Source organism: Moheibacter sediminis (assembly GCF_900176425.1).
Taxonomy (GTDB): Bacteria; Bacteroidota; Bacteroidia; order Flavobacteriales; family Weeksellaceae; genus Moheibacter; species Moheibacter sediminis.
The window spans coordinates 115,343-173,013 of the sequence record NZ_FWXS01000003.1 but is presented as its reverse complement, the minus strand read 5'-3'; the positions used below and the strand labels follow the sequence as shown (position 1 = coordinate 173,013).

Genomic DNA, 57,671 nt, shown 5'->3' with positions numbered 1-57,671 from the left:
CTGTTTTCGGCATCATGACATCGCAACACATGATTGAACATTTGATTTTATTGGCAAAACTTTCCAATGGCGGCATCAAAGGACAATTGATGCGGAGTGAAGAAACGGCTGTAAAATGGAAACAAGGTTTGATTTATACCGACATGGAATTTCCAATGGGAATCAGAGTTCCGGGTCAGGAAGAAAATACTTTGCCCGAACTTCGTTATGAAAATTTGCAGAAAGCCATTGAGAAATTAGAAAATGAACTTAAAATTTTTGAGGAATTTTATAAGGATGATAAAGAAAAATCAATGATGCATCCGGCTTTGGGATTATTGAATTATGATGAATGGATTGTTTTTCACAGTAAACATTTCGCACATCATTTTAAACAATTTGGATTGGTATAAAAAAGACGGACAATTGTCCGTCTCTACATTTATTTCAATATATTTTTAATTATTATCCCTTCAATACAGAGCGGGAAATCACAATTTTCTGAATTTCAGAAGTTCCTTCGTAAATCTGTGTAATTTTCGCATCGCGCATCAAACGCTCAACGTGGTATTCTTTCACGAAACCGTATCCACCATGGATTTGAACAGCTTCAACCGTTACGTCCATCGCCGTTTTAGAAGCGAACAATTTTGCCATTGCTCCTTCTTTATCGAAGTTTTGTTTTTGGTCTTTCAACCAGGCAGCATGCATACAAAGGTGTCTTGCTGCGTCGATATTGGTCGCCATATCTGCCAATTTGAAAGCGATGGCTTGATGTTCTGAAATTGTTTTTCCGAAAGCTTTTCTTTCCTGTGAATACTTCAATGCCAATTCATAGGCACCGCTCGCGATTCCCAATGCCTGAGATGCAATTCCGATTCTACCACCTGAAAGTGTCTGCATTGCGAATTTGAATCCGAAACCGTCTTCACCGATTCTGTTTTCTTTTGGAACTTTCACGTCTGTGAACATCAATGAATGCGTGTCAGAACCACGGATTCCCAATTTATTTTCTTTCAAACCGACTTGGAAGCCTTCCATTCCTTTTTCAACTATCAAACAGTTGATTCCTTTGTGTCCCAATTCTGGGTTGGTTTGTGCAATTACCAAATAGACGGAAGCTGTACTACCGTTGGTAATCCAGTTCTTCGTTCCGTTTAATAAGTAATAATCGCCTTTATCTTCTGCGGTAGTTCTTTGAGAAGTTGCGTCTGAACCTGCTTCCGGCTCAGAAAGACAGAAAGCACCGATTTGTTCGCCCGTTGCTAATTTGGTAAGGTATTTTTGTTTTTGTTCTTCTGATCCGAATTTTTCGATTCCCCAACAAACGAGTGAGTTGTTTACGGACATCACTACTGAAGCTGAAGCATCGACTTTCGAAATTTCTTCCATTGCGAGAACGTAAGACATGGTGTCGAGTCCGCTTCCGCCGTATTTAGGGTCAACCATCATTCCGAGGAATCCGAGTTCGCCCATTTTTTTGATTTGTTCGGTTGGGAATTTTTGGTGTTCGTCGCGTTCGATGACTCCGGGAAGTAGTTCTGTTTGAGCAAAGTCTCTTGCCGCCTGTCGTATCATCAAATGTTCTTCTGATAGTTGAAAATCCATATTATTGTTTGTTTTAATTCTGGGGACGAAAATAGATTTTTTCGTTGGAATATACCTAATTAGGATTAATTTTTCGGTGAAATTTATTCTTAATTACATCGATTCCATAATTATTTGGATAACGAATTAGCGCCCGGGATGAAGGCATTTGTCTGAGCTCTCCCGATTTTTATCGGGAAGCGAGTGCCGCCAGCCCGTTAAGGCGCCCAGCTCCTAACATCCAAAGGAGAAATTTTAAAAGAAATTTATTTTGAGAAGTTCTGCGATTTCCAACAGATATGGAGTAAGTTGACTTTGTTCCCAAATTTCCGGTTCTCCGATTTTACTTATGAATGGATAGGTGTAATAAATAATTGCGCTTAATACGAGGAGATTGATGAGAAATCCGAAGACGGCACCTCCGAGCCGATTGAATATACCTAATCCTACACCGTGAACGACTTCGTGCAGAATTTTGGAAATGATTTTTATGGCGATGACGACGAGTACAATTGTAAGAATCAGAGATACGATTTTGACCAATGCGCCGGGGATGAAGTCTTGTTCAATCACGAATGCTTCGAGGAGATTAGAAAAGTTGAAGCCTATCCAAATGGCAATCCCAATCCCGATGAATCCTGACAGGGATTTAATAAATCCTTTCTGGAATCCGCCGGCAAGCCCAATAACTAGGATGATTGCGAGTGCGATGTCGAGCCCGTTCACTTTTGGTTTTAGTTTATCATTGCATTAGATTCCTCCTTCATCGGAATGACATTTAAACGTATAATGTGCAACCAAATGTTTTTCGCTGATTTGTTTGATGACATTTACCAAACGGTCTATGTCTTCACGTGTGTTGTAGCAGCTGTACGATACGCGAACGGGTGTGATTCTCTCAATAGTTTCTGCATCTAAAACAGACTGAATAACTGTAGAAACTTTGGACGCGCCCGAACTGCATGCGCTTCCTTGTGAAACGGCGATTCCTTTAAGTTCCAATTCAAATCCGATTAAAGCATCTTTGAACGGCAAACGTACATTTAAAACGGTATAAAGACTTTTGTCCAAATCTGCAGAAAGTCCGTTGAATTCAACGCCCGGAATTTCTTCCTGCAATTTTTGAATTGTGTAGGATTTCAAATCTTCGATGTGTGCACGATGTTTGTCCAAATCATTCAATGACATTTCAAATGCTTTTGCCAATCCCACTACGCCATAAACATTTTCGGTTCCAGAACGCAGGTTTCGTTCTTGTCCGCCTCCTGTAATCTGTGGTTTGAATTGTAATGATTTCCTGACAAATGCAAATCCTATTCCTTTGGGTCCGTGTAATTTGTGCGCACTGCAAGATGCGAAATCAATTTTTAATTTGCTCAAATCCATCGGATAATGTCCCAATGTCTGAACGGTATCTGTGTGGAAAAGCGCATTATTTTCTTCGCACAATTGCTGTACTTTTTCGACGTCTAACAAATTTCCTATTTCGTTATTGGCGTGCATGAGCGTTACCAAAGTTTTTTTGTCGGAAACTTGTAAAATTCTTTCCAATTCATCATAATCGACTGAACCACTTGGGTCTAATTTAACTCTTATGACTTCTACTTTTCGGTTGGATTCCATTTCTGCAACGGTTTCCTGAACGCATTTGTGTTCTAATGTTGAAGTTATAATTCGAGTCACTCCCAAATGGTCAACGCAAGAGCGGATGATGAAATTGTTGGATTCCGTACCGCAAGATGTGAATACAATTTCTGACGAAGAAACGTTTAATAATTCGGCAATTTTTTTACGGGAAAGTTCCATCTGTGCTTTTGCCTCTCTTCCAAAAACGTGTGTAGATGAAGGATTTCCGTAAATGTTGTGCATGCACTGTGTCATTGTATCAATCACTTCTTTGTGCATCGGCGTTGTAGCCGCATTGTCTAAATATACGCGCTGCATCTTAATTTCCGTTGTGATTAATGAATTCTACTTTGGGATTCTCCACTTTGTCAACTGACAAAATCATCAATGGATTGGTGATTGCCATGGTTGCCATGCCTTCAGGCCCTGTTGCGCTGTAATGCACTTCAATGGTACTTCCTTTTTGGAAAACTGACTCGATTTTGTATTCAGTTCCGCCGCTGTTTTTACTTTGGAAATGTTTTGCAATGATGATTTTTTTGGAAAAATCAATGTGAGGAGCACTTTGTGCAGGCTGCATGGTAACTTGTACCCATAATTCTGCAAATTCTCCTTGATTTTCTATTACTTTTGTTTCTTCTTGTCCGGTTCCTCCGTATTCGGATTCGAAAACTATTTCAAAGTCAGACATTTCTTTTCCCTCTTTTGAAGTCACTTTGGAATTGTTACAAGCACTTAAAAGCATTGTAATTCCAAGTATAAATGTGAATATTAATTTATGATTCATTGTGCGTGAAATTTCCTTCAAATTTAAGGAATAAATTTCGGACGCGGAGAATTATTAGTCTTTCAAATCTTTGAATCTCATCAAGTCTGTAGTTAGGAAACGCCATTCCGGGGTCAACATTGAACCTTCTTTCGCTTCATACCAAGGACTGATGTCATCACGAGAAGGATTGGCTATAATCTGTATTTCCTGTGCAGGCTGATAACTTTGGGCCAATAAAAAAACTTTTTCTCCTCGGGCATTTTTGGCTAAATCTACCACTATCACAGCATGTCCATTGGGACTGCTTTGCTGAACAAATACGTCTCCAACCTGAATGTCTTTTAATTTAACCGAAGTCAAATCGGAACAAAAACTGGGTGTGGAAACTTTTTCCATTACATAATCCAGGTATTCATTGAATTTAGATTTTGAAGTATCGCCATTAGAAAATTCAGCAAATGAATATTTGGTTTGGTTTCCGTGAAAAGATATTTTATCGAAATTTTGATTGGCAAATAAATATTCTGATTTTAAACGGATAACCGCATCAGCAGAGGATTGTAAGTCTTTTGGGGAAATGGGCATGTCTATTACTGACACATAAATATTGGGATTGGGCTTAATTTTCCCGTCGTACATTCGGGCAGGAGCCCCTTCGGGTTTTAAATTTAAAGTGCGTAAATATTCCCCAAACGAACCTGACTTTAGTTGAGTTCTTTCGTAGCCTGCCGGTACATCAAATCTTGCAAGAATTGTTCGGCCATAATCATTGATCATCGGCGTCGATTCCACCATACTCAATGATTCATAAGACTGCGAGCCACCGCGGTTCATTGTATTACAAGAAATAATTGGTATAAGTATAATCGGTATTAAACGAGTAATTTTCATCTGCTATTTTCCCTTTGCCCAAAAATTACAAACTGCAAATATTGTTCCATTCAAGCCTTGAGAAAAAATACAACCCTGATTTTTAATGAAAATCAGGGTTGTAAGAAATTAACTATAAGAGTAATTAAATTTTCTATGATTCACAGCTGCTGCAGCTTACCAAGTTCGTAACCATTTCTTTGGAAACGCTTTGGCTTCTTTGGTAATAAAGTGTTTTCACTCCTAATTTCCATGCTTCGATCAATAAATTATTTACATCCTTGATCGGCAATTCCGAAGGAATGTTCAAGTTTAAACTTTGTGACTGGTCCACATATTTCTGGCGAATGGATGCTTGCTGAATAATTTCCAGCTGGCTGATTTCTTTGAATGTTTTGAAGACCGCTTTTTCATGGTCTGTCAATCCATCTACTTGCTGTACGCTTCCTCCGTTCAACATGATGTTTCTCCAAGTGTCTTCGTTATCTAAACCTTTTTCAATCAATAATTTAGCCAGATATTTGTTTTTACGCATGAAATTTCCTTTGGATAGTCCCGCTTTGTAATAATTGCTGCTGAACGGCTCAATTCCCGGAGAAGTCTGTCCTAAAATTGCAGAAGAAGAAGTTGTCGGAGCAATCGCCAATGTCGTGGTGTTTCTTCGTCCGTATTCTTTCAACAATTCCGGCTCTCCATAGATTCTAGCCAATTCCTGAGTTGCTTTGTCTGCTCTGTCCTGGATGTGCTTGAATATTTCAGTTGTCAACATTTTAGCTTCCAATCCTTCGAATGGAATCATGTTTTTTTGTAAATATGAATGCCACCCTAAAACGCCTAAACCAAGCGCTCTGTGTCTTTTCGCGAAACGGTTTGCAGATGCTAAATAATGGTTTCCTTCTGTTTTTTCGATAAATTCCTGTAAAACTGCATCTAAGAAGAAAATCGCCAATTTCACTGCTTCCGTATCTTTCCATTCGTCATATAGTTCCAAATTCATGGAAGATAGACAACAAATGAATGACTCATCTTCATTGGAAGGCAACATGATCTCTGAACACAAATTACTTGCATTGATTCTCATATTTAAATCTTTATAAACCTGTGGCTTATTACGATTCACATTATCAGAAAACAAAATATACGGTAATCCTTTTTGCTGGCGGCTTTCTAAAATTTTCGCCCAAACCTGGCGTTTTTCCATATCACCATCTACCATTTCCTGCATCCAATAATCAGGAACACAAACTCCTGTAAACAAGTTCTGAATTGGATTTCCGATATTTTTAATTTTCAAAAATTCATCAATATCTGCATGGTCAATGTCAATATAAGCGGCAAAAGCACCTCTTCTCACACCACCTTGTGAAATCGTATCCATCGCAGTATCAAACAGTTTCATAAAACTAACGGCTCCACTACTCTTTCCGTTGTCCGTCACTGCACTTCCTCTTTCTCTCAAAGAACCAAAATAACCTGAAGTTCCCCCTCCGATTTTGGTCTGCATGATTACTTCTCCTAATTTATGGGTAATTCCTTCGATGCTGTCCGGAATGTGAACATTGAAACACGAAATCGGCAAACCTCTTTCTGTTCCCATGTTTGCCCAAATCGGCGAACTCAAACTCATCCAACCGCGCTCTACCATTTCCATGAAAGATTCTTTCAATTCCGGTTTGTAAAGACGTTTTGCAGCAGCTCCACAGATGCGTTCGATTGCACCTTCTACAGTTTCACCTTTTAGTAAATATCCTCTGTTGAGTATTTGTTCACTTTCTTCATTTTTCCACCAAAGTTTTTCTCTTAACTCGGGCTGAAGTGTTGTCTGTATCGGTAGTTCTTTGTCTTGTAGTTCCATATATTGAGTGGCTTTTAGTTTAAAATAAATCGTTAGCGGTAATTGGTTTATCGTGTTTGGTGTAATCTGTTGGACGTTTTGCAAAGAAATCGTCTAAGCTGTTGGCAAAAACTTCTTCTTCGAACCAAGCCATTGGCTTGTACAATTCTTGAGAAATATTGTAAACCGGTTTCAATCCGATTTTTCTCATACTGTCATCTACTCTGAATTTCATGAAATTGAGCAAATCGGTCTTGTTTACAGTTTCAATATTGCCTTCGATGAAAATCCAGTCTAAAATTCTTTCTTCTATATCGATTGAATTTTCAACGGTTGCATGGATGTGGCCAATCATTTCATCATCAAAGAAATCAGGGAATTCTTCACGGATTTTATTGACTATATAAATCCCTGCATTGGCGTGAATCTGCTCATCAACCGAAGTCCAGGCAATGATGTTGCTCACATTTTTCATATATCCTTTGAATTTTGTAAAAGAAAGGATAATCCCAAATTGGCTGAACAATGAAACATTTTCAATCAAAATTGAGAACAAAATCAATGAAACTACATATTTCTTGCGGTCTTGTGATCTTGCATCTTTCAAAGCAGCAGAAAGGTATTCGATTCTTTCTTTGATAACCGGAACTTCCAACAAGTTTTCGAATTCATCATTGTAACCTAAAACTTCCAAAAGTCTTGAATAAGCTTCTGAATGACGAAATTCACATTCAGCAAAAGTTGCGCCCAATCCATTAAATTCAGGTTTCGGAAAATGCTGGTAAATGTCTCCCCAAAAAGTTTTTACCGCTACTTCGATTTGTGCAATTGCCAGCAAACTGTTTTTGATGGCGATGCGTTCCGCTACTGTCAAGTGTGAATGAAAATCTTGTGTATCTGCTGTGAAATCTACTTCACTATGCACCCAAAATGATTTATTGATGGCTTCCGTAAATTGAAATATTCCGGGATATTCAAACGGTTTGTAATTAACTCTTTTATCAAATATGGACATAAAATGAATTTTTTTCAGTAATTATTTTTGTTGTTTTTACCTAAAAACCGTCAGAAAAATCAAGAGTCAAAAATATCCTGTCCACTTGTAAAAAATGAACTCATTTATTTTCAAAACTTTAAAGGTTTTTCTGTAGGATGTTTTGGTATATTCAAAATTAAACGATTGAAAAATTTATTCGTTATAATTGTACCAAAAGATATTGAGATGTTATCAACAAAGATGTTATAAAATTGAAAATCAATTATTTAACATAAGCTTAAACTTGTATAAATTTATATAAAAATCACGCTCAAACAGTTACCAACAAAGCGTTTCAAACATGATGGATGTCACAAAAAAATCCTGAATTCTCATTCAGGATTTTAACAATTTATAAACTTAAATTTGATCTTATCTTGCAATATTCACTGCGCGGGTTTCACGAATTACCGTTACGCGAACTTGTCCCGGGTAAGTTAATTCGTTTTGAATTTTATCTGTAATCAAAAATGACAGTTCAGAGGCCTTCGCATCATCTACCCTGTCGCTTTCCACCATTACGCGTAATTCACGTCCTGCCTGGATTGCAAATGCTTTTTCAACACCATCGAAACTTAAAGCAGTTGTTTCTAAATCTTTTAAACGCTGGATGTAGGATTCTACTACTTGTCTTCTCGCGCCTGGTCTTGCACCGCTGATCGCGTCACAAACTTGAATTATCGGGGATAACAAGGATGTCATTTCGATTTCGTCGTGGTGTGCACCGATTGCATTGACAACATCCGGATGCTCTCCGTACTTTTCTGCCCACTGCATACCTAAAATAGCGTGAGGCAGCTCCGATTCCTGCTCCGGTACTTTCCCAATATCATGCAATAGACCTGCTCTTTTAGCCAGCTTCGCATTCAAACCGAGTTCAGCAGCCATCGTTCCTGCAAGATGCGCTACCTCTCTGGAGTGCTGTAATAAGTTTTGCCCGTAAGATGAACGGTATTTCATTCTCCCTACAATTTTTACCAAATCTTTGTGCAATCCGTGAATCCCTAAATCGAGAATAGTTTTCTTACCTACTTCAATGATTTCATCATCAATTTGTTTGGTTGTTTTAGCTACGACTTCTTCAATTCTAGCTGGGTGAATACGTCCGTCAGTCACCAAACGGTGCAACGACAAACGTGCAATTTCTCTTCTAACCGGATCAAAACACGATAAAATAATCGCTTCCGGCGTATCGTCCACAATGATTTCAACACCTGTTGCAGCCTCAATCGCACGGATGTTTCGACCTTCACGACCGATGATTCTTCCTTTTACTTCGTCTGATTCAATATTGAAAACTGAAACAGCATTTTCTACCGCTTGCTCTGTTCCGATTCTTTGAATGGATTGGATGATGATTTTTTTGGCTTCGTTTTTTGCGTTCAATTCTGCCTCTTCCATGATTTCCTGAATATGTGACTGCGCCTTGGTTTTGGCTTCGTCTTTCAGGGTTTCAAGCAATTCTTGTTTGGCTTCTTCCGCAGTATAATTGGCCACTTTCTCCAAAACTTCTACCTGCTTTTTATGCATGGTGTCTACCTCTTTTTGTTTGAGGTTTAACTTATCTTGGCGAGATTGCAGATTACTGGTCTCGTTTTTCAACAAATCTTTTTGTCTTTGCAATTCAGAAAAATCCAATTTATTTCTGTCTTCTCTTTCTTTTACTTTCAATTCCGAATCGGCAATTTTCCTTTCTCTTTGATTGACAGACTCTTCATGAGCAGCTTTCAATTCAAGAAATTTTTCTTTTGCCTGAAATATTTTTTCTTTTTTAATTGTTTCCCCTTCGCGTTCTGCTTCGCTTATGATTTCTTTGGCTTTACTGTTTGCGGTATCTACCAATATTTGATTTTGCTGGTCAACAGATTTTTTTGATAAAAAATATCCGATGGCTGCTCCGATGAGCAATGCAACAATTCCTATGATTATGCTGATAATATCCATTTATATATATGTATAACTTTGAGTTTATTTCATAAAAAATCCTACATCAGTCCAAGTGTTTTACGTAAACTCCATAAAACAGGTTTTGAGCTATTCCGCCAGTCAAGATTCCGCTGTCAAATAATTTGAACAACCTAAGTTGCTACGGCCTGCTTTCCGGACGACTTTCACTCGTTTAAAAACTTCGTGTTGAGTTTACCAAAAATGTTAGAACTAATGTAGGATAAATATTTTTACTGTATTTAAACAGCTGAGCGTCTTTAATTTAATTATTCAATTCTCTTTCAATCAAATCTGTGAGTTTCCCCAATTTTTCATTTAACTCATTGTCTGAACCTGTTCCTGACTGCTTCAGCAAATGGTATTTTGAAGCCATTTGCAAAGCGACCATCGAGAGCGCATCTTGTTTATCTGTCACGGCGTAACGCTCCTCAAATTCTTTTATCAATGTATTAATTTCCTTCCCTGCATTCCTCACTGCTTCCTCTTCATCAGCATTAATGGACAAAGGATACTGCCTGCCTGCTATGTTAACTTTCACTTTTAAGCTGCTCATCCTTTTGTATTTTTAATTTGTGCCATGCACACATCCAATTCTTTTATGAGTCTGTTGACTCTCAACTTCATTAACCTACGGTGTTCATTTTCGCCTAACATTGCGTTGGCTACTTTCAACCTGTCATTCTCATCTTTCAGCCGTACGGTTTCGATTCTGGATTCTTTTAATCCTTGTTTTAATGCTTCAATTTCTTCTTTTAGTGAACTTTTTTCTTTTTTAATATCTTTATAAGCAACCAACAATTGATGGAGCTTTTGTTCGAGTTTTATAAAATTTGATTCACTTTGATTCATTTAAAGAGAACTTTTATAGTTCTAACTTATTAGTGCAAAGTTAACCTTTTTTTATTTTAGTTCAAATCTGATTTTCGATTTAATTTCATTACAATTTAAAGGCTAAATTTGGTTTTTATATTTTTGTTCAAATTAATTCTATAAATGAAAAATTTAGCCTTACTGATTGTACTCTCCATGAATCTGTATGCGTGCGCCCAATCCGCTGAAAATAAAGATAGTAATAATCAACAAAAAAAAGAATATCCGAAATCTGATTTCAGAAATCCGATGGGAATCACCAATTATCTGGCTGGAAATTTCGGAGAATTAAGAAACAATCACTTCCACAGCGGCATCGACATCAAAACCAATCAAAAAGAAGGCTACAATATTTATGCTGTCGGAGACGGATATGTTTCAAGAATTAATATTTCACCACGCGGTTATGGAAACGCGATTTACATTGATCACGTAAATGGTTACACTTCGGTTTACGGGCATTTGCAAAAATTTAATGATGTAATTGAAAAATATACCCGCGAATATCAATACAAAAATGAAGAATTCACCGTTGAAATTTATCCTAAAAAAGATGAATTGATTGTAAAATCAGGCGACATCATTGCACTTTCCGGAAATTCCGGTGGATCAGCAGGACCGCATCTTCACTTCGAAATCCGTGATACCAAAACAGAAGAACCCATCAATCCTTTTTTGTTTGGATTTGATGTTCCTGACACGAGCGCGCCACTCATCAACGGTCTTTACATTTATCCGATTCATGGAAATGTCAATGGAAAAACTACGCGTCAAGCAGTTACTGCCGGAACTACGGTTTCAGCTTCTGGAAAAGTTGGATTGGGAATTAAAGCTTACGACAAACACAATGGTGCAGATAATTTAAATGGAATTTATCAGATAAATATTTTTGTAAATGAAGAACCGCACTTCACTTATACCAATGAAAGATTGAATTTTTCCACGACGCGCGCCATCAATTGTTTGGTTGATTATGAAGACCGAATGAAAAACAACAGTTGGGTTTATCAATTATTTCTTTCCGAAGGAAATCCTTTGCATATGTTTTCAAATGTGAAAAATAATGGAATCATCGATTTGGAAGAAGGAAAAGAATATGCAATCAGAATTGAGGTTTTGGATTATGCAGGAAATAAAAAAGAAGCCAAATACAAATTAGCAGGAAAAACACCTCCGGCAGATGCCCCAAAAATGGAAGGTGAAAATGTTTTCCGATGGAACAAAGAAAATTATTTCAAAAAAGACGGAATCGAAATCGTTATGCCGAAAGGGACTATATATGAAGATTTGAATTTCACCCATAAAAAAACGGACAAAGGCAAACATTACGTTCATGACTGGAATGTTCCAGTTCATACTTATTATACCGTTTCGATTGAGCCTGAAGGAATTCCAACCGCTCAACTTGACAAAGCCATTTTACTCAGAGAGTACCAACAGCGCGGCGCTTGGAAAACGGAATACATCACGGCGGAATACAAAAATGGCAAGGTCATCGGTGAAGCAAGAGACTTTGGCGTTTTCTCAGTCATCATAGATGATACAAAACCTGTAATAAATCCTGTCAATATCAAAGAAAATAGTACATTTACGGCTTCCAAAAGTGTGGTTCGTTTTACGATAAGCGACAGTCAGTCAGGGATAAAAGGATTTGCAGCGTATGTAGACGGAAAATGGATTCTGACCAATTACGATCAAAAATCAAAAAGCCTGACGATTGATTTGCAAAAAGAAGGAATCGCCGATGGGAAACACCAATTAGAATTAAAAGTTTGGGATGAAAAAAACAACACAGCAACTTATACCGCAAATTTCAGCAAAGGCGCTTAGTACCCTTTTATTTGCAATTTTATTAATCGGATTTGCAAAAGGACAAGCTACCATCAATGGAAAAATTATCGACGAGTACAAAATGCCCATCATGGACGTTTTGGTCACGGACAATACCGGAACTTATACTACTTTTTCCAATTCGGATGGAGATTTCACATTGGAAATTCCTGCCGAAACCGATTTACAAATCAGCTTCCAAAAAGAAGGACACGTGATATACAATCAAAATTTAAACCTTTCCAACGGTGAAAGATTCGATTTCAATGTCATGTTGGTTTCTGAAGAAATTGCCAGTGTAGAACTAGATCAAGCTATCATTTTTACCAAAAAAACAGAAAAGCCACTCACAAGTATTTCATTCAAACCGGAAGAAATGCAAACAATTGTAGGTGTGACGGGAGGTGTAACTGAAATGCTTCAAAGTTTACCCTCAGTAAGTTCAGCTTCAGAATTAAGTTCTCAATACCGCGTTCGCGGAGGAAATTATGACGAAAATTTAGTTTATGTAAATGGAATTGAAGTTTACAGACCACAATTGATCCGTTCAGGCGAACAAGAGGGTTTAGGTTTTGTAAATCCTTATATGACAGAGGCAATTAACTTTTCTGCCGGTGGCTGGGAAGCGAAATACGGGGATAAAATGTCGAGTGTTTTGGACATCATTTATAAAAGACCTAAAGAATTTGAAGCTTCTTTGGAGGCAAGTTTAATGGGCGGTGCGTTGACAGTTGGAGGAGCAAGCAAAAATCAGAAATTCTCCGCAATCGTTGGAGCGCGTTATCAGAATAGAAATTTAGTTTTGAATACATTGGACGGAGAAAGTGATTTCAATCCGGTTTATTATGATTTTCAGGCAAATTTGAATTATAAATTCAACTCAAAATGGGAATTGAATTTCCTGGGAACGATGACCCAAAGCAAATTTGATTTGGCTCCGAAAACACGTGAAACCAAATTCGGAGGATTAGACAATCCAATGAGTTTGACTGTTTTTTACGAAGGAAATGAAGAAGACAAATTCGCTACGGAAACAGTTTCATTGTCACTACGCCACAAGCCGAACAGAAAATTGGATTTAATTTTCGATGCATTTGGATTTCATTCAAAAGAACAAGAATATTTTGACATTTACGGCGCATACCGTATCAACGAATTGGATGGCGAAGGAAATGCTTCGATGACTTATGACATCGGAAGCCAGATCGACCACGCAAGAAATAATTTCGATGTTTTGGTTGCAGGAATTCAACACAAAGGAAGCTATAGATTTAATTCTAACAACGATATCGAATGGGGCTTGAAATACCAAAGAGAAGACATTCGTGACTTATTGAATGAGTGGCAATACATTGATTCCACAGGTTTTTCCCTTCCAAATACTTTCATTCCGGGACAGGTTGATCCGGGAGATTTATTTCTAAATAATTATGTAAATGCCAAAAACGAACTGACTTCCAATCGTTTTTCAGGTTACGGGCAATACACGAAAAAATTCATGTGGGGTAGTTCGAAAGTGATGGTCAACGGAGGTGTCCGTGCAACTTACTGGGATTTCAATGAAGAATTGAATATCAGCCCTCGCGCACAAATCGCCATCAAACCTGAATGGGACATGGATATGTTGTTCCGTTTTGCGACAGGAGTTTATTACCAGCCGCCTTTCTACAGAGAAATCAGAAATCTTTCGGGAGAATTGGTTAACGATGTAAAATCTCAGCAATCAATTCATTTCATTTTAGGAAATGATTATGAGTTCGAATGGATGGAACGCAAATTTAAATTGACCACAGAAGCTTATTATAAAATCTTAAATGACATCAATCCATATTTTGTTGACAACGTGAGAATCCGTTACACGGCTGACAATAATGCCCAAGGTTATGCTTATGGAGTCGATGCACGTTTGTTCGGTGAATTTGTACCGGGCGTGGATTCTTGGTTGAGTTTGTCTTATGCGAGAGCTTATCAGAATATTGACGGACGCGGAGATATTCCGATGCCGACAGATCCGAGATTTAAAGCATCAATTTTCTTCCAGGATTATATGCCGATGTGGCCTTCATTCAAAGTAAATGTGAATTTGGTATATGCTTCAGGTTTACCGAACGGAGCACCGCCATTTACAGATCCTTATGAATTCCAGAATTATTTAACGGATTACAAACGTGTTGACATCGGATTTATGAAAGAATTTATCAACCAAGGAGATTTGAAAAAATCAGGAGATTTCTGGGGTAAATTTAAAGAATTATCCATCGGAGTTGATTTGTTCAACATCTTCGACATCAGAAACGAAATCAGCAATACTTGGGTTCGCGATGTAAATACCTCACAGATTTATGGTGTACCAAACCGTTTGACGGGAAGATTCATCAATGCGAAATTGAGAATGAAATTCTAAAATTAATTCCATAAAAATATTATAGAAAGGATTGCTCAACGGCAGTCCTTTTTATTTAATTAATAATTGCCTTTATCATTGACCTCATCGAATCTACGATTTTCGACAAGGGAGATTTGAAATTAAAAGGAGAACCGAAGGCTCGGTAAAAGATTCTTAATTTAGTTATACTACATTTAGAATGACAATTGATAACAGTAATAAAATATTAAAAAATTTAATTCAAAATAGTTCATATTTCAGCAGAGATTTTTACATTTATCATCACTAAGCACTTTCTCCTTTTTGAATTTTGGATATATCTGGAATTCATTCATTTAAATTAAACTAAAAGGCCCTCTTTAATGAATTTGTTTAAACTCTCTGCTGCAAAAATTTACCTACCTATCATATTTATTTTTTTTATTAATTCTTTAGCTGCTCAAATTAATCCTGAAACAGAAAAAAAACGTTTTGAAACCCTTGACAAAAAATCAGAACTAAATCAGGAAGAGCTTCGGGAAATGCTCAAAATCAGCGACCGGGCTCAGAATTATGATTTAAATGCCACTATTGAATACCTCAACAAAGCAGCTAAACATTTCGAAAAACAAAAAGATTATTTTTTCCTGACTGAATATGCTGAGAAAATAAGTTTGGCTTATATGATCAAAGGCGAAACGCAAACGGGAATAGATATCGCCAACAAAATTGCGGACAAGTACAAAGATAAATTTTCGGAAGAAGAATGGATTAAACTCCAGATTCTCAATGTTCGATTTTTGGAACAAGTCGATATGAATGACGAAGCCTTGACGCTCATCAAAAAACTTCTCCCACAGACCAAAAATGATTTGCACAAAGCGACGCTTTATTCTTTCAGTGGTGGAATCAATATGGACAAAGGGAATTATGATTTGGCTGCAAAAGATTATTACACCTCATTGCGCCTTTATGAAAAACTTAAAAACGAAGCCAATATAATTACCACTTACAACCGTTTGGGCATGCTCAATCATGCTATAGAAGATTTCCCTAAAGCTATAAAATATTACAAAATGGGACTCAGCCTTGCGCTCAAAGCCAACAGCCAAAGAGATCTCACGGTTTTGTATTTAAACATGGGAAACCTTTATCAGAAAGTAGATTCGTTGGACAAAGCAATTTATTATTACGATAAAAATTTAGAAATCCTCAAAAAAACCAACAACGTTCCGGACATGGCGCGGAACCTGCTCAACCGCGGAAATGTATTTGCCAAACAAAAAAATTTCACAAAAGCTTTTGAAAGTTACGAGCAAGCGCTTGAAATCTGCAATGAATATAACATAGACTTCGGAAAGATGCACGTTTACTACAATATAGGAAAGGGTTACATCGAAACCAAACAATACAACAAAGCCATCTCTGCGCTTGACAGTGCACTTTATTTTGCAAAAGCGATGGAGGCGAAAGACATAGAATTGGGCATCCATTACAGTTTTTCAGATGTTTATGAAGCCACGAGAAATTTCGAAAAAGCTTATGCATCTTATACCAAATACCATGAATTGGAGAAGGAAGTCATGAATGAAGAAAAGCACAAAACGCTTTCCGAACTAGAAATCAAATACGAAACGGAACTCAAAGACCAAAAGATTGCACAAATCAATCAATCACTTGCCACCAAAAAAGCTGAAAATGGTTTATTAATTTTAGGTGTTGTTCTTTTGATATTGATTGCCGGATTTATCATTTTCTTCCTCATTTATCGAAACCGTACACTCAAACAACTCTATGAAAGAAATATAGAATTGATGAAAAACTTCCAGTTCAAAGCAAATGAAGAAGATGAATTGGAAGAAGTAACAGAAATCACTGTGGAAAACGAAGACAACCTCAAAAAGATTTTTGACAGAATTCTGTATGCATTGGAAAAAGAAAAAATTTATACCAATCCTACTCTTTCTCTTTCTGAAACTGCCGAACATGTAAAGAGTAACGATAAATATGTATCTGCTGCAATTGCTGAAAATGCCAATATGAATTATTCAAATTTCATTAATTTTTATAGAATCAACGAGGCCAAACGTCTCATTTATGAAGATGGACATTTTAACCTAAATGAAGTGATGCATACTTGTGGATTTAATTCAAGAACTACATTTTACAATGCCTTCAAAAAACACACCGGTTTGTCTCCAAAACAATTTAAGGAAATGGGTGAAACCGAACTTATTTTGGCATCTTAATTTCCCTACAAAAACAAGATTTACATTTCTTTATTATTTACTCAATTAAATTGATTTTTTTAGAGCACATTTTGTAAAACAACGCTACAACCCTGAATTTTCCTGAAATCGGAACACTTTTTCCTGAAATCGGAACATAATAATTTTGGACGAAATTCATTTCATCATCATATTTGTCCTATCAAAATTCACTCAGAATTTTGATATTGAAAGCAAGACAATATTCTTTTAAAAATATTTCAATTGCACAGTTAAGTTTTCAAAGATTAATACACAAAAAAATAAAGAAAACTCGTTTTTTATATTAAACAAACTGTGCAGTTGCCATACCTAAATCGTTCTACTAAAACTGCGGCAAACCTCCGCAGTTTTTTTTTATTCATTATCCCTGGTGTACATTCATTATTAAGGCAAAAAATCAAAGTAAATTCTCAGATCGATTTTTCATTGAGTTAACTTTCCTAACTTTTTCGTGTCTTTTTCATAACCTTTCAATAAGTTTCACAACAACTTACAGTTCTATTTTTGGCATCTACCAATTCAACTATCGCTAAAACAAATTTTTAATTAATTAATAGATGAAAAAAACAGGAACTTTCTTTTTTTTAAGTATTTGCCTCTTGGCATTTACTCTTTTTGGAATGCAGGTCAGAGCGCAACAGGTCGCCATTTCTGCACACAATACTTCCGTAAATACAAATTTCAACGGATGGAATGGCAATATGCCAAACGGATTTACGAGATCTGCCAACAACAATTATGTAGGAACATCAGAATCGACAACAGGTGGAGTATACGCTATCCCTAACAGAGGCTTTGGATACCAGCCTTCGAGCAATGCTTCCGCTCAGACTACTTCAGTTACGGGAACTTTTAGAAATAATACCGGCGAAACGATTACCGAACTTAAGATTACTTATGATGCATTTAAAATTGTACACAGAGACGCCCGAAACCCTTGCTGGACTGTAAATGTAAGTTCAGGAGTTTTCGGAACTAATTTGAATTGGTGCTCTGATCAGGCAAGTGCAACCAAAACATTTACTTCTCCGGTAAATATTCCCAACGGAACTAATTTTACTGTAACTTTTAATTCTGATAGAGGAACAGGAAGCCAGTCTTCTCCAATGATCGGATTCAATAATATAAAAGTTGAATCTATAAAAACAGCGTGCACACCTCCTGACGCTCCGATAAGTGAACCGCAGTTCTTCTGCAGCACTGCTACAGTAAATGATTTGTTTGCAGATGGAGAAAACATTAAATGGTATGATTCTCAAGATGCTACTACAGCATTGACCACAGATTCACTTTTGCAGACAGGTACTTATTATGTTACCCAAACTGTAAATAACTGTGAAAGCGAAAAAGCTCCAGTTGAAATCTCAGTTCAGCCTGCTCCTGAAGCTCCAGTTGCTGAAGCGCAGTCTTTTTGCGGATCGGCTACTGTTGCAGATTTAATCGCAGAAGGAACAAATTTAAATTGGTACAATTCAGCGAATTCTACTACCCCACTTACAGCTGAAACGCAATTGCAAACAGGAACTTATTATGTTTCTCAAACTGTAAACAATTGTCCAAGTCCTAGAACTCAGATTGAAATTACTGTCAATGATATCCCTGTGGCTCCGGTCGCTCAAGCTCAGTCTTTCTGTGGATCGGCTACGGTATCAGATTTAATTCCAAGCGTAGTTACAGACCGTAGCGAAAGCTTTAATCTAGAAACGGAACGCGCGGAACTTCCTGCAGGCCAACATAATTTTGATTTAGAATGGACCGTTGTCAACAGAAATGTAAGACATATTTGTGATGCAAATGCTTATGAAGGCTGTGCGGTTCGTATGTATAATAATTTCGATCCGTTGAAAGGTTCTATCAAATCTCCTGTTTTCGAAGGAATTCACACTGTAAGTTTTTATGCAAAACGTGGCACTCAACAAAATCCAGCACTTAGAGTTTCAAAACTTGTAAATGGAGTAGAAACGACTCTGGAACAAATCAACCTTAACAATGTTACAGAATATACTTTATTCAATGTTGATGTAAATGAAAATGAAGATGCCCAGATATTGTTTGCAAGCCAATCAGGAGACGTTAATTTAGATAATGTTAAATTTAATGAAGCAATCACCATCAACTGGTATGATGTAGCTGATGGAGGAACACCATTATCGGCTGATACGCAATTATCGACAGGAACTTATTATGTTTCTAAATCAAGAAACGGATGCGAAAGCTCAAGAACTCCAGTTGAAATTACAGTAAACGATATTCCTGCTGCTCCAGTTGCAGAAGCACAAGCTTTCTGTGGTACGGCTACAGTTGCTGATTTGATTCCTGCCTCTGCAGGCGGAACGGCTCCTTTGGTAGAAGGTTTCGAAGCAGATGTACCGGGAAGTATTACGGGCAATGCTCCTTATGATTTAGGAATATGGGCTACACAAAATGTAGGAACAAATAATGAACCGGGCAATTCTATTTCAGGTTATGCTGCCCGTTTCAATTTCTTCCCGACTATGATATCGCCAGAATTCGACAGCATTGTTTCTGTTTCATTTTATGGAAAAGCTACTGCTGACAAAACATTGAGCATATCAAAAATCGTAAACGGAAATGAATCTCACTTACAAACGATTACACTTCAGCCGGGTGATTTTCAATTATACACAATCAATGTAAATGAATTGTCTGAAAATATTAAGATTAAATTTGTAGGACAAGACACTTTTCCTACTGCTTACATTGATAACGTTACTTTTTACCAGACAAATACAACGGACAATAACATTTCATGGTATGCATCTGAAACTTCTACGGATGTTCTTTCAAATGAAACACCGCTTGAAACAGGAACCTATTATGTTTCACAAACTGTAAACGGATGTGAAAGTCCAAGAACTGCGGTTGAAGTCACCATCAATGAAATCCCTGCGGCTCCAACTGCTGAAGCGCAAGTTTTCTGTGGAACTACAACTATTGTTGATTTAGTTGCAGAAGGAACTAATTTAACTTGGTATGATGCAATTGATGCGAATGAAGCTTTGACTGAAGAAACCGAATTAACCTCAGGAACATACTATGTTGCTCAATCTGCAAATGATTGTACAAGTGAAAGAACTGCGGTTGAAATCACCATCAATGAAATCCCTGCGGCTCCAACTGCTGAAGCGCAAGATTTCTGTGGAACAGCTACAGTTGCTGATTTAACTGCGGAAGGAACAAATTTAGCTTGGTATGCGACAGAAGATTCTACTGAAGCTTTGACTGAAGAAACTGAATTAACCTCAGGAACATACTATGTTGCTCAATCTGCAAATGATTGTACAAGTGAAAGAACTGCAGTTGAAGTTACCATCAATGAAATCCCTGCGGCTCCAACTGCTGAAGCGCAAGATTTCTGTGGAACAGCTACAGTTGCTGATTTAACTGCGGAAGGAACAAATTTAGCTTGGTATGCGACAGAAGATTCTACTGAAGCTTTGACTGAAGAAACTGAATTAACCTCAGGAACATACTATGTTGCTCAATCTGCAAATGATTGTACAAGTGAAAGAACTGCAGTTGAAGTTACCATCAATGAAATCCCTGCGGCTCCAACTGCTGAAGCGCAAGATTTCTGTGGAACAGCTACAGTTGCTGATTTAACTGCAGAAGGAACAAATTTAGCTTGGTATGCGACAGAAGATTCTACTGAGGCTTTAACTGCTGAAACTGAATTGACTTCAGGAACTTATTACGTGGCTCAGTCTTCTGAAACTTGCGAAAGTGAACGAACTGCGGTTGAAGTTACCATCAATGAAATTCCAGGAGCACCTATTGCGTTTGATTTGCAGGAATTTGAGGCGGGAGCGACATTGGCCGATTTGGATGTAGAAGGAGAAAATCTTACATGGTATGATGAGGAGGGCAATATATTAGATCCATCTACACCACTGGTTGACGGAGAAGTTTACTATGTAACTCAAACTATCAATGGATGTGAAAGTGAGAAAACTGCAATCGAAACAGAAGAATTGAGTGTTAAGGATGCTGATTTCGCTAATTTCAATTATTATCCAAATCCTGTGAAAAGCATTCTTCATATTTCAAACACAAATCAAATTGACAATGTATTGGTATTTAATCTCTCAGGTCAATTGATTTTGGAGAAAAAAGCAAATGCTAAATCTGTGGAGTTAAATTTATCACATTTGGCTTCTGCAACTTATATAGTTAAAATTGTTTCAAACAATCAGGTCAAAACTGTAAAAGTTATCAAGAAATAATAATTACTTTGTTTAATATCCTAATGAAAGGGGAAGGCTTCAGGGCTTTCCCTTTTTTGTTTCCATTTGGCTTTTTCCTGTGATAAAGCTTATGAAAAATAGGTTTTTGGAATGACGTTGTTATTTTGTCCATTTTGATAAACAGTATAAGAAAATCCGGGGTGAATAGCGTAAGCTCCGATTTCGCCTTTTTTATTGACAGCGATGTACCCAACCTGAAAATCTTTGCGGTCGGGTTGCTTTTTCATAATTCTATGAACCGCTTCTTCACAGGCTTGTTGAGGCGTTTTGCCTTGGCGCATAAGTTCTACTACCAAAAAGCTTCCGACGGTTTTCAACACCTCTTCTCCCAAACCTGTTGCGGTGGCGGCACCAATCTCATTGTCCACAAACAATCCCGAACCGATTATAGGTGAATCCCCTACCCGGCCGTGCATTTTAAAAGCCAGTCCACTGGTAGTACACCCCCCGGAAAGATTTCCGTTTTTATCCATGGTCAGCATACCGATGGTATCGTGGTTTTCGATGTTGATGATGGGTTTGTATTCTGATTTTACTTTCCATTCTTCCCAAGCTTTTTTGGCATTCTCGGTAAGCAGATTTTGAGATTTAAATCCTTGTGAAAGAGCAAATTCTTCCGCACCTTTTCCCGCTAGTAAAACATGGGGCGTTTTTTCCATGACTTTGCGGGCGACGGAAATCGCATTGACAATATTATGCAGGAAGACAACAGAACCGTAATTTCCTTTTTCGTCCATGATGCACGCATCGAGTGTAACTTTGCCTTCGCGGTCGGGCAATCCGCCATATCCGACAGAAGAATTCGCAGGGTCTTCTTCTTCGACATTGCAGCCTTTTTCTACTGCATCCATAGCTGAACCGCCTTTTTGCAAAACATCCCAGGCTTTTGCAGTCGCATTTTTCACATCCCAGGTTGCTATGACAAGCGGATAATTATTAATGTTTAATTCTGTGTTTGAATTCGTAAGCGGAATTTCATTTGCTAAGACTGATGCTCCAACTGTCAATCCCAACCCTGAAAGTGCTGTGTTTTGTATGAATTTTCTACGGTTCATTTTAATTAATTATTTGAGTTAACACCTTAATCTTCTCCAAATCAGACTCAAACAACTTCGTTTCGTCAAAGAATTTCTCACTGTTCAATTTGATTTTAAAAGGCTCGTCTTGATGATAAACCGAGCTTGCAGAAGCATGAATTTCCGTAAATCCATTTTCTTTGAACAAATGTACATTTCCTGCATTGATTCCTCCCCCCGGCAAAATCGTAATTCTGTTTTGTGCTTTTTCCTTTAATTTAACCAAAATCTTTAAACCTTTTTCAGCAGAATCATTTTGTCCTGAAGTAAGAATTCTTTCCGCTCCGATTTCAATTAATTTATCCAAATCATCAAAAGGATGCGGCGTCAAATCAAACGCCCTGTGAAACGTAAATGACAAAGGTCTGGAGAGTTCAATCAATTTTTTTGTCCGAATAAAATCAACAGAATTATCTTCATTTAATACTCCTGAAACAATTCCTGCGCATCCTAAATCTTTACAAATTTGAATGTCTTTTTTGAGGATTTCAAATTCATCATCTGAATACACAAAATTTCCGCTTCGAGGACGAATCAATACAAAAACCGGAATAGAAATCTTTTCCAAAACCTGACGAATCAAACCATACGAAGGGGTAATTCCCCCAACCGTCAATTCCGAACAAAGTTCTATGCGGTCTGCCCTGCCTTTTTCAGCATGGATAGCGGACTGTACGGAAGTGGAAACGATTTCAAGTTTCATTTTTTGTTCATTCATAAATTAAAAGTAAACATTTAAAATTCAGCATTCAAAATTTAAAAAAAATTTCACTCCTGCCAAACTGTCACAAAAATCCAATTGGCAAACTATTTGACTAATTGAATTGAAAAAATTTCAACCAAAATGTCAGAAAATACGATTAACGAAGATTTGAACAATGAAATTTCTGAAAATCAGGAAACTGCGTCTGAGAACATGGTTACTGAAAAATCAGAAGTAGAAATTTTAAAAGAAGAATTACAAAAAGAAAAAGACCAATATTTACGTTTGTTTGCCGAATTTGACAATTTCAAAAAAAGAACGAGCAAAGAACGATTCGATATTTTCAAAACTGCCAATGCTGAAGTGATTTCCGCATTGATTCCGGTTTTGGACGATTTCGAAAGAGGAATGAAAGAAATTGAAAAGTCTGAAAACAATGAACTTTTCACGGGAATTCAACTTATTCATAATAAATTAAATGAAACACTTCGTGCAAAAGGTTTGAAACCTGTTGAAGTAAATGCCGGAGACGATTTCGATACCGACAAGCACGAAGCCATCACGCAGATTCCTGCGCCTACAGAAGATTTGAAAGGAAAAATCGTAGATGTTGTGGAAACAGGTTATGCACTTAATGATAAAATCATCCGCTTCGCGAAAGTGGTAATTGGTCAATAAATAAAGAAAAATGTCAAAAAGAGATTATTACGAAATACTGGAAGTGTCGAAATCAGCCAGCGCGGAGGAAATCAAAAAAGCCTACCGCAAAATGGCATTGAAACACCATCCTGACAAAAATCCGGGCGATAAAGCTGCCGAAGAAAAATTCAAAGAAGCAGCCGAAGCTTACGAAGTCTTGAGCGACCCCAATAAAAAAGCACGTTATGACCAGTACGGTCATGCAGGCGTTGGAGGTGCAGCTGGAGGCGGATTTGGCGGTGGTTTCGGCGGTGGCGGCATGAATATGGAAGACATATTCTCCCAGTTTGGTGATATTTTCGGTGGAGGCGGATTTGGCGGATTCGGACAGCAGCAACGCGGACCAAGACGAATGAAGGGTTCAGATTTGAGAATCCGTGTGAAACTCAATCTGGAAGAAATGATGAGCGGAACCACCAAAAAAGTAAAAGTAAAACGCTTCAAACAAGCACAGGGCGTGACTTTCAAAACTTGTCCTACTTGTGGCGGATCTGGTTATCAAACCCGTGTGACCAATACATTTTTAGGGCAGATGCAGCAAACCGTTGCCTGCGGAAGCTGTCAGGGAATCGGGAAAATTGCTGACCACGTTCCTCCGGGAGCCAACAATCAGGGGTTAACCAAAATCGAAGAAACGATTGACATCAAAATTCCTGCTGGTGTTCGCGAAGGAATTCAATTACAGGTTTCAGGCAAAGGAAATGATGCGCCGTTTGACGGAATTCCGGGAGATTTATTAGTCATCATCGACGAGGAAGTGCACAATGAATTGAAGCGTGACGGAAACAACTTACATTACGATTTATATGTTTCCATCCCTGAAGCAATTTTAGGTGCTTCGAAAGAAATTCCGACAGTTACCGGAAAAGTCCGTGTGAAAGTGGAAAAAGGAACGCAATCAGGAAAAGTTTTGAGATTGAAAGGTCAGGGATTGCCAAGTTTAAACAGCTATGGAAACGGTGATTTATTCATTCACATTAACGTTTGGACGCCGGATAAATTGAGCAAAGAACAAGAAGCATATTTCGAAAAAATGAAAGATGACGAGAGTTTTTCTCCGCATCCTTCTAAAAATGACAAATCCTTTTTTGACAGAGTGAAGGAGATGTTTAATTAAACAAAATTTGAACATCCAAATTCGCAAAAAAATAAACTTAAAGTCCCGAAGCAATTCGGGACTTTTTCATTAACACAAATAGGTAAATAGATTTATTGCTTGATTAATTTATTAGTATTGATATTTTTACCATCAGAAACCGTCACGACATAGATTCCTTTTGGTAATGAACTGATATTAAATTCTTCCTGAAACTGAGTGAAGTTCATCACCATCTTTCCGGTCAAATCTTTTACGCTTATTTTCAAATTATTCCTATTGAAATTATCAGGAAGAAATGCAGAAAAATGCTCTTTTGCCGGGTTCGGATACAATTTGATTCTGTTATCCAAACTCATCATTTCATTGGTACCAAGCGCTGAATAGTTGATAATAAATGGCAAATCCTGTTCGGCTTCTATATTTGCATAACCCGGATCGATAATGTTTGTCCAGTTCACGCCATTGTCACTGGATTGCTGCGCCGGCAATTCCGTGATGTTGTTTCTCGCTCCCGGAACCGTCACTGCCGGATAAAAATGCGTACCTCCTGCCTGCGTCTGAAATCTAAGTGAATAATAACCCGGTTCCAAATTCACATTGCTAACCGGAATTGTAAATTTATAGATTTGTCTCTTTGTGATATTGGCATCAAAAATACCGGCTTCCTTTACAGAATTAAACACTCTTAGCATCTGCGTATTTTGACAAGAGGAAACGGACTGTGGAAAAGTAACATTTGAACCATGGATGTGATCAAAAAAGAATACATTCGTGGATACAATAGGGCAGTTCCCCAAGTAATCCGTTTTATATACAAATAATTCCACTGAGCTTACTCCCCATGATTCACCGTCGGGAACCCTGAAATCATCAGATAACATGTAATTTTGTGCCTGATCTCCTGTATAGCCTGCAGTATTATTTACATCTATACCATCTGACTGAAGCTCACTAAATGTATAACCGTTTGGAGCCGGTGTTCCATTTTCAGCAATAGTTCCAGTCGAAAGAGGTCCGTTGTCATATTGAGAAAATAGCTGCGTCAATAACCCTAAACTTAAAATTGTAAATGTTTTTTTCATTGTTATACTTTTTAATTGTTACTACTCTATTGAGTTTAAAATTAATTTGAAGCAAAAATAATTTTGCAGGTCACTTAATTAAAGTAAGATTTCATGAATGGTAAGAATAAATTTACCAACGGCTATTATGTAATTTATCTGCATCTGATTTTGAAACCACTAAAACAACTATTACTTTTAACCAAATTTTAGAAATGAGCACAATCAATTGGCAAACTATAAAGGAATACGAAGACATCACGTTCAAAAAATCTGATGGAGTAGCACGCATCGCGTTTAACCGTCCGGAAGTCAGAAATGCTTTCCGCCCGAAAACGGTTTTTGAATTGCTCGATGCATTTCAGCGTGCAGAGGAAGACCGCGAAATCGGTGTGATCTTACTGACCGGCGAAGGTCCTTCGCCCAAAGATGACGGCTGGGCATTTTGTTCAGGAGGTGACCAGCGCGTTCGCGGTAAGTTCGGATATGAGGGAGAAGACCGTGTGGGGAGATTGAACATCCTGGAAGTACAGCGATTGATTCGTTTTTCCACCAAGGTGGTGATTGCAGTTGTAAATGGCTGGGCAGTAGGCGGCGGGCATTCGCTCCATGTAGTTTGTGATATGACAATTGCTTCGAAAGAACATGCGATTTTCAAACAGACGGATGCAGATGTGGCAAGCTTCGACGGTGGATTTGGTTCTGCGTATCTGGCAAGACAGGTTGGTCAGAAACGTGCGCGTGAAATTTTCTTTTTAGGATTGAATTATTCGGCACAGGAAGCTTATGATATGGGAATGGTCAATGCAGTGGTTCCGCACAAAGAGTTGGAGCAGTTTGCGTTTGACTGGGGACAGGAAATACTGACGAAATCTCCGACCGCCATCAAAATGCTGAAGTTTTCTTTTAATCTAATCGATGATGGATTGGTGGGGCAGCAGGTTTTTGCCGGAGAGGCAACGCGTTTGGCGTATGGAACCGATGAAGCAGAGGAAGGTAGAAATGCTTTTCTCGAAAAAAGAAAGCGGGATTTTGATAGGTTCAGATAATTAAATTTAAGTGAAAAATATAATTCTAGTTTTATTCGCGTTTAGTTTCATTAATTGTATTTCACAAAAGAATGAAACTAAAAAATTTGATTACACATACAAAGAGGCTGAAACTATTTTACCAAAACCAATTGGTCTAGTTAATGATTTTAGTTTTGTATTTAATCAACATGAAAGAAACGAATTAGAAAAGTTGCTTTTTGATTATTCTCAAAAAACCACGAATCAAATTGCGATCGTAACAGTCAAAAATATAGAGCCTTACACTGATATTTCAGATTATGCAAAGGATATAGGTAATTTTTGGGGAGTGGGAACAAGAGAAAAAGACAATGGTTTGATTATCGTAATGGATATGTCAAATAGAACGATTAGAATTTCTTCAGGATTAGGAACTGAGGAAATTCTGAGCGATTCTTTTCTGAAAAAAATTATTGATGAAACAATTATTCCTGAATTTAAACAAGAAAATTATTACTCGGGAATTAAATCAGGAATAGAGAGAATTATCATAGAATGGAATTAATTTCATAAACCAAAACTCATTACATTCGCCCCATAAATCATCATCAACAAAATGGAAGACCAACAAGTCCCATCGGTCTGGAAAAACAAAGAGTTCAAAGCATTTATATTCCTGCGTTTCTCGCTCATATTTGCACTTTTCATCCAAAGCACATCCGTCGCATTTGAAATCTTCCGCATCACCAAACAAGAAATATATCTTGGATTGATAGGTCTGTTTGAATTCGCACCTATCCTGCTCACTGCCGTGTATGCAGGTCAGTTGGTCGACAAACTCGACAAACGCCACGTCATCAAAATCTGCATCGGCTCATTTATGCTCGCATCATTTGTACTGATGCTCATCAATTTCCCGCAGATACGTGAAGCCACCGGCACAACCATTTATCTGGTCGTTTGTTACCTTGCTTTCTTTATTCTGGGATTAACCAGAGCCTTCAGCGGACCGGCAGTATTTTCATTGCTGGCACTCGTTGTCCGCAAAGAAAATTACCAGAAAGCGATACCGATAAGTTCATCCGCATTTATGATTGGTTCCGTTTTAGGACCTCTGGCGGGTGGACTGATATTGGCAGCATTTGGAATCGAAGCCGCATTGGGGACTGCCTTTGTACTCATGTGCATCTCGATGGTGATGATATTGCGAATATCTCCCAAACCTGCCGAACAAGCACAGATAGAATCTACCGAAACCCCACTCCAGCGCATCAAAGAAGGATTCAAATTCATCTTGGCAACCCCTATCATTCTGGCAGTTTTGAGCCTGGATATGTTTGCTGTGTTTTTTGGCGGTGCAGAATCCTTGCTTCCTGCGGTCGTGGAAAAAGTGTTGAATGCAGGTTCCATAGAATTTGGCTGGCTCCGTTCAGCGCACGGAATCGGTTCACTCATCATGATGTTGTTCCTGTCCTCGCTACCGCTCCTGAAAAGTAAAGTCGGACCGAAACTGCTTTACAGCGTAGCGATGTTTGGACTGTGCATCATCATATTTGGGATCTCTAAAAATGTTTATCTGTCCTTTTTTGTATTAATGCTCGGCGGTGCATTCGATGCCGTTTCCATGATCATCAGACAAAGCATCCTCCAATACAAAACGCCCGAACACCTCAAAGGACGTGTTTCTTCGGTCAATAGTATTTTCGTAAGCAGCTCCAATGAGTTGGGTGCTTTCGAAAGTGGATTAGCTGCTACATTTATGGGATTGGTGCCTGCTATTTTGTTTGGCGGAACAATGACCATCATTACCGTGATTGTAATTGCGATTGCAATCAAAGCGATTCGAAAGGTGGAATTAGATTAATTTTCCCATTAAGACATATATAAAAATTAAATCTATTTTCAGAATTTAGGTTTTAAAAATGTGATTTCATTAAAAATACCAAGATCTTGGTATGGTATATATGATTCTGCCCATATACCTTTGCTTCAGGTTTAGGTTGGTTAGAAAAAAACACCGTCGTCTATTATGGATGAGGGTGTTTTTTCATTTAAAAAAGACTTAGAAAAACATGAATAAAAAAACCTCGTCAAGGTACTGTTCTTGACAAGGTTTTTCTTATTTAAAGCAATGTAAGGTATTGTTATAAATCTCTTTTTTTCAACAATTTGTACGAAAAGAATATAAAGATGATTATATAGACAAGTGTAGCTACTACAAACTTCCAATCTAGAGGCGTGTATGAAAATATGGATCCACCCATTACAAAACCTTGAATTTTTGCATCTGAAAACTGTAATACACTCGATGCACTGCTCAACGGCAAATATTCAGTAATAAGTAGTGGTTTTTCTGTCAGCTGTTGAGATGAGCTGGTAAATCCTCGCAAATAAACTTCGGTAAAAATTAAAATCCACTCAAATACCCACCAGATAAATATCAATAATAATGCAAATGCACTCTTTCGCACAAGAATTGATATGAAGGTACAGAACACAAAAAAGAAAGAGATATTGAGTAAATATCCTCCTACATATTCCAATCCATGATAAAAACTTGACTCAGATTTTGAGTAAATATTTCCTAGTATAAAACAAATCACAAAAACAAATAATGTAGAAATGAGTCCTAACAGAAAATTTGATAATAATTTAGATGTTAGAAATTCTTTTTTACTTAGACCATCAATCAGATTTTGTTTAATAGTCTTGTTAGAATATTCATTTGTAATATTAGTTATGATGATGACAGCTAAAAATATTTTACCAAATATCAATAAATAACTCATGTTTTGCCAAATGACAGGAAAATCAAAAAAGCCGGTCTGCGAAATGTCAATTGAAAATCCTAAACGGTCTTTAAGTATAAATTTAAAAATCAGAAAGAAAGAGCCTCCAATTATCGAAAGCAAAAGAAAATACAAAATCGTAAAAATCCGTGCGGTTTTGTAATAGTAAATTTTATTCCATTCTATTTTGAGTAATCGTAGCATAATCAGTTTTTGTTTTGAGTGATTTGTAAAAATTGCTGTTCGAGACTTTCTCTTCGTTTCACCAAATGGTTAAGCACAATTCCTCTTTCAAAAAGTAATCTGTTTAAACTTTCTGCGCTTAAATCTTCTCTAAGGATTCCTTTTAACTGGTTTCCGTTTTGAACAATTTTTTCGAAATAATTCATGGAATTTAATACTTCATTCAGTTTATCATTGTCACTTGAACTTAACTCAAAATATCCGAAGCTTGCCGTCATTTCATCTACACGCCCGCTGTAAAGTGTTTTCCCTCTTTCAAGAATCACCACGTGTGAACAAACTTTTTCCACTTCGTCCAAAAGGTGGCTCGCCAAAATGATGGTCGTTCCCTGAGATGCAATCTGTAAAATGATTTCACGTATCTGGATTATTCCCTGCGGATCGAGTCCGTTGGTAGGTTCATCCAAAATCAGAACATGCGGATCGTTGAGCAATGCTGCTGCTATCGCCAAACGCTGTTTCATGCCCAATGAAAAGGTGGAGAATTTATCTTTTTTACGTTCTAAAAGTCCAACGATTTTTAGTTTTTCATCTATTTTAGAAGGATGGGCACCTTTGATCTGTGCAACGATTTCAAGATTTTTACCCGCTGAAAGGTATGGGTAGAAATTTGGGCGTTCGATGATGGCTCCTACTTTTTTGAGAGAATCGGTCGAATGTTCCTGTCCGAACCAACGCCAGTCGCCATGAGTGGGATTGACAACATCGAGGATCATCCCAAGAGTTGTTGACTTTCCGCTTCCATTGGGACCGAGAAGTCCGTAAACATTTCCTTTTTCTACCGAAAAACTCAAATCATTGACCGCGGTCAGCTTGCCGAATGTTTTGGTGAGGTGATTGATTTCAAGTACTTTTTCCATAAAAAGATTTTAGAATTTAGATCCTGTAATTGTTAGTAGTTGATTTTTTGTAAATGTAACAGATTAAATAAAAAAACCTCTAAGGTTTTGAAACTTAGAGGTAAACTTGATTATTTATCGATGCAAAATTTAGTTTCCTAATTTTGACAAATACTGCTGCGGATTTTTAGAAAACTCCTCTTTGCATCCGGAACTGCAGAAACCGTAAATTTTGCCGTCGTAATGAATCGTATCCGAAACATGACCTGCAGTTTCCATTTCGCAAATCGGATCGATTTTGTTATCGACTTTCACATCTAAATTTTGCGAGGCGTGCATGATATGTTCATCGGCGTTTTTCACTTCGATTTGTTCTTGTTTTTCTTTGCAGGAAAAAATTGATGTCGCGATAATGGCTGTTGTAATAATTGTAATTGTTTTCATAATTTGTTTTAATTAATACTATTAAGAAATTAAACTCATAAGATTTGCTTAATTTTCTTAACTTCTTCATAGTTGTAAAATTTATTCGTTTAATAATTTCTTGATGTCTTCTTTGATCCATTCCACTTGCGGATGAAAAGTGCCACCGAGGCTTTCTTTTTTGCCTTGCGGATCAGAATAATTCAATCCTGAATAATACAAAATCGGCATTCCGCGTTCGTCAAATCTTGAACGGATGTTTCCTTTTTTGTCAATCAAAGCAAATTTTCCGCTGTGGTTCAAACCTTCTGCAGTAGTTTCGTCTTCGCCCACATAAATGTTGAATTTTTTGCTCAACTCATAGATATAATCGCGGTCGCCACTTAGAAAATACCAGTTCGGATTGGTGATTTCCAAGTGCCCGGCATGGATTTTCAAGTTTTCCGGTGTGTCGCGTTTTGGGTCAATCGTGATGGAAATGACACCAAAATCCGGATGGTTGATTTCTTTTTCGACAGCTTTTAAATTCTGATTCATCACGGGACAAATCGTAGGGCAATTGGCAAAGAAAAATTCGACCACATAAACTTTCCCGAGCATATCCTTTTCAGAAATCGTTTGGTTATTTTGATTGGTCAGCTCAAATTTTGGAACTTCCATTACTGTGAACAATTTGTCCTTATTCAGCAACTTATACGTAAGCACCAAAGTGGCAACCAGAGCTGTAATGACGATTCCGACAATTAATTGTTTTTTCATAATTAAATGAATTTATTTTAGAATTTTAATGATGTCGAAACAAATGAAAAAAATCATTTGCCGACAAATTTGATTTACATTAATATAGAATTAAATGTAAAGCGGCGGATGAAAAACAGATTCCAAAAGCCTGAAGTCGTAGAGGTTTTGAAAGTCATTAGGAATGGATTTCTTTTCGGAAGTCTCCAATTCAATCTCATTTAGATTTAAACTTTCCGAATAAATATAAATTTCCTGAATTTTCACTGTCTGAGATGAAACGCCATCGGAAGTATCGGCATCTGAAGTTTTTGCCAATTCACCAAACAAATAACATTTGGCGTTACACATCATTTCCACCTTTTCGCGGTTGATGCAGAATTCTCTCACAATCTGGTCGTAATTCAATACATATTCCACAACGGGAACCAATGGCCGAAACGCAAAAAAAAACACAAATGATATGATGCCGATGATTTTCAAATAATTATCTGAATGATTTGCACAAAGTTAAAGATTTTGTTTTTGCGGTTGCTATGAAATGAATCAGTTAAAATTTCACAACTATTTATGATGAATGACATCTTTCAATTTAGATATAATCATTAGTTTTGCGCTTATTTAGATTTAATAAAAATTATAATCCACTATGAAATCGAAGATTTACGAATACAATAATAAAAAAACAAAAATGACTATGAGTAAAAAAATAAATTTAATCCTGGCGCTTGCTGTTGCTATTACTTTCACAGCTTGTAAAAAAGACGCAACTACTGAATCTCCGGAAACGACTCAACAAGAAGTTAAATCTGATGCTAAAATCGTTTCCTTGAACGGTGCAATTTCTGAAACCATCGCAGCTTTGGGACACGCGGACCAACTTGTAGGTAGAGATGTTACAAGTACTTTCCCTACTGATTTGACTGCAAAAGATTTGGGTCACGTAGGTAGAGGAATGACTATTGAAGGAATCATGTCTGTAAATCCAACACTTATTATTGGAACGGCAAAAGAAGAAAATCCAGACTTAATGACAAAAATTAAAGAATCTGGAATTAAATTAGAATTGGTAAATCAAGAATATTCAGTAGAAGGTGCTAAAAACTTAATCAAAAAAGTTGCTGAAATCTTAGGCAATGCTGATGTTCAGAAATTGAATGACAAAATCGATGCGGACATCGCACAAGTTCAACCAATTGAGAAAAAACCAAAAGTACTTTTCATTTATGCACGCGGAACACATATGTTAAATGTATCAGGAACAGGAACTCCAATGGATGCTTTGATTAAAATTGCAGGAGGTGAAAATGCAGTAACTGGATTTTCTGATTTTAAAACTTTAACACCTGAGTCTTTAATTCAAGGTAATCCCGACATTATTTTAATGTTCGATTCAGGAAGCCAGAGCTTAGGAGGTTTGGAAGGTGTTTTAAAAATTCCTGGAATGGAACAAACGAATGCTGGAAAAAACAAAAAAATCATCACTATGGACGGAGGTTTGATCTCGAACTTTGGACCAAGAACGGGTGAAGCTGCTTTGGAATTGAACAAAAAGTTGATCGAAGCAACGAAATAATTTTAAATGTCATTCTGAGGTACGAAGAAAAAGATTTCTCGTGCCTCGAAATGACAAATACATTTAAATGCAGAACAAATTAGCAATATACCTTTCTACAAGCATCCTGTTACTCATCACATTAACAATAGGAGCTTTATTTATGGGGGTATATGATTTTGGCGGAAAATCTCCGATTACCGTTTTAGGAGAGGTAATTTCGGGAAGTCCTAACGTTTCATTGAGCGAAAAATATGTGATTTGGGACGTGCGTATGGCAAGGATAGTCATGGCAATTCTCATCGGAAGTATTTTGGCAGTTGCAGGAACTTCTATGCAAGGTATGTTTCGCAATCCGCTTGCAACACCTGATTTAATCGGAATCACAGCCGGAGCTACTTTGATGGCAGCAATCACTATTGTATTAGGCTCATTTTTTCGTGACTTTTTACCGGATTTTTTACAATTTTCATTGATTAGCATCGCAGCATTTATTGGCGCTTTGCTTACAACAATCATGGTTTATAAAATGTCCACAACTCAAGGTAAGACCAACGTAGTCATCATGTTACTTTCAGGAGTAGCGATTTCGGCTTTAGGTTTTGCATGCGTTGGGTTTTTAATTTATCTGTCCAAGGACGAGCAATTACGCGATTTGACGTTTTGGAATTTAGGAAGTTTAGGTGGAGCAACCTGGACCAAAAACGGAATTTTATTTGCAGTAATGATTCTTTCTTATTCGCTTTTAATTCACAGAGGAAAAGCATTAAACGCAATGATGTTGGGAGAAAAAGACGCTGAACATTTGGGAATTAATATTGAAAAAATTAAAAAACAAATCGTAGTTTTAACTGCATTGATGGTTGGATCTTGCGTCGCCTTTTCAGGTACAATAGGGTTTGTAGGATTGATCGTTCCTTACATTTTAAGGTTAATTTTTAAATCCAATTACCAAATCATCCTTCCGATGTCAGCTGTGATGGGAAGTATTTTATTGTTGGTTGCCGATACGTTCAGCCGAACAATTGTTGCGCCATCGGAAATTCCGATAGGTGTAATTACCGCATTTTTAGGAGCACCGGTTTTCATTGCAATTTTAATTAGATTTAAAAATTCGATGTAATGATCAAAGGCCATCAGATAAATTATTCGCATAAAAAATTTTCAATATTAAATGATATTGATGTGTCAGTTGAATATGGAGAATTCTTAGCAATCGTGGGTCCAAACGGTGCCGGAAAATCTACACTTTTGAGTGTTTTGGCAAATGAAACTTCATCCAAACAAAAACAATCTGTTCTTTTCAAGAATAAATTATTTAAAGATTGGGATTTAAAAGATTTAGCTAAAAACAAGGCAAAATTTTCCCAACACAATAGCAACGAAATTCCTTTGTTGATCAAAGATGTTGTGATGATGGGGCGTTATCCTTATTTCAATTCCACACCAAGAGCTGAGGATTTAGAAGCGGCCGAAAATTCCATGCAGGAAACTGATATTTTGCATCTGAGAGACCGCGAATACAATACACTTTCGGGTGGAGAAAAACAAAGGGTTCATTTGGCAAGGGCATTGGCACAATTGAAAAATGATGTCACGCACAAACTTTTGTTTTTGGATGAACCGTTGAATAACCTCGACATCAAACACCAGCACAAAGCACTTAAAACTATAAAAGATTTTACAGAAAAAGCCAATACCGCGATTGTTGTTTTACACGATTTGAATCTGGCTGCACAGTTTGCAGACAATATTTTATTAATGAAAAACGGAAAGGTGGCTGCACATGGAAAACCTGAAGAAGTTTTCAATGAGAAAATCATCAGCGAAGCGTATAATTTTCCTTGTGCCATTTGCGCCAATCCGATTACCCAGAATCCGATGATTATCTTTGGAAATTAATTTTAGACACGAGACGTAAGTAAGAATATAAGCTAGATTAATACTTGATACCTACTTCTTGATACTTAATACATAATATAGAACTTTTAACAAATAACACAATATGACAAGTACTGATACACTAAAAGAAAAATGGAATGCGCTGAAAGCAGAGCAACCTCATTTGCGAATCAGAAATGCTGCTGATGCATTGGGAGTTAGCGAGGGAGAATTACTTTCAACTACTGTAAATGAAGGCGCTACGAAATTGAGTTCTGACATTCCTGCAATACTTTCTGAAGTTGAATCTTTGGGAAAAGTAATGGCTTTGACACGTAACGATGAATGTGTTCATGAAAGAAAAGGGGTTTATTTGAACGGAGATTTCAGCAATCCGCATGCACAGCTTTTCGTAGGAGAAGACATCGATTTGAGAATTTTTGGTTCTCATTGGAAATATGCCTTCGCAGTGGTTGAAGGAGATAAAAAATCATTGCAATTCTTTGGGAAAGACGGATTGGCAATTCATAAAATATATTTAACTAAAGACAGCAACGAAGCAGCATTTGATGCTTTGGTTGAAAAGTTCAAAGCTGAAGATCAATCGACAGGAATCGAAACAGAAGCAATCGCTCCGAAAGCAGAAGAAAAACCTGATTCTGAAATCGATGTAGAAGGTTTCCAAACGGCTTGGAGAGAATTGAAAGACACGCATAATTTCTTCATGATGTTGCGTCAGTTCGGCGTAAGCAGATTGCAGGCTTTACGTTTGGCTCCGGATCAGACCTTTGCCAGAAAGATTGACAATGAAAAAATTTCTAAGATGCTTGAACAGGCTTCTGAAAGAAATTTACCTATCATGGTTTTTGTTGGAAACAGAGGAAATATCCAGATCCATACCGGAAATGTAAAGAAAACGATGTGGCACGGAACATGGTTCAATGTGATGGATCCGAATTTCAATTTGCATTTGGATACTGCAAAAATTGCTGAGACCTGGGTAGTAAGAAAACCAACTGAAGACGGATTGGTAACAGCAATTGAAGTATTTAATTCTGAAGGAGAAATCATCGTTCAGTTCTTTGGAAAGAGAAAACCAGGAATTCCTGAATTGGAAGAATGGAGAAAACTCGTTGGAGAATTAGAAAAATAAGATAAAATTAAAGCCCCAATTAAGGGGCTTTTTTTATTAAAAATATTTTCTAAAATGTATATTTTACAGAATTTAAGCCTAACGAAATAGAAGTATTTTCTTTTTTCAAAACTTTGTATCGAGGAGAGAGTGTACCCACAATCGCTCCTATACCTGCACCAATCAAAATTGCCGGACCAGCACCATACCAGATTTCTTCATCTTTACCTCGTGAAATAGCATTTCCCAAGAATCCTCCGGCCATTCCTCCTAACATTCCAGCTAACCAATTTGTTCCTTTTTTAACTTGAATTTTCTCGTACTTATCTATGTTTTCGGTCACAAATTGTCCATTTTCATCGTTGTAACTCAACAAATTCGTTTCAAAATTCACAGAAACATTTTTCAGGGTTTTTGAGCTGTTTTCATCAGTAACCTTTATTTGTTTAAATTCTTGTGCAAAGGACAAACTCCCTAGAAATAAACATAAATACAATAATCTTTTCATTTAGTTTTTTTGCCAAATATATAATTTTCACCAAGACTTTAGAGTCAATTGTTAAACAAAAAAGCCTCTAAATCGAGGCCTTAATTATAATAGAAAATTAATTTTATTAATCATTTGGAATCAATAAAACCAGAACATCCGTTTTCTTAACAACCAAATCTGCAACACTTCCGATGAGGAATTTATAAGCTGCAGAATGTTTGTTCAATCCCATAAAAATTAAATCTACGTTTTCAGATTTCGCTACGTCCAAAATTACATCTTGCGGATTTCCAAATCTGATGACACGTGCAAAACCAATTCCATTTTCTGTTAGTCTTTGTTCCAACTCCAAAATCTTGTTCATGTTTTCATCACGCATCATGATTTTTTCTTTGTCTTCCTGCGAATAAGTATCGAGAGATTTGTTGTCCGAATCCAACAATTCCACATGCAATAAAATGATTTGTGCATCAAAAGCTTTTGCCCAGTCAATTGCCGTTTGTACTAATTTCTCGCTGTCTTTCCTTAAATCTAATGTTACCAGTGCTTTTTTCATTTGTAAATATTTTATCGTTAAATTCAATTTCCTTAAAAATAAAGCCATTCATTTAAAAAATTACAATAAACAGATTTAAAATTATCTTAAATTATTTCAAAACCAATTGATTCAATGATAAATATCTCAACCAAATATTTGTTCATTCGACAATTCTAATGTTCATTTGCAGCTCATTCAATTTAATTCAGTCATGACGAAATATATTCTTTTTTTCATCTTCATATTTCAGTTTACAATCCTATCTGCACAAGATGTAAAGCCTTTTCAATTCTACAATAAGAAAGGAAAAGAAGTGAAATTTGATAAGATTGTAAATGACCTTGCAAATTATGACATCGTGCTTTTTGGTGAACACCACAATAATTCCATCAATCACTGGCTTCAATTACAATTGACCAAAGCACTTTATGACAAGAAAAAATCAAGTCTGGTTTTAGGTGCAGAAATGTTTGAACGTGACAATCAATCTCAATTAAATGATTATTTATCCGGGAAATTGAGCGAGAAAGTGTTGAAAGATTCGATGCGTTTGTGGAATAATTTCACTACTGATTATAAACCTTTGGTTGATTTTGCAAAAGATAAAAAATTGAATTTCATCGCGACAAATATTCCGAGAAGATATGCTTCCATCGTTTCCAAAAAGGGATTGGATAGTTTGAATACTGTTACTCCGAAAGAAAAAACTTATATGATGAAACTTCCTGTGGAAGTGACATTGGACACACCGGGCTATCCTGAAATGTTGGAAATGATGGGAGACCACGCAGGTCCAAGTGCAATGAACTTTGTTGCAGCACAAGCGGTGAAAGATGCAACTATGGCGGAATCTATTCTACAAAACTGGAAACAAGGTCATTTACTTTTACATTATCAGGGTGATTTTCACAGCAAACAATATGGCGGAATCTTCTGGTATTTGAAAAAGTTGAATCCGGATTTGAAGATTGCTGTGATTTCGGTATTTGAATCGGAAGATGGTAAACTTTCACTTCCGAAAGAAGATTTCTTTCCGACGGAATACAACTTGGTTTTCCCGACGGATATGACAAAGACTTACTAAAAGTAATTAGGCAATAGCCACTAGTTTTAAAATGGATAAGATTGTTAATCAAAAAGATTTGGATTTTCTTTTGGAGAAGGATGAAATTATCCGTGAAATTTATGCGTTATATGGTGCGCCTCCTAACTGGGAGAGAAGTGCTGATTTCATTTCGTTGTCGAAGATTATTTTGGAGCAACAGGTCAGTCTAGCTTCGGCGAAGGCTCACTTTGAAAGGTTAAATGGTTATATCAAATCGTTCTCGCCTGAGAATATTTTACTGCTTTCTGATGAGGAAATGCGGAATTGTCATATCAGCTGGCAAAAAGCGAAATATCTGCGCAATCTTTCTGTTGCCCTTGTAAGTGGGGAATTGGTTTTGGAGGAATTGATCGGGATGGATGAGCCGACGGTTCGGAAGAAATTAATTTCCATCAAAGGAATCGGAAACTGGACTGCGGATGTTTATCTTTTGTTTTGTCTGCAGCATAAGGATATCTTTCCAATCGGGGATATAGCGGTAGTAAATACCATCAAAGCGTTGTATGAAGTGACTTCGCATGAGGAAATTCTGGAAGTTGCTGTGCGGTGGCAGCCCTGCCGTTCACTTGCTACGTACTTTATGTGGCATCATTACTTGTGTAAAAGGGGTAAAACGGCGGTTTATTAAGTTTTTTTGAGAATCTTCCATTAAGGATTGCAAATTTATTTCTGAGATATATCTGTAGAATTTTAGGGATGCCATCGCCAAGTCTGGGGATGCTATGTTCAGTTCAGGGGGATGCTAACTAGGGTGATGCTTGGTTTAATTCCAGGGATGTAATGGAAAAGTAAAGGGATACTCAGTTTAATTCTGGGGATGCTTTGGAAAAGTATGGGGATACTTAGTACAGTTTTGGGGATACTATTGAGAATTATGGGGATCTAATGTAAGAAAATGGGGATAAATCTGTAATGTATTGGGTTGGAATCAGGAAGTTTGGGGATTTGTTTTGCAATGTTGAGGATTTAAGGGAATTTAGGGTTGGGATAGTTGGAGGAATTGGGCTGTACGGAATCTGAATTTTTGATTTTTTTTGGAAATCGGAGCGATTACGGTTTTCCGTAAAATATTTTAAATCAGATTGATTAGATTTGAAAAAAATTAAAAACTATCTACTAAAACATATAAATCATGAATCCAATTTTCGTCGACATTCATATTCATACTTCAGATAATGCCAATAATTTAGTTGATAATTATCCTATTGAATTATTAGTTGAAAAAATTAATAATTTCACTAATAATTCTGATTTCCTAATTTCTTTAACTGATCATAATACCATAAACAAGAAAGCATATTTAAAAGCCAAAGAATTAAATTTAAATATAATATTGGGGGTTGAACTCCATATCAAAAATTATGATAATTGCCCTGCTTATCATTGTCATATATACTTTGATGTTGTTGAATTGAATTCCGAAATAATTGATGATGTAAATAAGAAACTTGACAAACTATATCCTGATAAGGTTGTCGAAAAATTAGACCCAACCATACCAACAATTCAACAAATAATTAATGAATTTGACAATTATGATTTTCTACTTTTACCCCATGGTGGTCAATCTCATGCGACATTTGATACTTCAATACCAACAGGAGTAAAATTTGATACTACTTTAGAAAAAAGCATTTACTACAATCAGTTTGATGGATTTACTGCTAGAGGGAATAGAGGATTAGAAAGAACTCAAGAATATTTTACTAAACTTGGAATAAATGAATTTGTGAATCTGATTACGTGCAGTGATAATTATGAGCCTACAAGTTATCCAAATGGTAAAGATAAAAATCCATACGTGCCTACTTGGATGTTAGCTAAGCCGACTTTTAATGGGTTGAGATTATCTTTATCAGAATCTTCAAGGCTTATTTACTCAGAAACAAAACCTGAATTTTGGTCAGAGAATATAAAGAGCGTCAAACTTCATAAATCAAATATTGATATTGATGTTGAACTAACAGCAGGATTAAATGTTGTTATTGGTAGCTCTTCAAGTGGAAAATCTCTTTTAGTAGATTCTATACATAAAAACATTTCAGCAACAACTCAATCATCTATTTATTTAGAACAATATGAAATTGACAAAGCAGAAATTATAAACCCATCGGGGATGACTCCACATTTTTTGTCTCAAAATTATATAATGAGTGTTGTAAACAACATCTCAGAAAATAAAATTGATGACATTGATATAATAAAAAATGTTTTTCCTGGTGATGCAAACATAAAAGAACAAATAAATAATGGATTGCTTATCTTAAAAAAAGATATTCAAGAACTTATTAAAAATGTGAAAATCATTGATAATGAAGTACAGAATTTAAATACAATACCTATAATTTCCCGATTGATTGTGAATAAAAATTTGCGCACCAATCCCTTTAAAAATATTTTACCTTCTGACATTGATGAAACTAAATTAGAGTTTGGGAGTGCAAAATATTATGAATTCATAAATAATTTGAATGAAATAGACGAATTCCTTAGTAAATATCCTTTCGTAATTCATGATGATACACTAATGACAAGATTGAGGTCTGAACTAAATTTTGCTTACAATAGTAGTTTGAAAGAGAGTGAAATAAGAAATATCGTAACCAGTTCAAAAACAAATTATGATAGTATACTTCGAGAAAATAATTCGGAAGATCAAAGTAAAAAATTACATTTTGAAAAGCTAATAATTTCTTTAAAGAAGTATATTAAAGCTACTAAAAGATTTGATGAAATTTTAGATAAAATAGCAAACTACTCATTAAACTTTGAATCTGAAGTTATAGAATCAATGGGGCATAAACTACATATTGAAAATGATTTTAAATTAAATAAAGATAAATTTATAGATGTTTCTAACAAATATTTAAAAACAAAAATTGATAGATTTGAAGATATAACTCCAAATATTTTCTTTGATATAAACCATAAAAAACAAAATCCTAAAGTGCATAGTTATGATGATTTAGAAAAGAAAATTTATAGTGACTTTGAAGATTTAAATCGAAAAAAGTATAAAATAATAACTAAAGATGGGAAAGATTTTGATTCCTTAAGCCCGGGTTGGAAAACTTCCATTATCTTAGATTTAATATTAGGTTATGAAGAAGACATCTCTCCGATAATTATTGATCAGCCAGAAGACAATTTAGCTACTAACTATATAAATAAAGGTCTTGTTAATGCAATCAAAAAAATTAAATCTAAAAAACAAGTCATATTAGTTTCGCATAATGCAACAATTCCTATGTTGGCAGATGCTCAAAATATCATATTGTGTAGAAACATTGAGAATAATAAAATTAAAATTATATCATGTGCATTAGAGGGAAATATAGAAGAAAAAAGTGTGGTAGATTATATAGCTGAAATAACTGATGGCGGAAAATCATCTATAAAAAAACGAGTTAAAAAGTATAACCTTAAAAAATTTAATGAATAATGAAACTACTGTTTACAAAAGAGACAAATGGAGATATAAAATCTCAAATTCAACAAGGAACCATTACAACAGATTTTAGCTACATAGAAATGGTTAAGCAATTATTAGAAAACCCAAATATTGAGGATTCAGATTTCAATAATTTAGATGAAGAAGAAACAAGTAAAATTGTGGAAATGCTAGAACAAATAAAAGAAATTTTCATTGAAGAGGAAGATAGTGGAGATGAGTCTGGGGAAGCAGTTGAAAATTCAGCTGAATAAGTCAAAAATCTTAAACTTTATAATACTTTATAATACTTATCCTTCAGCTTAAAAATCAATCCATTTTCATTAAATTATAACAGTCTTTAAAGCTAAACGATCTCAATTTAAAAATCAAAAACAATAATTATATGTCATTCCAAGCATATCTAAAAACAATCAAAGAAAAAACGGGAAATGGGGCTCAGGAATTCAGGGATCTTGCTGATGAAAAGGCTTTTTCGGTGGATGGTTTGCTGAAGCCTGAAGTGAAAGCGGGGGAAATCGTGGATTGGCTGAAAGGGGATTTCGGGCTGGGACATGGTCATGCGATGGCTGTGTACGCGATTTTGAAAGGGATAAAGGATGAGAATAGTAAGTAGACGAATTGGCTGGATGAAATAAAGTTTCATTTTATAAGTTAGGTTAGAAGAACTAAAACTTATTTGTCAATGCATACTCGATTTTTTGTTTTTGTGCTCACGCTTACTTTTGTGATGGGTTGTGAGAATTCTGAGAAGAAAGAAGCAATCATAATTGATAAGACTCAGAATCATCCTGTATTTATAAAATTGGGATTATATCCTTCGTTTGACCAGCCTGCTGAGGTATTGATCAATCTCGAAGAAAGGTATCTTTTGGTTTATAATGCTTCACCGTATGTTTATGAAAAACTCAATCAAGCCGGTGGACACGACAAAATCGTTGATAAGCAATTTAGTTTATCATCAAAGGGGAACTATTCTATTGTTCCATTTCATTCGAAACTTTCGATTGATGAGGTCAATCCAATCATCCAATTGATTAATGGTTTTTCAGCTAAAGACTATGAAGTTGATTTGAGTAAAGTGATGTTTGATGGAATGTGTTATTCGTATCAAATTCTATATTCGAACAATGAATTTAAAGAAATTAATCCTATGAACATTCCCAATAAAAAGCAGTTCCAATTGAGTGAAATGATTATAGATTTAGCATTAGACAAAAATCAAAATGATACAAACGATTCTATTTTGGGAATTGTAAAAGGTTATCAAATTCCTCTACAGGAGAAATATAAGTGGGAGTAGATTCTTCACAAATCATTTATTTTCTTAATCTCAAATATTCAGAATGACAAAGAGATTTTTAATTGGTTTTGAAAAATATAAACAAACCTCCAAGGTTATGGAAACTTTGGAGGTTTATCTTTTCGGTGAAATCAGTTTTTATTTCACTAATTCTACTAATCTCAGGAATTCGCTTTTGTAGCCTTCTTTATCGTTTTTCATGGCTTGTTTCCCGAGTTCGATGATTTTGTTTTTGTCTTTGATTTCTATGTATTCGGAATCGCGGAGCTTTAGTCCGAACCATGCTACGTCAGTAGCGAATATGAAATCTTCGCTGGCATCTTTGAGCGGAATGGATTGGTTGTTTATCAGCTGAACGATTTCTGTGCTTTTCTCTCCATCGGGCTTTTTGTACCTGAACTTCACAGTTGCGAGTTCGTTTCCAAATGAATTATTTGCTTTGTATCGGGAATATTTCAGATCCTGATTTGGTACTGTATAACTGCTTTGAGCACTTGCGGGAATGATTTCATACAAAGCCGTTACCTGATGCCCTGCTCCTATTTCGCCTGCATCTATGGCGTCGTTGACAAAGTCTTCATCGTTGAGCAAACGGGTTTCATAACCAATCAAACGGTAAGACTGCACGAACTGCGGATTGAACTCTATCTGAATCTTGACATCTTTGGCGATGGTGAAAAGCGTGCCTGAGAATTCTCTCACGAGGAATTTGTTCGCTTCCTGCAGGTTGTCTATGTAAGCGTAATTCCCGTTTCCTTTGTTGGCAAGGGTTTCCATACGATTGTCTTTGTAATTGCCCATTCCATAACCGAGACAAGTGAGGAAGATGCCTGTTTTGCGTTTGTCTGAAATCAATGTTTCCAAATCGCCAACTGATGAACTTCCCACATTGAAATCGCCGTCTGTGGCAAGAATGACGCGGTTGTTTCCGTTTTTGATGAAATTTTCCTGCGCGAGTTGGTAAGCGAGTTCAATCCCTGCTGCTCCGGCGGTACTGCCACCCGCGGAAAGGTTGTTGAGGGCATTGAGAATCGTGGTTTTATCGGTTCCCGAAGTCGGCGGCAACACCATTCCCGCTGCTCCTGCGTATACGACGATGGATACTTTGTCCTTGTCGCGCAGGTTGTTTACGAGCAGTTCGAGTGACTTTTTGAGCAATGGAAGTTTGTTTTCGTCATTCATGGAACCTGAAACATCTATCAGGAAAACAAGATTGGAATTGGGCAAATTCTCTACTGGAAGGTTTTTGCCCTGCAGCCCGATTTTGAGGAGTTTATGTCCGGGATTCCATGGTGCATCGCTGTATTCGGTATTGATTGAAAACGGATGTCTGTCCTTTGGCTGCGGATAATTGTAGTGGAAATAATTGATCATCTCCTCTATGCGCACGGCATCTTTGGGAACGGTTTGTCCATTGTTCAGAAACCTCCTTATATTGCTGTAGGCGGCTTTGTCCACATCTACTGAGAAGGTCGAAAGGGGATTCATAGCGGGATTTTCGAATTTGTTTTCTACAAAAGATGAATATTCTTCGCTGGAGACTTCAACGGATTGTATAACCGGAGCTACGTAGGAAATTTCTATATTTTCTTTGCGATTCTTTCTGTTTTGGCGTTTGATTTTGCGAAGTTCTTTTTTGGTGAGACCTTTTGTGGTAATTACTATGACACCATTTGCACCACGTGAACCATACAAGGCTGTTGCTGAAGCATCTTTGAGCACAGAAACACCTTGAATCTTATTAGGGTCAATTAAATTAAATGCTTTGGGATTCATCACAACTCCATCTACTACATAAAGCGGATCTGTTGTTTGTACATATGAGCTTACACCTCTTATAACAACTTTGTTTTCAGCACCCGGTTTTCCGTTGTTGTTTGAAAATGACAGTCCGGCTACTCTTCCTGACAGCACTTCGTCAATTGAAGATGCTTGTTTTTTCTTAATTTCATACTTATCAGTAGTATATTCAGTGTTTTTCACTACTGTGTAGGAGCCAACTTTCTGCGGAGGGTCTATTTTAATACCGCCTACTAAAGCTACTCCTTCAAGTTGAATTGGCTTCCCTATTTTCAACTCTCCCATATTTGGTTTATTGATTGCATAATCTTCAGAAATTCCAAACATATCGGTAATAGTCAATACATCTCCAACTTTGGCTTTAATATTGAATTTTCCGTTTTCGTCAGTAAATGTTGACTCACCTTCACCTCGTAGAACAATTTCTGCGTCAGGAATTGGAAAGCCATCAGTATCTAAAACTACACCTTGAATTGTTGGGAAATTAATTGAAAATTTGGTTTCTTTTATTTTTATTTCTTCAGATTTCACAATGAATGTTCCCTGATTTTTAGTTGAAGTTTTTTTTGTTTTGGGTTTAATTTCTACTGAATCATTTTCGTTGTCGACTAAAATGTTTTCTTTTGTGATTTCATCACTTTTTGGAGCTTCATCTGATTTTGTTATTGATGGTAAGGCATCATCATTCTGAACATTTATTTTATCTTCTTTTGTAAAGAAATAAATGGCTGTCGCAAAGATGACAAAAGAAGCTGCAATTCCGCTGATTTTCCAAATCGGGAAAACTTTGGTTTTGTTTTCATTTTTGTCTAATTTTTGTTCAAGTTTGTCCCAAACATTTTCTTTGCATGAAAGGTCTTTTGACTCTCCATGTTCAAGTTGTTTGAAAATATCTTTTATTTCGTTTGAATTTTTCATTTTAATTGGCTTTTGAATAGTAATACATATTAACCAGACCCTGCAGTTTAGTTTTCGCAACGTTGAGCTGTGACTTGGAAGTCCCTACAGAAATGTTGAGTTCTGCAGCGATTTCCTTGTGCGAAAAACCTTCGACAACAAACAGATTAAAGATTGTCTTGCAGCCCTCCGGAATCTTATCGAGAAATCCCATCAGGTCTTGTTCGTTTAATGTATTTGCGTAATCCGCATTTACATAAGCAATTTCTTTTTGATTATCATCTATATAGGTTTCAAAATCCACTTTTTTCTTGAGGTAGGCGAGGCATTGGTTGACCATGATTTTTCTGCTCCACGCGTAAAAAGCATCTAAATCATTGAGTTGATTGATTTTTGAAAAGATGGTAAAAAAAGCATCGGCCATTGCTTCTTCTATATCTTCCTCCGATTTTAAATAGCGCCTGCATATGAAATGCAGTTTAGGATACAAGGCGTCGTAAACTTTACGCTGCGCATTGCGGTCCATTTTTTTGCAAGATTGTAAAATTTGTTTGTCCATACTTACAGGGTTCTACTTATATAGAGAAGCATTTCAACCGAAAGGTTGGGAGAAGGTATAAATTTTTTCAATCTTTTTTTGAATTAAGTCTAAATCCAAAACAGATAAAACAAAAAGAAGGATCAACCCTTTCGTATTGATCCTTCTTTTATTATGAAGAAATTTATTTTCTTATAGAATTGTATTGAGGTAATTGAATACGATTTTCAAATCATTTTCTGCATTTAGAGAACTGTTGTTCTTTTTTAAATAATCCATTACTTCCTTTTCTTTATCTCCGAATAATTTTGAGAAATCTTTTCTGGAGCTTGGAAGTAATGTAATTTCTTCATCATTAATTCGTAAGAAAAAAACATCTTTTTCTTTAACGTATTTATCGGGAATTGTTTTGTCGTAACTAGATTTTGCAACACTTCCTTTTACAAACTTAACTTTTTCTTTTTTATATAATCGGATTTTTTTTCCTGATTGTGATTCTACTAAAAATCCGCTTACGTTGTTCTCTTTTACATCTTTATAATCAGCATATAAATACTTCTTTTTAACATCAATTAAATTTAATTCATCACCTGTCTTGAATCCATAAAATGAATTGTCACTGAATTCCATCTTGTCATCAAGTGCATTGTATCTTACTTTTCCTGTATGATCCTCTCCATTAACTTTAAGTGTAGAAAATTTATCGTTGGAATACATAGATCCTTCCAAGTCTCCTTTTGTAGGAGTATTAAAAGTAGAGTAACCTCCAGAGCCACTTGTTTGGGAAAAGCTGGAAATTGTGCTCAAGGTTAAAAGAACTGCAAATATTAATTTCATAACTTATCTTTATTGGTTTTGATAAAATTAATACATTAAAATAACATTATAAAATAATAAATCAATGCTGCAACCAAAGCTGAAATTGGAATTGTAAGAACCCAAGCCCAAAGCAAATTGATGGTCACACCCCAGCGAACAGCTGAAACTCTTTTTGTAATCCCAACACCGATGATAGATCCTGTAATGGTATGCGTTGTAGAAACCGGAATCGCTAAAAATTCGGTAAGGTAAAGCGTAAGCGCACCTGCTGTTTCAGCAGAAACACCTTCCAATGGCGTTACTTTTGTGATCTTTGTACCCATCGTTTTTACGATTTTCCATCCACCACTCATGGTTCCTAAACCAATTACCAAGAAACTCGTAAATGGAACCCACCAGTAGTCTTCTACGAAATATTTAAATCTGTCAGGTGCATTTACCCAATCTGCATCACCCTGCTGTACATGGTAAAATATCACAGCCGCACCGATGATACCCATCACTTTCTGCGCATCGTTTCCGCCATGGGCCAAACTGAATAAAGCCGATGATACCAACTGCAAGCGTTTGAACCATTTTTCTGCTTTTTTATGCGTTGACCTGCGGCAGATATTCATGATGATGATGGTTATGAAGTATGCGACGACCATCCCTATAAAAGGTGCCAGAAATATGAATAAAAATATCGGAAGAACTTTTACATAATTAATTACATCTACTCCCTGACTGGCCAAAGCTCCTGCATGCGCAATTGCTGCACCCATGAAACCACCAATCAAGGTGTGTGAAGAGGAAGATGGAATTCCAAACCACCAAGTGATCAGGTTCCATATAATCGCGGCGATGATACCTGCCAGAATTACTTCTAAAGTAATGAAGTTTTCGTTTACGGTCTTGGCAATCGTATTACCGATTTTAAATTCTCCTATCCAGTATTTGGAAATGAAATAAGCCGCAAAATTAAAACTCGCTGCCCACAAAACCGCCTGAAAAGGGGTCAAAACTCTTGTGGCTACGATGGTTGCAATCGCGTTGGCTGCGTCATGAAATCCGTTGATAAAATCAAAAACAAGCGCCAGAACGATGATTACAATCAGGAGTATGAGTTGGGAATCCATTTTGTAAATTAAGAGTGTTTAACTGCAATAGATTCCAAAACGTCTGCAACATCTTTACATTTGTCGGTTGTAGTTTCCAATGCAGAAAATACTTCTTTGTAGATGATGATTTCTTTTACGTTTTCGTATTGGTCAAATATTTCAAAAATCTCTTTATCATAGATGTTGTCAACTTTGTTTTCCAATTTGTTGATTCGCTCACAACATTTGAATACATTTTTCAAATCCTTAGAATTCTCCAAAGAAAACAATGCTTCCTGGATATTCTGACAAGCTTCTAAGTTTGCTTCAGTCATTTTTCGGATAGATTTTTTTACTTTTTCTACCTGATAAAGCTGCATACGGCTTGCACTTGCATCGATGAAATCGGTTACATCATTCATTTTATTGGCCAAAGCATAGATATCTTCGCGGTCAAATGGTGTAAGGAAATTTTTACTAACTTCTAAGTTAATCTGGTGTGTTAACTTTTCACTTTTTTCTTCCAGTTTTTTTACTTTAGCAAAGAAAACTTCTCTTTCCGGTGCTTTTACATTCACAGCTTCGTGTAGTGTTACACCCATATCTACAAGGACTTGAGCTAATTCATGAAAAAGTGGGAAGAATTTTTTGTCCTTAGGAACTAAAAATTGTAAAAATTTATTTACTGACATACTTCATTTTTAAATGCGGTGCAAAGATAATTAACCCAATATTAAATTAAAGTTAAGTATAATTTTTAGAAATAATGTTTTCGGTCCAAATTAAAACTTAGCATCATGCATTGAAAAAGCCTGAACATTAATCTGTTCAGGCTTTCCAGAATTAAATATAATTATTAAAAATTACCAATCGTTTGTATTGTCGGTTTCACCTCCGAAGTCCCAAGTAAGGCCAAAACGAAGGGTATTTTCCAAAGCATTGTTGGTATCTGACATCGGAATCAGGTAAGAGAAATCAATCCCGAATGAATTGTATTTCAACCCTGCTCCTAAGGTCAAATGCTGACGATCTCCTTTCATCATGCTTTCGTGGAAATAACCACCACGGATGAATAATACATCGTTGTAAGAATATTCAGCAGAGGCTGCCCAAGTAAATTCTTTAATTTCTTCAGAAAACCCACCCGGCGCATCACCAAATGAACTAAACATACCTTCTACAACTCCCTTGTTAGGAATACGTCTTGTTCCCGGAATTTCAACTCCGTTTTCATCTACGTCATAAGTTGGTGTTGGAACCAAAAGTTTATTTGTTTCCAAAGTCACCGCTACTGTATTGTACTCATCCAATAAGAAATCGTAACCTACACCCAATCTGAAGTTGGTTGGTAAATAAGCTGCATTGTCTTCATTGTTGGAATAATCTAATTTTGGTCCTATGTTGCTGATGTTGAAACCTGCACGGGCACGACCTTCGAAACTGTTCCAGCTGTGACGGGGTGTCTGGTAGAAACCGGAAACGTCAACCGCAAATGTATTTGCCGGCTGTACCGTACCGTCGTCTATGTTGTTAAACAAATCCGAACGGATAAATCGACCTGTAACCGCCATACTGTAAGTATCTGTCAATCTCAAACCATAAGATAAGTCTATCGAGAATTCGTTTGGTTTTGCAATACCTGTATTTACAATTTGGTTACCAATCAATTCAGTCAAATCAATTTCACCAATATTGAAATAATAAATACTGGCTGATAAAGTACTTCTTTCTTCCTGACCTAAAAAGGTATAATAAGAAGCATTTAATAAGAATACATCATCGGTAATACCGCTCATGTATGGTGTGTAGGAAACGGCAATTCCTGAATAACTTTTGCTGAATGCGTATTTTGCAGGGTTCCAATATTGGGAGAAACCATCAGCAGAAGTTGCTGCTCCCATATCTCCTAATGCACCTGCACGTGCATCCGGTGAAACTCTTAAGAATGGTGCACCAGTAAGGACAGGGTTGGGCTGTTCTTGTGCAAATGTGAATACTGACAGAAGCAGTAAACATCCAATCGAAATTTTTTTCATCATCATGTTCTGTTTATTTTAATATCACTAATTTTTCTATTGCGGTAGCTGAACCTTTGCATAGTTCAGAATCTACACCTCGTACTGTGACGCGGTAAATATACACTCCTTTTCCGATTTTATCGCCAAAATCGTCTAATCCATCCCAAGGAATTGCAAATCTCCCTGTCCTGTAACCTTCACGCCAAGGCTCTGCTGAAACGGGTTGTCTTATAGTTTTCACTAATTTACCTGAGATTGTAAAAATCTGTACCATGACATCTAATTCTGAATCACAATTGTGTTCAAAATGGAAATAAGTCTGATTGGTAAAAGGGTTGGGCCAGTTCAACAATTTGTCAATATAGATATGGTCGGAGCCATCTTCCATCACTACGAAATCTAACGTTTGTTCGGATGAATTATTGTTGATGTCCCATGCTTTGAATACAATCTGATGGCTGCCCAAAGCCAGGCGGCTTAATTTATACATGACTTGTCCTTTCTGATAGTCCAGAACTTGTGGATTGGTACAAGGATTGTTATCACCACCTTCATAATATTCATTCAAGACATAAGTTCCTTCGACATTTCCATCAAGCACTCCGGTAATGTCGTGACCGATTGCAACTCCACTTGTATTGATTCCTGTACTGTCAACCAAACAAGCCAATATATAAGGGTCACGGTCTGTAATTCCGCCATCTACGAAATTTAAATTATTCATATACAATCCGATTGCAGGTCCATTGTCATCATCTAAACCATTTGGATTTTGGTCACCTACTCTTACTATTTTGGTGGTCACGGCATCTGTCACATTGTTGTGCGCATACACAACTAATTTACCGTTTCCGATTTCATAATTAATGTCTTTAGGAACGTAAAACTGGAATTTGAAATCGCCATTATTTACATTTGTTCCACCTTTAAATATGGCACTTACTTGTTCCTGGTAATTCAATACGTCTATATTTCCGTCATTATTCAAAGTGGTTTTATTGAGAGGTTTATCAAACAATGTGGCATTTGCCTTGCCGTTGAAAGAAACATCTTTTGATGTTCCATTTTCATTCAATACTTCGCCTTCAATTTCTACAAAATCCAGCGCGCGTAAAAGTCCTGTAAAAGTTGCGGCATCTTCTCCATTGATTTTTGTAATTCTAATGTCTCTTGGCGGACGTGTAATAGAAAGCATTGGATCACCCAGCAAGTTTACACTATAATGATTTACTCCAGAACCTGGACCATTATAGTTTACTTTTGCATCTCTCAAACCTTCTCCTATTGAAAGATAGGATTTGCCATCGATCTCCAGCAATTTTTCAACTATAGGTTCATTAAAACCTTTTCCATAGGTAGTAGCAATCGGACGGCTAGTTGTAATCATTGCCACAGCACCTCCTGTCGGATTTTTATACATATATGTACCTGCAGAGGCAATTTCAGGAACATCCCATACTGTAAAATCGCATGTTATTGTAAGTACAACGGGTAATCTGGAATAAAGACCTGTAAAATTAGAGAAATTATTAATTTCTTCATAAGTAATTACCCTTTCCTGAGACCAGCTTCGAGGGCCGCCATGTCCGAAATAAACAATCAGTGCACTCCCTAGATCAAATGCATTGGCTATACCTTGATTTACTTGGGGATATCTTTGCCCTCCCGAGGTTCCCGTTGCAGGAAAGGCATCAAAATATAATTTCCTAACCGTAGCATAGGATATATTGTTTTGTATAAATTGCGCTGAAGTAGATTCTATAAGTGTGTGAAATGCATTTAGCGGACCGGGATCATCATCATCAACAACCAAATGGAATTTAGTTTTCCAATCCCCAAAAGATGTCCCCTGATTTGGTTGCTTGTTGTAGTAAGCAATTGTTTTATCTACCATGACTCTTGCCTCTGTCTGATTGTGAGCCGGCATCCTACCTACGGCTACATCCATTTGGGGAGCACCATTATTGAAATAATCCAGATAGTTATTATCATTACCCATTACAACTAATGGCACAACCACATCAGTATCATCTAACATGGTAAAAAAATCGTCTGTCACATAAGAATTAGGCTCTCCCTCTGCAGATAAACCATTTGATATCATGCTTTGATAGGAAGGAACGAAATGACTGTTATTTACAATCCTATTTTTAAAATCATATGAAGCCCCACCAAAGAGCAACGTATATTTCAGAGGATTTCCATTGTCTCTCAAATGCTTAAAGAAATCTCTGATAGCAGATATATCTTGTGCTCCTGAAGAAAAGTCATTATAAACCTGTTCGGTTGTAACTACCGCGACTTTTACACCATCGTGTGTCTGTCTAAAATTTGCAAGTCTTGATGCTTCTGATAAATAATCGGGATGTACTACAATTGCATAATCGATATCGCTTAGTGCTCTTATATTTTGATTTACCACAGAACCGGAATACTCTATTTCAGTTAATGCTGATGATTCATTAAAAGCAATAAATTCATTCAAAAAATAAGGGCTTGTAGATTGGTATTTATAAATCCCGCCAGCATTAGTAATATTGGCAGCAGTTGTAATGTCAGAGATATTCCAAACTTTTTGAGCTCCTGAAATTGAAAAGCCATATACATTGCCATCATTTAAATTTTCAAGTCGTCTAAATTTCATTTGGCTTCCATTAAAGGACAAATTAGCTAAATATTTGACTTCTAAATAATCTAAAAATATTAATGCATTTGGGTTTCCATTTTCAACTGTAACATTAAATGTAAAAACATTTCCACCGGCAGGTACTACACTCTGTCCATTTCTTTGAATGAAACTACCAGCTGTAAATGGACCTCCTCCTACAGAGGCTCCATTTAACAAAACTGAATAAGTTGAACTGTTTGCAAACTGCCCAAGAAGCTGATATTTAGCTACAACTTCTCCGACGGGTGATCCATTGCCTGTCAAAACAAAATTTTGAGAAGGTTCCAAATTAAACATTTCACCACCCCATTGTCTTCCGATTTGATTTAAATTGATTGAATCCTTTTCATGAAATACATATTCATGGTATTGGTTAAAAGTCTGAGTTGGACTTCCGGGAATCTCAACATTCTGAACTCTTTTTCCGTTTTGCCCCCCAAATGTTATAAAATAATACGCCTCATCAGAATACACATTAAACCTATGGCTTAAATTTGTCAGTGTACTATTATTTTTTCTATTCCAATCATGAGGTCCTTGTGCATAAAAAAGGATAACATCTCCACTATCAAAGCTGCCGTCTTCTTCTCCGTTGAACTGAATTGCATTTTCCTGCAATGCCCCATATCTGAAATCACCGGGATTTTCATTGAGCATCTTCCCGCCATTTCCATATATCTTAAGAGTCCTGGGATCAAAATTAGTTGGAATTCCATTTTGTGTAAAAAATGCCCTGTCTATTCGAAAAATCCCGGATTTCTTAATTTTAATCTTGTACCAATTCCCTACCCTCAAAACACTTTGAGTTGCAGGATCATAAGTTTCTTCCGGTTGATAATCCGGTGGAACTCCCTGTTGACTGACAATTTGAAAAGAAGTTACTTTTTTAATTTGATTTCCTTCTCTCACAAAAGGAACCATGCTTACCGTCAAAGAATATTCATCTCCCCCTTTCTGAATTCTTGCATCATATCCTAATGTAGGTGGGATTTCATTTATATTCAATTGCCCTCTTTCTGAAGAATTAAGAGAAGTATATTGTATGTTTTCAATAGTGACTTTTCCCATTCCTGCAACCTTTTCCAAATGCATGAACATAGGCACATTATTGATAACCGAATATCCTTTATTATTAAAAAAAGGTAAATTAACATTAGTGTCATAGTCAACGCTATGCGCTTTAGCGCCATCCCATTCTATATTAATAGTCTGAGCATTCAGGGTAAAGAAAGTACTTATAAAAAGAAAAAGCAGGGTATTTTTCATCTTTTGTAAACGATAATTTGACAAATATATTCTATCCTACAATAAAAAAACAATAAGCCCGTTAAAGATAGGCAAGACAAACTTTGTGAATTCAACGGAAATGTTTTTATTTGCAAATCGAATTTTGAAAAAACTTTTTGAAACAACATATAAAGAATATGAACAAGGGTAGGATTTTAGCAATTCTTTTAGTAACAATTTCGGTTACCTTATTGACCAGTTGTGGTGGAGGCAGCGGCAGAAAAAAAGGTGGAGGCACCAAAAATTCAAACAGCATAACAGGCTGGAAGCCAAATGACCCAAAAGGTTTTTTCTTTTCAGGAAAGAAAAAGCCAAATGTAAAAGCATGGCCGGGGATGGTTTACATCGAAGGAGGTTCTTTTACGATGGGACTTGTAAAAGATGACGTAATGCACGATTGGAACAATTCTCCAAAACGTATGCAGGTTCGTTCATTTTTTATGGGTGAAACTGAGACTACTAATTACCATTACAGAGAATACCTCACTTGGTTAAAAGTTGTTTTTCCACCGGAAGAACAACAATACAAACACATTTACGAAGGCTCATTACCAAATCCTGAAGTTTTTAACAATAAGCTTTCTCGAAATGATTTCGATAATGAAACTTATTTGTTTTCTCCAGAATTCAGTCATTACCCTGTCGTAGGTGTTACCTGGCTGCAAGCTAGCAACTATTGTGATTGGTTAACCGATAGAGCAAATGAATTTGAGCTAATCAAAAAAGGAATTTTGAGCAAAGATTATTATTCAAATGAAGAATATAATTACGGTTCTAAATATTTTGATGCAGAATCTTATAAAAATAGCGATAGTAATGTAAGCGAGGCCATTGACACTACAAAACTTGCTAAGCAAACAATGATCAAATCAACTAATTCCAGAGTTCAAAAAGCAAACCGTTCTACCACCGCATTGGAAGTCACACCATTCAGATTGCCTACCGAAGCAGAATGGGAATACGCTGCATTGGCTTTACCAGCTGATAGAGAGTACAACGAATATAAAGGAAAAAGTGTTGTTCAAAATGAGCTAAGAGGAGAAAAAGGAAGAAATCGCGGGCAGTTTATGGCGAACTTCAAAATCGGACGTGGTGATTATTCAGGTATCGGTGGATACGGAAATGATGGCTCAGCGATCACAAGTGATGTAAGAAAATTCCAGTCAAATGAATTTGGTGTTTACGGAATGTATGGAAACGTAGCTGAGTGGACTGCTGATGTTTACCGTCCTATCATAGATGATGAAGCAAATGATTTCAACTATTTCCGTGGAAATGTTTACGAAACAACTATCGATAATTCAAATGGAGGATTTGAGAAATTTGAAGATGACATCGAATTTGACACTTTAAACAGTGGAAGTTTAGTTTACAAATCACTTCCAGGACAATACAAAAAAGAAGTTAAAGAAAACAATATCAACTACCGTGACGGTGACGTGATGTCTTCACTTAACCCTCGTGTAGAGGAAGAAGGAAGAGGCGGTGCAAGTAACACAATGTTGGATTCTCTCGGAAACGTTATCGAAATCCCAGGTGATTCAGGAATGATTGCAAGCGGAGGTTCTTCAGCAAGCACAACTTCTGAAATGTACAACGCACCTACAAGAAAATTCTATGTAGATGAAAAAGGAAGAATTATCCTTGAAAAAGATGACCAAAAAAGAACGACCAACATCAGCGACGAAGTTCGCGTTGTAAAAGGAGGTTCTTGGAGAGACCCAATCTACTGGTTAGATCCGGGACAAAGAAGATTCCTTCACCAAGCCGAAGCTACAAGCTGGATTGGATTCCGTGTGGCGCAGGATTACCAAGGTTCATTTGAATCAAAAAGATCAAAAAGAGGTTCTTAAAAAGAATTAATACAACATAAAAAAATCCCAATCCGAATTCAAATTCAGGTTGGGATTTTTTATACATTTACATTTATGAATATAGAAAAGCTCTATTCATTGTATCTGCGTGCAGGAAAGGTTTCTACCGATACCAGGAACATTCCAATAAAATCCCTTTATTTTGCATTGAAGGGCGCAAATTTCAATGGAAATGAATTTGCCGTTCAGGCAATTGCATCAGGTGCATCGTTTGCCATCGTGGATGAAAAACAATATGAAGACGAAAGCAACTACATTTATTATGTAGAAGATGCTTTGACAACATTACAAAAGTTAGCACAATACCATCGCTCCCAATTGAAAATTCCGATAATTGCTCTTACCGGAAGCAATGGAAAGACTACTACAAAAGAATTAATCACGGCTGTTCTGAGTCAAAAATACAATGTTCTTGCAACCAATGGAAACTTAAATAATCACATAGGCGTTCCATTGACGCTGCTTTCAATTAATTCAAATCATGAAATTGCAGTGGTGGAAATAGGTGCGAATCACCAGAAAGAAATTGAATTTTTATGTGAAATCGCCCAACCTGATTTTGGCTATATTACCAATTTCGGAAAGGCACATTTAGAAGGGTTCGGAGGAATTCAAGGTGTTATAAAAGGTAAATCTGAGCTTTACACGTACCTCAAAGAAAATCAAAAAACTGTATTTGTAAACACAGACGATTCTTTGCAAGTTGAATTAACAAAAGGGCTGGACAGAATCACTTTTGGCACAAACGATAAAACAGATTATCAGTTTCAGGTCAATGAAAACAAGTCCGGAAATTGTCCGGAAATCAGATACCAAGGAACTTCTTTCCAATCAAAACTAGTAGGAAATTATAATGCGAGTAATGTGGCTGCAGCCATTGCTATTGGTTTGAAATTTGAAGTTCCTTTGGAGTGCATAAAATCAGGAATTGAAAATTATCAGGCTGACAACAATCGTTCGCAGGTAATCAATTTGAAAGACAAACAAATTATCCTTGATGCTTACAATGCCAACCCAAGCAGCATGGAAGCAGCTTTGCTTAATTTTTCAAAATTAAAAGGCGAAAAAACTGTCATTTTAGGAGATATGTTTGAACTGGGCGAAGAAACTGAAAAAGAACACAAACGCATCGCAGATCTGGCGATTGAACTTCAGTTTGAAAATATATTTTTAATTGGAAATTATTTCAGTAAAATTGATTCCAATGGAAATGAAAATTTAGCAAAATTCAATTCCCTTGAGCTGGCTGAAGTTTACTTTAAAAACTTCCCAATTGAGGATAAAACTATTCTAATAAAAGGTTCTCGT

Annotated in this window: 50 protein-coding genes (2 of these 50 running past the window's edge); 22 read left to right on the top strand and 28 right to left on the bottom strand. The window is 36.5% G+C overall.

Annotated elements, in window-relative coordinates:
- Positions 1 to 392: the 3' portion of a DUF1569 domain-containing protein gene (locus tag B8977_RS05860; protein ID WP_084016752.1), read on the top strand. It extends 67 nt beyond the left edge of the window; the window shows 392 of its 459 coding nt (coding positions 68-459); the start codon falls outside the window, past its left edge; its stop codon occupies positions 390 to 392.
- Between the two features lie 52 nt (positions 393 to 444).
- On the opposite strand, the gene B8977_RS05855 is transcribed toward B8977_RS05860, so the two are convergent.
- From B8977_RS05855 to B8977_RS05810, 10 genes are all read right to left on the bottom strand, one after another.
- The gene (locus B8977_RS05855) at positions 445 to 1,587 is read right to left on the bottom strand and encodes an acyl-CoA dehydrogenase (RefSeq protein ID WP_084016751.1); all 1,143 of its coding nucleotides are present in this window, start codon (positions 1,585 to 1,587) and stop codon (positions 445 to 447) included.
- Positions 1,588 to 1,821: 234 nt separating this feature from the next.
- Complete coding sequence (locus B8977_RS05850; RefSeq protein WP_084016750.1) at positions 1,822 to 2,292, bottom strand: CvpA family protein; 471 nt, start codon at positions 2,290 to 2,292, stop codon at positions 1,822 to 1,824.
- 24 nt (positions 2,293 to 2,316) lie between these two features.
- The gene (locus B8977_RS05845) at positions 2,317 to 3,510 is read right to left on the bottom strand and encodes a cysteine desulfurase family protein (protein ID WP_084016749.1); all 1,194 of its coding nucleotides are present in this window, start codon (positions 3,508 to 3,510) and stop codon (positions 2,317 to 2,319) included.
- Between the two features lies 1 nt (position 3,511).
- On the bottom strand, positions 3,512 to 3,979 hold the full coding sequence (locus tag B8977_RS05840; protein ID WP_084016748.1) for a hypothetical protein: 468 nt from the start codon (positions 3,977 to 3,979) through the stop codon (positions 3,512 to 3,514).
- Between the two features lie 54 nt (positions 3,980 to 4,033).
- Complete coding sequence (locus B8977_RS05835) at positions 4,034 to 4,852, bottom strand: DUF4846 domain-containing protein (RefSeq protein WP_084016747.1); 819 nt, start codon at positions 4,850 to 4,852, stop codon at positions 4,034 to 4,036.
- 133 nt (positions 4,853 to 4,985) lie between these two features.
- Positions 4,986 to 6,686 carry a ribonucleoside-diphosphate reductase subunit alpha gene (locus B8977_RS05830; RefSeq protein ID WP_084016746.1) on the bottom strand — a complete coding sequence of 567 codons (1,701 nt, stop codon included), beginning with the start codon at positions 6,684 to 6,686 and terminating at the stop codon, positions 4,986 to 4,988.
- A gap of 19 nt (positions 6,687 to 6,705) precedes the next feature.
- Complete coding sequence (locus B8977_RS05825) at positions 6,706 to 7,680, bottom strand: ribonucleotide-diphosphate reductase subunit beta (RefSeq protein ID WP_084016745.1); 975 nt, start codon at positions 7,678 to 7,680, stop codon at positions 6,706 to 6,708.
- A gap of 393 nt (positions 7,681 to 8,073) precedes the next feature.
- Positions 8,074 to 9,645 carry a ribonuclease Y gene (gene rny, locus B8977_RS05820; RefSeq protein ID WP_084016744.1) on the bottom strand — a complete coding sequence of 524 codons (1,572 nt, stop codon included), beginning with the start codon at positions 9,643 to 9,645 and terminating at the stop codon, positions 8,074 to 8,076.
- A gap of 265 nt (positions 9,646 to 9,910) precedes the next feature.
- Positions 9,911 to 10,201 carry a cell division protein ZapA gene (locus tag B8977_RS05815; RefSeq protein ID WP_084016743.1) on the bottom strand — a complete coding sequence of 97 codons (291 nt, stop codon included), beginning with the start codon at positions 10,199 to 10,201 and terminating at the stop codon, positions 9,911 to 9,913.
- Positions 10,198 to 10,497 (bottom strand): hypothetical protein, encoded by a 300-nt coding sequence (locus B8977_RS05810; protein ID WP_084016742.1) that lies wholly within the window; start codon positions 10,495 to 10,497, stop codon positions 10,198 to 10,200. Before B8977_RS05810 ends, B8977_RS05815 begins: the two co-directional genes overlap by 4 nt.
- A 144-nt stretch (positions 10,498 to 10,641) precedes the next feature.
- Between B8977_RS05810 and B8977_RS05805 the strand changes: the two genes are divergently transcribed.
- The 3 genes from B8977_RS05805 (at position 10,642) to B8977_RS05795 (ending at position 16,962) form a co-directional block, all read left to right on the top strand.
- Complete coding sequence (locus B8977_RS05805; protein WP_084016741.1) at positions 10,642 to 12,348, top strand: M23 family metallopeptidase; 1,707 nt, start codon at positions 10,642 to 10,644, stop codon at positions 12,346 to 12,348.
- The gene (locus tag B8977_RS05800; RefSeq protein WP_084016740.1) at positions 12,296 to 14,752 is read left to right on the top strand and encodes a TonB-dependent receptor; all 2,457 of its coding nucleotides are present in this window, start codon (positions 12,296 to 12,298) and stop codon (positions 14,750 to 14,752) included. The genes B8977_RS05805 and B8977_RS05800 overlap by 53 nt, the downstream gene beginning before the upstream one ends.
- Before the next feature lie 344 nt (positions 14,753 to 15,096).
- Positions 15,097 to 16,962: a tetratricopeptide repeat protein gene (locus B8977_RS05795; protein ID WP_084016739.1), complete on the top strand. Its 1,866-nt coding sequence runs from the start codon at positions 15,097 to 15,099 to the stop codon at positions 16,960 to 16,962.
- 37 nt (positions 16,963 to 16,999) lie between these two features.
- Here the strand turns inward: B8977_RS05795 and B8977_RS15255 are convergent, their stop codons facing one another.
- On the bottom strand, positions 17,000 to 17,122 hold the full coding sequence (locus tag B8977_RS15255; protein WP_262494076.1) for a hypothetical protein: 123 nt from the start codon (positions 17,120 to 17,122) through the stop codon (positions 17,000 to 17,002).
- A 418-nt stretch (positions 17,123 to 17,540) separates the two neighbouring features.
- Here B8977_RS15255 and B8977_RS05790 point away from each other — a divergent pair, with 418 nt between their 5' ends.
- Positions 17,541 to 21,227 (top strand): Ig-like domain-containing protein, encoded by a 3,687-nt coding sequence (locus tag B8977_RS05790; protein WP_084016738.1) that lies wholly within the window; start codon positions 17,541 to 17,543, stop codon positions 21,225 to 21,227.
- A gap of 89 nt (positions 21,228 to 21,316) precedes the next feature.
- Here the strand turns inward: B8977_RS05790 and B8977_RS05785 are convergent, their stop codons facing one another.
- Positions 21,317 to 22,303, bottom strand: a complete 987-nt coding sequence (locus B8977_RS05785; protein ID WP_084016737.1) for a glycosylasparaginase — start codon at positions 22,301 to 22,303, stop codon at positions 21,317 to 21,319.
- A gap of 1 nt (position 22,304) precedes the next feature.
- Entirely contained in the window at positions 22,305 to 23,027 is a 723-nt protein-coding gene (locus tag B8977_RS05780; protein ID WP_084016918.1) for a copper homeostasis protein CutC, read from the bottom strand.
- Between the two features lie 141 nt (positions 23,028 to 23,168).
- Between B8977_RS05780 and B8977_RS05775 the strand changes: the two genes are divergently transcribed.
- Together B8977_RS05775 and dnaJ are read left to right on the top strand one after the other, a co-directional pair.
- The gene (locus B8977_RS05775; protein WP_084016736.1) at positions 23,169 to 23,705 is read left to right on the top strand and encodes a nucleotide exchange factor GrpE; all 537 of its coding nucleotides are present in this window, start codon (positions 23,169 to 23,171) and stop codon (positions 23,703 to 23,705) included.
- A 10-nt stretch (positions 23,706 to 23,715) separates the two neighbouring features.
- Positions 23,716 to 24,843: a molecular chaperone DnaJ gene (gene dnaJ, locus B8977_RS05770; protein ID WP_084016735.1), complete on the top strand. Its 1,128-nt coding sequence runs from the start codon at positions 23,716 to 23,718 to the stop codon at positions 24,841 to 24,843.
- 92 nt (positions 24,844 to 24,935) lie between these two features.
- On the opposite strand, the gene B8977_RS05765 is transcribed toward dnaJ, so the two are convergent.
- Complete coding sequence (locus B8977_RS05765; RefSeq protein WP_084016734.1) at positions 24,936 to 25,907, bottom strand: T9SS type A sorting domain-containing protein; 972 nt, start codon at positions 25,905 to 25,907, stop codon at positions 24,936 to 24,938.
- A 194-nt stretch (positions 25,908 to 26,101) separates the two neighbouring features.
- Here B8977_RS05765 and B8977_RS05760 point away from each other — a divergent pair, with 194 nt between their 5' ends.
- Genes B8977_RS05760 through B8977_RS05750 form a run of 3 tightly spaced genes read left to right on the top strand, consistent with a single transcriptional unit; the run spans position 26,102 to position 28,760 of the window.
- The gene (locus B8977_RS05760; RefSeq protein ID WP_084016733.1) at positions 26,102 to 26,935 is read left to right on the top strand and encodes a 1,4-dihydroxy-2-naphthoyl-CoA synthase; all 834 of its coding nucleotides are present in this window, start codon (positions 26,102 to 26,104) and stop codon (positions 26,933 to 26,935) included.
- 10 nt (positions 26,936 to 26,945) lie between these two features.
- Positions 26,946 to 27,461, top strand: a complete 516-nt coding sequence (locus B8977_RS05755; protein ID WP_084016732.1) for a TPM domain-containing protein — start codon at positions 26,946 to 26,948, stop codon at positions 27,459 to 27,461.
- Between the two features lie 51 nt (positions 27,462 to 27,512).
- On the top strand, positions 27,513 to 28,760 hold the full coding sequence (locus B8977_RS05750; RefSeq protein ID WP_084016731.1) for an MFS transporter: 1,248 nt from the start codon (positions 27,513 to 27,515) through the stop codon (positions 28,758 to 28,760).
- 280 nt (positions 28,761 to 29,040) lie between these two features.
- On the opposite strand, the gene B8977_RS05745 is transcribed toward B8977_RS05750, so the two are convergent.
- The 5 genes from B8977_RS05745 to B8977_RS05725 form a co-directional block, all read right to left on the bottom strand.
- Positions 29,041 to 29,889 carry an ABC transporter permease gene (locus B8977_RS05745; protein ID WP_084016730.1) on the bottom strand — a complete coding sequence of 283 codons (849 nt, stop codon included), beginning with the start codon at positions 29,887 to 29,889 and terminating at the stop codon, positions 29,041 to 29,043.
- A 2-nt stretch (positions 29,890 to 29,891) separates the two neighbouring features.
- Positions 29,892 to 30,788 carry an ABC transporter ATP-binding protein gene (locus tag B8977_RS05740; protein WP_084016729.1) on the bottom strand — a complete coding sequence of 299 codons (897 nt, stop codon included), beginning with the start codon at positions 30,786 to 30,788 and terminating at the stop codon, positions 29,892 to 29,894.
- A gap of 129 nt (positions 30,789 to 30,917) precedes the next feature.
- Complete coding sequence (locus tag B8977_RS05735; protein ID WP_084016728.1) at positions 30,918 to 31,211, bottom strand: YHS domain-containing protein; 294 nt, start codon at positions 31,209 to 31,211, stop codon at positions 30,918 to 30,920.
- Between the two features lie 81 nt (positions 31,212 to 31,292).
- Complete coding sequence (locus B8977_RS05730; protein WP_084016727.1) at positions 31,293 to 31,949, bottom strand: SCO family protein; 657 nt, start codon at positions 31,947 to 31,949, stop codon at positions 31,293 to 31,295.
- A 90-nt stretch (positions 31,950 to 32,039) separates the two neighbouring features.
- On the bottom strand, positions 32,040 to 32,411 hold the full coding sequence (locus B8977_RS05725) for a hypothetical protein (protein ID WP_084016726.1): 372 nt from the start codon (positions 32,409 to 32,411) through the stop codon (positions 32,040 to 32,042).
- Between the two features lie 214 nt (positions 32,412 to 32,625).
- On the opposite strand from B8977_RS05725, the gene B8977_RS05720 reads away from it, so the two are divergent.
- From B8977_RS05720 to B8977_RS05705, 4 genes are all read left to right on the top strand, one after another.
- The gene (locus B8977_RS05720) at positions 32,626 to 33,504 is read left to right on the top strand and encodes a heme/hemin ABC transporter substrate-binding protein (protein ID WP_084016917.1); all 879 of its coding nucleotides are present in this window, start codon (positions 32,626 to 32,628) and stop codon (positions 33,502 to 33,504) included.
- 67 nt (positions 33,505 to 33,571) lie between these two features.
- Entirely contained in the window at positions 33,572 to 34,606 is a 1,035-nt protein-coding gene (locus B8977_RS05715; protein WP_084016725.1) for a FecCD family ABC transporter permease, read from the top strand.
- Complete coding sequence (locus B8977_RS05710) at positions 34,606 to 35,385, top strand: heme ABC transporter ATP-binding protein (RefSeq protein WP_084016724.1); 780 nt, start codon at positions 34,606 to 34,608, stop codon at positions 35,383 to 35,385. The genes B8977_RS05715 and B8977_RS05710 overlap by 1 nt, the downstream gene beginning before the upstream one ends.
- 103 nt (positions 35,386 to 35,488) lie before the next feature.
- The gene (locus B8977_RS05705) at positions 35,489 to 36,517 is read left to right on the top strand and encodes a hemin-degrading factor (RefSeq protein ID WP_084016723.1); all 1,029 of its coding nucleotides are present in this window, start codon (positions 35,489 to 35,491) and stop codon (positions 36,515 to 36,517) included.
- A 49-nt stretch (positions 36,518 to 36,566) separates the two neighbouring features.
- Here B8977_RS05705 and B8977_RS05700 read toward each other — a convergent pair whose 3' ends face one another.
- Positions 36,567 to 37,004, bottom strand: coding sequence for a hypothetical protein (locus tag B8977_RS05700; RefSeq protein WP_084016722.1), 438 nt, complete (start codon positions 37,002 to 37,004; stop codon positions 36,567 to 36,569).
- 106 nt (positions 37,005 to 37,110) lie between these two features.
- Positions 37,111 to 37,542, bottom strand: coding sequence for a universal stress protein (locus B8977_RS05695; protein WP_159447456.1), 432 nt, complete (start codon positions 37,540 to 37,542; stop codon positions 37,111 to 37,113).
- A 193-nt stretch (positions 37,543 to 37,735) separates the two neighbouring features.
- On the opposite strand from B8977_RS05695, the gene B8977_RS05690 reads away from it, so the two are divergent.
- The 6 genes from B8977_RS05690 to B8977_RS05665 all read left to right on the top strand — a co-directional run bounded on the left by B8977_RS05690 (position 37,736) and on the right by B8977_RS05665 (position 43,383).
- Positions 37,736 to 38,608, top strand: a complete 873-nt coding sequence (locus B8977_RS05690) for a ChaN family lipoprotein (protein WP_084016720.1) — start codon at positions 37,736 to 37,738, stop codon at positions 38,606 to 38,608.
- 31 nt (positions 38,609 to 38,639) lie between these two features.
- Positions 38,640 to 39,257, top strand: coding sequence for a DNA-3-methyladenine glycosylase family protein (locus B8977_RS05685; protein WP_084016719.1), 618 nt, complete (start codon positions 38,640 to 38,642; stop codon positions 39,255 to 39,257).
- A gap of 504 nt (positions 39,258 to 39,761) precedes the next feature.
- On the top strand, positions 39,762 to 42,071 hold the full coding sequence (locus B8977_RS05680) for an ATPase (protein ID WP_084016718.1): 2,310 nt from the start codon (positions 39,762 to 39,764) through the stop codon (positions 42,069 to 42,071).
- A complete protein-coding gene (locus B8977_RS05675) occupies positions 42,071 to 42,334 on the top strand; it encodes a hypothetical protein (RefSeq protein WP_084016717.1) in 264 nt (87 codons plus the stop codon). The genes B8977_RS05680 and B8977_RS05675 overlap by 1 nt, the downstream gene beginning before the upstream one ends.
- A 131-nt stretch (positions 42,335 to 42,465) precedes the next feature.
- Entirely contained in the window at positions 42,466 to 42,696 is a 231-nt protein-coding gene (locus tag B8977_RS05670; RefSeq protein WP_084016716.1) for a DUF4287 domain-containing protein, read from the top strand.
- A 69-nt stretch (positions 42,697 to 42,765) separates the two neighbouring features.
- Entirely contained in the window at positions 42,766 to 43,383 is a 618-nt protein-coding gene (locus B8977_RS05665; protein ID WP_143736352.1) for a hypothetical protein, read from the top strand.
- Between the two features lie 138 nt (positions 43,384 to 43,521).
- Here the strand turns inward: B8977_RS05665 and B8977_RS05660 are convergent, their stop codons facing one another.
- The 7 genes from B8977_RS05660 to porU form a co-directional block, all read right to left on the bottom strand.
- Positions 43,522 to 46,101, bottom strand: coding sequence for a vWA domain-containing protein (locus tag B8977_RS05660; RefSeq protein WP_084016714.1), 2,580 nt, complete (start codon positions 46,099 to 46,101; stop codon positions 43,522 to 43,524).
- 1 nt (position 46,102) lies between these two features.
- The gene (locus B8977_RS05655) at positions 46,103 to 46,639 is read right to left on the bottom strand and encodes an RNA polymerase sigma factor (RefSeq protein WP_084016713.1); all 537 of its coding nucleotides are present in this window, start codon (positions 46,637 to 46,639) and stop codon (positions 46,103 to 46,105) included.
- Between the two features lie 171 nt (positions 46,640 to 46,810).
- The gene (locus B8977_RS05650) at positions 46,811 to 47,455 is read right to left on the bottom strand and encodes a hypothetical protein (RefSeq protein ID WP_084016712.1); all 645 of its coding nucleotides are present in this window, start codon (positions 47,453 to 47,455) and stop codon (positions 46,811 to 46,813) included.
- 35 nt (positions 47,456 to 47,490) lie between these two features.
- Positions 47,491 to 48,555 (bottom strand): inorganic phosphate transporter, encoded by a 1,065-nt coding sequence (locus B8977_RS05645; RefSeq protein ID WP_084016711.1) that lies wholly within the window; start codon positions 48,553 to 48,555, stop codon positions 47,491 to 47,493.
- An 8-nt stretch (positions 48,556 to 48,563) separates the two neighbouring features.
- Positions 48,564 to 49,208: a DUF47 domain-containing protein gene (locus B8977_RS05640; protein ID WP_084016710.1), complete on the bottom strand. Its 645-nt coding sequence runs from the start codon at positions 49,206 to 49,208 to the stop codon at positions 48,564 to 48,566.
- Between the two features lie 171 nt (positions 49,209 to 49,379).
- Positions 49,380 to 50,552, bottom strand: a complete 1,173-nt coding sequence (porV, locus tag B8977_RS05635; protein WP_143736360.1) for a type IX secretion system outer membrane channel protein PorV — start codon at positions 50,550 to 50,552, stop codon at positions 49,380 to 49,382.
- Between the two features lie 13 nt (positions 50,553 to 50,565).
- Positions 50,566 to 54,468 carry a type IX secretion system sortase PorU gene (gene porU, locus B8977_RS05630; RefSeq protein WP_084016708.1) on the bottom strand — a complete coding sequence of 1,301 codons (3,903 nt, stop codon included), beginning with the start codon at positions 54,466 to 54,468 and terminating at the stop codon, positions 50,566 to 50,568.
- A gap of 158 nt (positions 54,469 to 54,626) precedes the next feature.
- Here porU and gldJ point away from each other — a divergent pair, with 158 nt between their 5' ends.
- Together gldJ and B8977_RS05620 are read left to right on the top strand one after the other, a co-directional pair.
- Positions 54,627 to 56,342 carry a gliding motility lipoprotein GldJ gene (gene gldJ, locus B8977_RS05625; RefSeq protein ID WP_084016707.1) on the top strand — a complete coding sequence of 572 codons (1,716 nt, stop codon included), beginning with the start codon at positions 54,627 to 54,629 and terminating at the stop codon, positions 56,340 to 56,342.
- 75 nt (positions 56,343 to 56,417) lie between these two features.
- Positions 56,418 to 57,671: the 5' portion of a UDP-N-acetylmuramoyl-tripeptide--D-alanyl-D-alanine ligase gene (locus B8977_RS05620; protein ID WP_084016706.1), read on the top strand. 36 nt of this gene lie beyond the right edge of the window; only the first 1,254 of its 1,290 coding nucleotides appear in the window; its start codon is at positions 56,418 to 56,420; its stop codon lies off the right edge, out of view.

Bases quoted from the DNA above. Each gene is read 5' to 3' on its own strand.
- B8977_RS05800 (WP_084016740.1), top strand. From the start codon at position 12,296: ATGAAAAAAACAACACAGCAACTTATACCGCAAATTTCAGCAAAGGCG.
- dnaJ (WP_084016735.1), top strand. From the start codon at position 23,716: ATGTCAAAAAGAGATTATTACGAAATACTGGAAGTGTCGAAATCAGCC.
- B8977_RS05655 (WP_084016713.1), bottom strand. From the start codon at position 46,639: ATGGACAAACAAATTTTACAATCTTGCAAAAAAATGGACCGCAATGCG.
- B8977_RS05780 (WP_084016918.1), bottom strand. From the start codon at position 23,027: ATGAAACTTGAAATCGTTTCCACTTCCGTACAGTCCGCTATCCATGCT.
- B8977_RS05685 (WP_084016719.1), top strand. From the start codon at position 38,640: ATGGATAAGATTGTTAATCAAAAAGATTTGGATTTTCTTTTGGAGAAG.
- B8977_RS05690 (WP_084016720.1), top strand. From the start codon at position 37,736: ATGACGAAATATATTCTTTTTTTCATCTTCATATTTCAGTTTACAATC.
- rny (WP_084016744.1), bottom strand. From the start codon at position 9,645: ATGGATATTATCAGCATAATCATAGGAATTGTTGCATTGCTCATCGGA.
- B8977_RS05745 (WP_084016730.1), bottom strand. From the start codon at position 29,889: ATGCTACGATTACTCAAAATAGAATGGAATAAAATTTACTATTACAAA.
- B8977_RS05700 (WP_084016722.1), bottom strand. From the start codon at position 37,004: ATGAAAAGATTATTGTATTTATGTTTATTTCTAGGGAGTTTGTCCTTT.
- B8977_RS05650 (WP_084016712.1), bottom strand. From the start codon at position 47,455: ATGAAATTAATATTTGCAGTTCTTTTAACCTTGAGCACAATTTCCAGC.
- B8977_RS05750 (WP_084016731.1), top strand. From the start codon at position 27,513: ATGGAAGACCAACAAGTCCCATCGGTCTGGAAAAACAAAGAGTTCAAA.
- B8977_RS05815 (WP_084016743.1), bottom strand. From the start codon at position 10,201: ATGAGCAGCTTAAAAGTGAAAGTTAACATAGCAGGCAGGCAGTATCCT.
- B8977_RS05840 (WP_084016748.1), bottom strand. From the start codon at position 3,979: ATGAATCATAAATTAATATTCACATTTATACTTGGAATTACAATGCTT.
- B8977_RS05830 (WP_084016746.1), bottom strand. From the start codon at position 6,686: ATGGAACTACAAGACAAAGAACTACCGATACAGACAACACTTCAGCCC.
- B8977_RS05680 (WP_084016718.1), top strand. From the start codon at position 39,762: ATGAATCCAATTTTCGTCGACATTCATATTCATACTTCAGATAATGCC.
- B8977_RS05720 (WP_084016917.1), top strand. From the start codon at position 32,626: ATGAGTAAAAAAATAAATTTAATCCTGGCGCTTGCTGTTGCTATTACT.
- B8977_RS05735 (WP_084016728.1), bottom strand. From the start codon at position 31,211: ATGAAAACAATTACAATTATTACAACAGCCATTATCGCGACATCAATT.
- B8977_RS05705 (WP_084016723.1), top strand. From the start codon at position 35,489: ATGACAAGTACTGATACACTAAAAGAAAAATGGAATGCGCTGAAAGCA.
- gldJ (WP_084016707.1), top strand. From the start codon at position 54,627: ATGAACAAGGGTAGGATTTTAGCAATTCTTTTAGTAACAATTTCGGTT.
- B8977_RS05695 (WP_159447456.1), bottom strand. From the start codon at position 37,542: ATGAAAAAAGCACTGGTAACATTAGATTTAAGGAAAGACAGCGAGAAA.
- B8977_RS05660 (WP_084016714.1), bottom strand. From the start codon at position 46,101: ATGAAAAATTCAAACGAAATAAAAGATATTTTCAAACAACTTGAACAT.
- porV (WP_143736360.1), bottom strand. From the start codon at position 50,552: ATGAAAAAAATTTCGATTGGATGTTTACTGCTTCTGTCAGTATTCACA.
- B8977_RS05730 (WP_084016727.1), bottom strand. From the start codon at position 31,949: ATGAAAAAACAATTAATTGTCGGAATCGTCATTACAGCTCTGGTTGCC.
- B8977_RS05810 (WP_084016742.1), bottom strand. From the start codon at position 10,497: ATGAATCAAAGTGAATCAAATTTTATAAAACTCGAACAAAAGCTCCAT.
- B8977_RS05740 (WP_084016729.1), bottom strand. From the start codon at position 30,788: ATGGAAAAAGTACTTGAAATCAATCACCTCACCAAAACATTCGGCAAG.
- B8977_RS05795 (WP_084016739.1), top strand. From the start codon at position 15,097: ATGAATTTGTTTAAACTCTCTGCTGCAAAAATTTACCTACCTATCATA.
- B8977_RS05785 (WP_084016737.1), bottom strand. From the start codon at position 22,303: ATGAACCGTAGAAAATTCATACAAAACACAGCACTTTCAGGGTTGGGA.
- B8977_RS05775 (WP_084016736.1), top strand. From the start codon at position 23,169: ATGTCAGAAAATACGATTAACGAAGATTTGAACAATGAAATTTCTGAA.
- B8977_RS05760 (WP_084016733.1), top strand. From the start codon at position 26,102: ATGAGCACAATCAATTGGCAAACTATAAAGGAATACGAAGACATCACG.
- B8977_RS15255 (WP_262494076.1), bottom strand. From the start codon at position 17,122: ATGAATTTCGTCCAAAATTATTATGTTCCGATTTCAGGAAAAAGTGTT.
- B8977_RS05665 (WP_143736352.1), top strand. From the start codon at position 42,766: ATGCATACTCGATTTTTTGTTTTTGTGCTCACGCTTACTTTTGTGATG.
- B8977_RS05845 (WP_084016749.1), bottom strand. From the start codon at position 3,510: ATGCAGCGCGTATATTTAGACAATGCGGCTACAACGCCGATGCACAAA.
- B8977_RS05835 (WP_084016747.1), bottom strand. From the start codon at position 4,852: ATGAAAATTACTCGTTTAATACCGATTATACTTATACCAATTATTTCT.
- B8977_RS05710 (WP_084016724.1), top strand. From the start codon at position 34,606: ATGATCAAAGGCCATCAGATAAATTATTCGCATAAAAAATTTTCAATA.
- B8977_RS05765 (WP_084016734.1), bottom strand. From the start codon at position 25,907: ATGAAAAAAACATTTACAATTTTAAGTTTAGGGTTATTGACGCAGCTA.
- B8977_RS05825 (WP_084016745.1), bottom strand. From the start codon at position 7,680: ATGTCCATATTTGATAAAAGAGTTAATTACAAACCGTTTGAATATCCC.
- B8977_RS05715 (WP_084016725.1), top strand. From the start codon at position 33,572: ATGCAGAACAAATTAGCAATATACCTTTCTACAAGCATCCTGTTACTC.
- B8977_RS05855 (WP_084016751.1), bottom strand. From the start codon at position 1,587: ATGGATTTTCAACTATCAGAAGAACATTTGATGATACGACAGGCGGCA.
- B8977_RS05670 (WP_084016716.1), top strand. From the start codon at position 42,466: ATGTCATTCCAAGCATATCTAAAAACAATCAAAGAAAAAACGGGAAAT.
- B8977_RS05805 (WP_084016741.1), top strand. From the start codon at position 10,642: ATGAAAAATTTAGCCTTACTGATTGTACTCTCCATGAATCTGTATGCG.
- B8977_RS05640 (WP_084016710.1), bottom strand. From the start codon at position 49,208: ATGTCAGTAAATAAATTTTTACAATTTTTAGTTCCTAAGGACAAAAAA.
- B8977_RS05675 (WP_084016717.1), top strand. From the start codon at position 42,071: ATGAAACTACTGTTTACAAAAGAGACAAATGGAGATATAAAATCTCAA.
- porU (WP_084016708.1), bottom strand. From the start codon at position 54,468: ATGAAAAATACCCTGCTTTTTCTTTTTATAAGTACTTTCTTTACCCTG.
- B8977_RS05790 (WP_084016738.1), top strand. From the start codon at position 17,541: ATGAAAAAAACAGGAACTTTCTTTTTTTTAAGTATTTGCCTCTTGGCA.
- B8977_RS05645 (WP_084016711.1), bottom strand. From the start codon at position 48,555: ATGGATTCCCAACTCATACTCCTGATTGTAATCATCGTTCTGGCGCTT.